General features: G+C 64.0%; 56 protein-coding genes, 1 tRNA gene and 1 riboswitch. Of the genes, 30 read left to right on the top strand and 27 right to left on the bottom strand.

Annotation, left to right across the window (positions count from 1 at the left end; translation table 11 throughout):
• The first annotated feature begins 47 nt into the window (after window positions 1-47).
• Window positions 48-461 carry a tellurite resistance TerB family protein gene (locus tag ASC75_RS04820; protein ID WP_055971649.1) on the top strand — a complete coding sequence of 138 codons (414 nt, stop codon included), beginning with the start codon at window positions 48-50 and terminating at the stop codon, window positions 459-461.
• Between the two features lie 9 nt (window positions 462-470).
• Here the strand turns inward: ASC75_RS04820 and ASC75_RS04815 are convergent, their stop codons facing one another.
• Window positions 471-1,313 (bottom strand): transporter substrate-binding domain-containing protein, encoded by an 843-nt coding sequence (locus tag ASC75_RS04815; protein ID WP_055971073.1) that lies wholly within the window; start codon window positions 1,311-1,313, stop codon window positions 471-473.
• A 375-nt stretch (window positions 1,314-1,688) separates the two neighbouring features.
• Here ASC75_RS04815 and ASC75_RS04810 point away from each other — a divergent pair, with 375 nt between their 5' ends.
• Entirely contained in the window at window positions 1,689-3,629 is a 1,941-nt protein-coding gene (locus tag ASC75_RS04810; RefSeq protein ID WP_055971069.1) for a glycosyltransferase family 2 protein, read from the top strand.
• A gap of 3 nt (window positions 3,630-3,632) precedes the next feature.
• On the opposite strand, the gene ppk2 is transcribed toward ASC75_RS04810, so the two are convergent.
• Entirely contained in the window at window positions 3,633-4,568 is a 936-nt protein-coding gene (gene ppk2, locus ASC75_RS04805) for a polyphosphate kinase 2 (protein ID WP_055971066.1), read from the bottom strand.
• Window positions 4,569-4,667: 99 nt separating this feature from the next.
• On the opposite strand from ppk2, the gene ASC75_RS04800 reads away from it, so the two are divergent.
• The 3 genes from ASC75_RS04800 to ASC75_RS04790 all read left to right on the top strand — a co-directional run bounded on the left by ASC75_RS04800 (window position 4,668) and on the right by ASC75_RS04790 (window position 7,894).
• Window positions 4,668-5,945 (top strand): ATP-binding protein, encoded by a 1,278-nt coding sequence (locus ASC75_RS04800; protein ID WP_055971063.1) that lies wholly within the window; start codon window positions 4,668-4,670, stop codon window positions 5,943-5,945.
• Between the two features lie 136 nt (window positions 5,946-6,081).
• Complete coding sequence (gene phoU, locus ASC75_RS04795) at window positions 6,082-6,807, top strand: phosphate signaling complex protein PhoU (RefSeq protein ID WP_055971061.1); 726 nt, start codon at window positions 6,082-6,084, stop codon at window positions 6,805-6,807.
• A 73-nt stretch (window positions 6,808-6,880) separates the two neighbouring features.
• Window positions 6,881-7,894 (top strand): magnesium and cobalt transport protein CorA, encoded by a 1,014-nt coding sequence (locus ASC75_RS04790; protein ID WP_055971058.1) that lies wholly within the window; start codon window positions 6,881-6,883, stop codon window positions 7,892-7,894.
• A 139-nt stretch (window positions 7,895-8,033) separates the two neighbouring features.
• Here ASC75_RS04790 and ASC75_RS04785 read toward each other — a convergent pair whose 3' ends face one another.
• Window positions 8,034-8,552, bottom strand: a complete 519-nt coding sequence (locus tag ASC75_RS04785) for a GcrA family cell cycle regulator (RefSeq protein ID WP_055971056.1) — start codon at window positions 8,550-8,552, stop codon at window positions 8,034-8,036.
• Between the two features lie 352 nt (window positions 8,553-8,904).
• Between ASC75_RS04785 and ASC75_RS04780 the strand changes: the two genes are divergently transcribed.
• The 3 genes from ASC75_RS04780 (at window position 8,905) to ASC75_RS04770 (ending at window position 12,140) form a co-directional block, all read left to right on the top strand.
• Entirely contained in the window at window positions 8,905-10,098 is a 1,194-nt protein-coding gene (locus ASC75_RS04780) for an aspartate aminotransferase family protein (protein ID WP_055971054.1), read from the top strand.
• A 15-nt stretch (window positions 10,099-10,113) separates the two neighbouring features.
• Complete coding sequence (argF, locus tag ASC75_RS04775; protein ID WP_055971052.1) at window positions 10,114-11,031, top strand: ornithine carbamoyltransferase; 918 nt, start codon at window positions 10,114-10,116, stop codon at window positions 11,029-11,031.
• A 110-nt stretch (window positions 11,032-11,141) separates the two neighbouring features.
• Window positions 11,142-12,140, top strand: a complete 999-nt coding sequence (locus ASC75_RS04770; RefSeq protein ID WP_055971050.1) for an Hsp33 family molecular chaperone — start codon at window positions 11,142-11,144, stop codon at window positions 12,138-12,140.
• Window positions 12,141-12,144: 4 nt separating this feature from the next.
• Here the strand turns inward: ASC75_RS04770 and apaG are convergent, their stop codons facing one another.
• Entirely contained in the window at window positions 12,145-12,537 is a 393-nt protein-coding gene (gene apaG / locus ASC75_RS04765; protein WP_055971049.1) for a Co2+/Mg2+ efflux protein ApaG, read from the bottom strand.
• A gap of 163 nt (window positions 12,538-12,700) precedes the next feature.
• The gene (locus ASC75_RS04760; protein WP_055971047.1) at window positions 12,701-13,891 is read right to left on the bottom strand and encodes an O-succinylhomoserine sulfhydrylase; all 1,191 of its coding nucleotides are present in this window, start codon (window positions 13,889-13,891) and stop codon (window positions 12,701-12,703) included.
• Between the two features lie 45 nt (window positions 13,892-13,936).
• A riboswitch (SAM riboswitch) is annotated at window positions 13,937-14,014 on the bottom strand.
• A 141-nt stretch (window positions 14,015-14,155) separates the two neighbouring features.
• Here ASC75_RS04760 and ASC75_RS04755 point away from each other — a divergent pair.
• Together ASC75_RS04755 and ASC75_RS04750 are read left to right on the top strand one after the other, a co-directional pair.
• Window positions 14,156-15,244: a 2'-deoxycytidine 5'-triphosphate deaminase gene (locus ASC75_RS04755; protein WP_055971045.1), complete on the top strand. Its 1,089-nt coding sequence runs from the start codon at window positions 14,156-14,158 to the stop codon at window positions 15,242-15,244.
• Window positions 15,245-15,351: 107 nt separating this feature from the next.
• The gene (locus ASC75_RS04750; protein ID WP_055971043.1) at window positions 15,352-16,128 is read left to right on the top strand and encodes an ABC transporter substrate-binding protein; all 777 of its coding nucleotides are present in this window, start codon (window positions 15,352-15,354) and stop codon (window positions 16,126-16,128) included.
• A 142-nt stretch (window positions 16,129-16,270) separates the two neighbouring features.
• On the opposite strand, the gene ASC75_RS04745 is transcribed toward ASC75_RS04750, so the two are convergent.
• Together ASC75_RS04745 and ASC75_RS04740 are read right to left on the bottom strand one after the other, a co-directional pair.
• The gene (locus ASC75_RS04745) at window positions 16,271-17,014 is read right to left on the bottom strand and encodes an FkbM family methyltransferase (RefSeq protein ID WP_156381106.1); all 744 of its coding nucleotides are present in this window, start codon (window positions 17,012-17,014) and stop codon (window positions 16,271-16,273) included.
• Entirely contained in the window at window positions 17,011-17,679 is a 669-nt protein-coding gene (locus tag ASC75_RS04740) for a hypothetical protein (RefSeq protein ID WP_055971039.1), read from the bottom strand. Before ASC75_RS04740 ends, ASC75_RS04745 begins: the two co-directional genes overlap by 4 nt.
• Before the next feature lie 113 nt (window positions 17,680-17,792).
• Between ASC75_RS04740 and ASC75_RS25100 the strand changes: the two genes are divergently transcribed.
• Complete coding sequence (locus ASC75_RS25100; protein WP_156381105.1) at window positions 17,793-18,602, top strand: sulfotransferase family protein; 810 nt, start codon at window positions 17,793-17,795, stop codon at window positions 18,600-18,602.
• Between the two features lie 442 nt (window positions 18,603-19,044).
• Here the strand turns inward: ASC75_RS25100 and ASC75_RS04735 are convergent.
• A tRNA-Gly gene (locus tag ASC75_RS04735) sits at window positions 19,045-19,118 on the bottom strand.
• Window positions 19,119-19,246: 128 nt separating this feature from the next.
• On the opposite strand from ASC75_RS04735, the gene ASC75_RS04730 reads away from it, so the two are divergent.
• The gene (locus tag ASC75_RS04730) at window positions 19,247-19,510 is read left to right on the top strand and encodes a DUF6460 domain-containing protein (protein ID WP_055971038.1); all 264 of its coding nucleotides are present in this window, start codon (window positions 19,247-19,249) and stop codon (window positions 19,508-19,510) included.
• 20 nt (window positions 19,511-19,530) lie between these two features.
• On the opposite strand, the gene ASC75_RS04725 is transcribed toward ASC75_RS04730, so the two are convergent.
• Window positions 19,531-20,427, bottom strand: coding sequence for a histone deacetylase (locus tag ASC75_RS04725; protein ID WP_055971035.1), 897 nt, complete (start codon window positions 20,425-20,427; stop codon window positions 19,531-19,533).
• A 196-nt stretch (window positions 20,428-20,623) separates the two neighbouring features.
• Between ASC75_RS04725 and ASC75_RS04720 the strand changes: the two genes are divergently transcribed.
• Window positions 20,624-21,904, top strand: coding sequence for an MATE family efflux transporter (locus ASC75_RS04720; RefSeq protein ID WP_082496408.1), 1,281 nt, complete (start codon window positions 20,624-20,626; stop codon window positions 21,902-21,904).
• Here the strand turns inward: ASC75_RS04720 and ASC75_RS04715 are convergent.
• Complete coding sequence (locus tag ASC75_RS04715; RefSeq protein WP_055971032.1) at window positions 21,880-22,956, bottom strand: quinone-dependent dihydroorotate dehydrogenase; 1,077 nt, start codon at window positions 22,954-22,956, stop codon at window positions 21,880-21,882. The two genes, ASC75_RS04720 and ASC75_RS04715, sit on opposite strands and share 25 nt — an antisense overlap.
• Window positions 22,953-23,300, bottom strand: a complete 348-nt coding sequence (locus ASC75_RS04710; RefSeq protein ID WP_055971030.1) for a DUF952 domain-containing protein — start codon at window positions 23,298-23,300, stop codon at window positions 22,953-22,955. Before ASC75_RS04710 ends, ASC75_RS04715 begins: the two co-directional genes overlap by 4 nt.
• 112 nt (window positions 23,301-23,412) lie before the next feature.
• Here ASC75_RS04710 and ASC75_RS04705 point away from each other — a divergent pair, with 112 nt between their 5' ends.
• Both ASC75_RS04705 and ASC75_RS04700 read left to right on the top strand, forming a co-directional pair.
• Entirely contained in the window at window positions 23,413-23,847 is a 435-nt protein-coding gene (locus ASC75_RS04705) for a hypothetical protein (RefSeq protein ID WP_055971646.1), read from the top strand.
• 151 nt (window positions 23,848-23,998) lie between these two features.
• Entirely contained in the window at window positions 23,999-24,655 is a 657-nt protein-coding gene (locus tag ASC75_RS04700; RefSeq protein WP_055971029.1) for a response regulator transcription factor, read from the top strand.
• A gap of 51 nt (window positions 24,656-24,706) precedes the next feature.
• Here ASC75_RS04700 and ASC75_RS04695 read toward each other — a convergent pair whose 3' ends face one another.
• A complete protein-coding gene (locus ASC75_RS04695) occupies window positions 24,707-28,198 on the bottom strand; it encodes a PAS domain-containing hybrid sensor histidine kinase/response regulator (protein ID WP_055971027.1) in 3,492 nt (1,163 codons plus the stop codon).
• 208 nt (window positions 28,199-28,406) lie between these two features.
• Here ASC75_RS04695 and mscL point away from each other — a divergent pair, with 208 nt between their 5' ends.
• Window positions 28,407-28,826, top strand: coding sequence for a large conductance mechanosensitive channel protein MscL (mscL, locus tag ASC75_RS04690; RefSeq protein ID WP_055971025.1), 420 nt, complete (start codon window positions 28,407-28,409; stop codon window positions 28,824-28,826).
• Window positions 28,827-28,935: 109 nt separating this feature from the next.
• On the top strand, window positions 28,936-30,102 hold the full coding sequence (locus tag ASC75_RS04685; protein ID WP_055971643.1) for a pyridoxal phosphate-dependent aminotransferase: 1,167 nt from the start codon (window positions 28,936-28,938) through the stop codon (window positions 30,100-30,102).
• Between the two features lie 80 nt (window positions 30,103-30,182).
• Here the strand turns inward: ASC75_RS04685 and hemA are convergent, their stop codons facing one another.
• Window positions 30,183-31,460 carry a 5-aminolevulinate synthase gene (gene hemA / locus ASC75_RS04680; protein WP_055971023.1) on the bottom strand — a complete coding sequence of 426 codons (1,278 nt, stop codon included), beginning with the start codon at window positions 31,458-31,460 and terminating at the stop codon, window positions 30,183-30,185.
• A 236-nt stretch (window positions 31,461-31,696) separates the two neighbouring features.
• On the opposite strand from hemA, the gene galE reads away from it, so the two are divergent.
• From galE to ASC75_RS04665, 3 genes are all read left to right on the top strand, one after another.
• A complete protein-coding gene (gene galE / locus ASC75_RS04675) occupies window positions 31,697-32,692 on the top strand; it encodes a UDP-glucose 4-epimerase GalE (RefSeq protein WP_055971021.1) in 996 nt (331 codons plus the stop codon).
• A 145-nt stretch (window positions 32,693-32,837) separates the two neighbouring features.
• Complete coding sequence (locus tag ASC75_RS04670) at window positions 32,838-34,088, top strand: D-amino acid dehydrogenase (protein ID WP_055971019.1); 1,251 nt, start codon at window positions 32,838-32,840, stop codon at window positions 34,086-34,088.
• Between the two features lie 9 nt (window positions 34,089-34,097).
• Complete coding sequence (locus ASC75_RS04665) at window positions 34,098-35,924, top strand: alanine racemase (RefSeq protein WP_055971017.1); 1,827 nt, start codon at window positions 34,098-34,100, stop codon at window positions 35,922-35,924.
• An 8-nt stretch (window positions 35,925-35,932) separates the two neighbouring features.
• On the opposite strand, the gene ASC75_RS04660 is transcribed toward ASC75_RS04665, so the two are convergent.
• Genes ASC75_RS04660 through ASC75_RS04650 form a run of 3 tightly spaced genes read right to left on the bottom strand, consistent with a single transcriptional unit; the run spans window position 35,933 to window position 38,058 of the window.
• Window positions 35,933-36,586: an amino acid ABC transporter permease gene (locus ASC75_RS04660; protein ID WP_055971015.1), complete on the bottom strand. Its 654-nt coding sequence runs from the start codon at window positions 36,584-36,586 to the stop codon at window positions 35,933-35,935.
• Window positions 36,583-37,227 carry an ABC transporter permease subunit gene (locus ASC75_RS04655; protein ID WP_055971013.1) on the bottom strand — a complete coding sequence of 215 codons (645 nt, stop codon included), beginning with the start codon at window positions 37,225-37,227 and terminating at the stop codon, window positions 36,583-36,585. The genes ASC75_RS04660 and ASC75_RS04655 overlap by 4 nt, the downstream gene beginning before the upstream one ends.
• Window positions 37,228-37,254: 27 nt before the next feature.
• Window positions 37,255-38,058, bottom strand: coding sequence for a transporter substrate-binding domain-containing protein (locus ASC75_RS04650; protein WP_055971011.1), 804 nt, complete (start codon window positions 38,056-38,058; stop codon window positions 37,255-37,257).
• Between the two features lie 154 nt (window positions 38,059-38,212).
• Between ASC75_RS04650 and ASC75_RS04645 the strand changes: the two genes are divergently transcribed.
• The gene (locus ASC75_RS04645; RefSeq protein ID WP_055971009.1) at window positions 38,213-39,127 is read left to right on the top strand and encodes an ABC transporter substrate-binding protein; all 915 of its coding nucleotides are present in this window, start codon (window positions 38,213-38,215) and stop codon (window positions 39,125-39,127) included.
• Here ASC75_RS04645 and tsaA read toward each other — a convergent pair.
• From tsaA to ASC75_RS04620, 5 genes are read right to left on the bottom strand one after another with little or no spacing between them, the layout of a single operon-like run.
• Window positions 39,124-39,615, bottom strand: coding sequence for a tRNA (N6-threonylcarbamoyladenosine(37)-N6)-methyltransferase TrmO (gene tsaA / locus ASC75_RS04640; protein ID WP_055971007.1), 492 nt, complete (start codon window positions 39,613-39,615; stop codon window positions 39,124-39,126). The two genes, ASC75_RS04645 and tsaA, sit on opposite strands and share 4 nt — an antisense overlap.
• Before the next feature lie 2 nt (window positions 39,616-39,617).
• The gene (locus ASC75_RS04635) at window positions 39,618-39,824 is read right to left on the bottom strand and encodes a molybdopterin-binding protein (protein WP_055971005.1); all 207 of its coding nucleotides are present in this window, start codon (window positions 39,822-39,824) and stop codon (window positions 39,618-39,620) included.
• Complete coding sequence (locus ASC75_RS04630; protein WP_055971003.1) at window positions 39,821-40,609, bottom strand: ABC transporter ATP-binding protein; 789 nt, start codon at window positions 40,607-40,609, stop codon at window positions 39,821-39,823. The genes ASC75_RS04635 and ASC75_RS04630 overlap by 4 nt, the downstream gene beginning before the upstream one ends.
• A complete protein-coding gene (locus tag ASC75_RS04625; RefSeq protein WP_244487755.1) occupies window positions 40,533-41,633 on the bottom strand; it encodes an iron ABC transporter permease in 1,101 nt (366 codons plus the stop codon). Before ASC75_RS04625 ends, ASC75_RS04630 begins: the two co-directional genes overlap by 77 nt.
• A gap of 22 nt (window positions 41,634-41,655) precedes the next feature.
• On the bottom strand, window positions 41,656-42,708 hold the full coding sequence (locus tag ASC75_RS04620; RefSeq protein ID WP_055971001.1) for an iron ABC transporter substrate-binding protein: 1,053 nt from the start codon (window positions 42,706-42,708) through the stop codon (window positions 41,656-41,658).
• 228 nt (window positions 42,709-42,936) lie between these two features.
• On the opposite strand from ASC75_RS04620, the gene ASC75_RS04615 reads away from it, so the two are divergent.
• Window positions 42,937-43,386, top strand: a complete 450-nt coding sequence (locus ASC75_RS04615) for a universal stress protein (RefSeq protein ID WP_055970999.1) — start codon at window positions 42,937-42,939, stop codon at window positions 43,384-43,386.
• Between the two features lie 71 nt (window positions 43,387-43,457).
• On the opposite strand, the gene ASC75_RS04610 is transcribed toward ASC75_RS04615, so the two are convergent.
• Window positions 43,458-44,516: a D-TA family PLP-dependent enzyme gene (locus ASC75_RS04610; RefSeq protein ID WP_055970997.1), complete on the bottom strand. Its 1,059-nt coding sequence runs from the start codon at window positions 44,514-44,516 to the stop codon at window positions 43,458-43,460.
• A gap of 159 nt (window positions 44,517-44,675) precedes the next feature.
• Here ASC75_RS04610 and ASC75_RS04605 point away from each other — a divergent pair, with 159 nt between their 5' ends.
• From ASC75_RS04605 to ASC75_RS04570, 8 genes are all read left to right on the top strand, one after another.
• Window positions 44,676-45,512: a transporter substrate-binding domain-containing protein gene (locus tag ASC75_RS04605; protein WP_055970995.1), complete on the top strand. Its 837-nt coding sequence runs from the start codon at window positions 44,676-44,678 to the stop codon at window positions 45,510-45,512.
• Window positions 45,513-45,577: 65 nt separating this feature from the next.
• A complete protein-coding gene (locus tag ASC75_RS04600) occupies window positions 45,578-46,240 on the top strand; it encodes an amino acid ABC transporter permease (protein ID WP_055970993.1) in 663 nt (220 codons plus the stop codon).
• A gap of 5 nt (window positions 46,241-46,245) precedes the next feature.
• The gene (locus ASC75_RS04595; protein ID WP_055971640.1) at window positions 46,246-46,908 is read left to right on the top strand and encodes an amino acid ABC transporter permease; all 663 of its coding nucleotides are present in this window, start codon (window positions 46,246-46,248) and stop codon (window positions 46,906-46,908) included.
• A gap of 10 nt (window positions 46,909-46,918) precedes the next feature.
• Entirely contained in the window at window positions 46,919-47,689 is a 771-nt protein-coding gene (locus tag ASC75_RS04590) for an amino acid ABC transporter ATP-binding protein (RefSeq protein ID WP_055970992.1), read from the top strand.
• Window positions 47,690-47,706: 17 nt separating this feature from the next.
• Window positions 47,707-48,090, top strand: coding sequence for a RidA family protein (locus ASC75_RS04585; RefSeq protein WP_055971638.1), 384 nt, complete (start codon window positions 47,707-47,709; stop codon window positions 48,088-48,090).
• Window positions 48,091-48,133: 43 nt separating this feature from the next.
• Window positions 48,134-48,955, top strand: a complete 822-nt coding sequence (locus ASC75_RS04580; RefSeq protein ID WP_055970991.1) for an IclR family transcriptional regulator — start codon at window positions 48,134-48,136, stop codon at window positions 48,953-48,955.
• Between the two features lie 44 nt (window positions 48,956-48,999).
• Window positions 49,000-49,923 carry a sugar kinase gene (locus ASC75_RS04575; RefSeq protein ID WP_055970990.1) on the top strand — a complete coding sequence of 308 codons (924 nt, stop codon included), beginning with the start codon at window positions 49,000-49,002 and terminating at the stop codon, window positions 49,921-49,923.
• Between the two features lie 203 nt (window positions 49,924-50,126).
• Window positions 50,127-50,822 carry a helix-turn-helix domain-containing protein gene (locus tag ASC75_RS04570; RefSeq protein ID WP_055970988.1) on the top strand — a complete coding sequence of 232 codons (696 nt, stop codon included), beginning with the start codon at window positions 50,127-50,129 and terminating at the stop codon, window positions 50,820-50,822.
• A gap of 252 nt (window positions 50,823-51,074) precedes the next feature.
• Here the strand turns inward: ASC75_RS04570 and ASC75_RS04565 are convergent, their stop codons facing one another.
• The 5 genes from ASC75_RS04565 to ASC75_RS04545 all read right to left on the bottom strand — a co-directional run.
• On the bottom strand, window positions 51,075-52,115 hold the full coding sequence (locus ASC75_RS04565) for a DUF3445 domain-containing protein (RefSeq protein WP_055970986.1): 1,041 nt from the start codon (window positions 52,113-52,115) through the stop codon (window positions 51,075-51,077).
• A gap of 42 nt (window positions 52,116-52,157) precedes the next feature.
• Window positions 52,158-53,123, bottom strand: a complete 966-nt coding sequence (locus ASC75_RS04560; RefSeq protein WP_055970984.1) for a PDR/VanB family oxidoreductase — start codon at window positions 53,121-53,123, stop codon at window positions 52,158-52,160.
• Window positions 53,120-53,713: a dimethylamine monooxygenase subunit DmmA family protein gene (locus ASC75_RS04555; RefSeq protein WP_055970982.1), complete on the bottom strand. Its 594-nt coding sequence runs from the start codon at window positions 53,711-53,713 to the stop codon at window positions 53,120-53,122. Before ASC75_RS04555 ends, ASC75_RS04560 begins: the two co-directional genes overlap by 4 nt.
• A gap of 19 nt (window positions 53,714-53,732) precedes the next feature.
• Window positions 53,733-54,866: an aminomethyltransferase family protein gene (locus tag ASC75_RS04550; protein WP_055970980.1), complete on the bottom strand. Its 1,134-nt coding sequence runs from the start codon at window positions 54,864-54,866 to the stop codon at window positions 53,733-53,735.
• Window positions 54,867-55,190: 324 nt separating this feature from the next.
• Window positions 55,191-55,469 (bottom strand): formate--tetrahydrofolate ligase (locus tag ASC75_RS04545; RefSeq protein ID WP_055970977.1); only part of this gene is annotated, 279 nt, incomplete at its 5' end.

Raw genomic sequence — 55,469 nt, 5'->3', positions numbered from 1 at the left:
GGCGTTCCTAAGTTCGGGTGGCATTCAACCTCGTTCTGGAGAATTTCATGCCCATGCCGACCGCCCACGAGGCGTTGATCTACCTGATGGTCGTCACTTCCGCATCCGACCGCGACATGACCGATGTCGAATTGGCGCGGATCGGCGAGGTGGTCCGGACATGGCCGATCTTCCTGGACTTCGATGCCAAGCGCCTGATTGCGGTGGCCCAGGATTGCCAATTGCTGCTGCATGCCGAAAACGGCCTCGACGAAATTCTCGACACGGCCAGGCGGGTGATCCCGGAACGGCTGCACGAGACCGCCTATGCCGCTGCCTTCGAGGTTGCCTCCGTCGATCTGGAAATGCGCATGGAGGAGTTGCGCGTGCTGCAGCTTCTGCGCAAGCACCTCAGCGTCGATGCCCTGACGCTTGCGGCGATCGAGCGCGCCACCAAGGCGCGCCATCGCATGCTGACCTGATGGTGGCAGCTAGAAGAAGCTGACCGGGAAATACCTGAGATAGAGCTCGGCGAACGTGCCCTTTGCCGAGATCTCGTGCAGCGCATAGTCAAAGGCGTTTGCAAGGGCTGCATTGTCCGGCTTGGTCGCGATCGCCAGGCCGGTGCCGAGATATTCCGGTGCCAGGTAGGGGCCGCCGGCAAAGCGGCAGCAGCCGGCGGCATCCGTGCCGGCGAGCCAGAACGACAGGCGCATGCCGTCGCCGAAGCCGGCGTCCAGCTTGCCGTCCTTGAGGTCGGTGTTGAGCCAATCCGGCTTGGTGTAGGTGACGACCTTCACGCTGCCGAAATAGTCCCGGAGCACGCGTTCATGCGCCGAGCCGGCCAGCACGCCGACGCGCTTGCCCTGCAACTTTTCGACGAGCGGCTCGGTGACGGCTTGCGCCTTGCGCATGATGAAGCGCGCCGGGAACTGGAGATAGGGCCGCGAGAAAGCGTATTTTTCCCGCGTTGCAGCTGTCGCCGGCACGCCGGCGATAATCGCCTCGCCTTCGCCGGTAGCCAGCGCGCCGTCGAGTTCGGCCCAGGGCAAAGCCTGGATCTGGCATTTCTCGGCGATGCCGAGTTCGGCGCAGACGGCACGGGCGAGATCGACATGGAAACCCGACAGCCTGCCGTTCTTGTCGATGAAGTTGAAAGGCGGGAAGTCGGTCGTCGTCAGGAAACGCAACCGCGGCAGCGTCGACAGGTCGGGCTTCTGCAAGCGCTCCTTGCTGTCCCACAAGACAGGCACCTGCGGTTCGGCTGCCTGCGCCGGGCCGAAAAATGCCGCGAGCGAAAGCGCGAACGCAAGCAACTGCGGTGCGGGTTTCATGAATGCGCTCCGGCCCTGGCTGACGCGTTGCGGATGCGCTGCGCCCTGAAATGGTGGCAAGAGCTTTACCGCGGGAAACCTTCCACGCAAAGCGATTGTGCGGCCGTGCAAGAGGCGGCAGCTGAATTTCAACATACATATATCCAAGTATATTGAGAAAGGCAGTCTCACCCGTTTGGAGCATAGCCTCGATGGTTGCGATATGCATTATTGCCGCGGGGTTAGTTGCAGCACTGGGGATGTTGCAATGAGACTGGACCGGTCGCCGCGGGGGGGATGCACAACGACGTGCAGGCTGCGTCAAGCAGTTGGTGCGGCTTGGTTCGATGACTATCGAAGTATCCAAATTTGCGGCTCGCAGGCCGTGGGTGCGTGATGGTTGCGACAGACTCCAGTCACGCAGCCATCCGCCCCTTTTTTTCTGCCGGATCATCCGTCGCCGAACAGACTTTTCTCGAAGCCAATGACAATGGGCTGAGCGTCTACGAACTTGCGCTGGCGAGCCTGCCGGAACTGCAGTCGGCGCTGGATCGGCTCGGGGTTTCGCACCGGATACGTCTCGCAACAGCTTCGCGCGCGGCCTTCCAGGGCACGACATTCCAGACAGAACTGCTGGCATCCGGCGTGGTCACGGAGCAGGCCTATTTTGCGGCGATGGCCCGCGAGATCGGGGTCGAATTCCTGACCGCGATCGAGCCGCAAAAGCTGATGATGGACGACGAGGCCTGCTGGGCCCAGTTCCACCGCCGGGCCATGCATGCCAGGCTGTGCGAGGCGCCGGGGCGCCATACGGGGATCGTTGCGCCGGATCAGGCGGGCTGGTGCCTGCTGAAGCAGCATTGCGAAGGCAACCCGGATCTCCGATTGCGCATCAAGGTGGTGGCGCCGTCCAGGTTGCGGGAGGCCTTGCTGGAGCGCTCCCGCCCGATGCTGACGCGATTTGCCGTCGGCAATCTTCACGACAACAGGCCCGATTGTTCGGCGCGCAACGTGTTCTGGCCTTGGCAGACCTACAGCTTCGGCATGCTGACGGTGCTGTTGCCATTCGCCATGGTCACCGTGCCGATGCTGGCTCTGTTTGCCGTGCACCTTTTGCTGGTTTCCTTTTTCATTGCCTGTTCTGCCTTGCGCGCGATTGCTGCGATTGCCCGTCCGCCCGTCGTGCCGATGCCGATCTCGCTGCCGCTTTCGCCCGACCTGCCGGTCTATTCGGTGCTGGTCGCACTCTATCGCGAGGCCGAAGTCGTGCCCGACCTGCTCGTCGGGCTCGGCCTGCTGCAATGGCCGCGCAGCAAGATCGAGATCAAGCTGGTGTGCGAGGAAGACGACGCCGAAACCATTGCCGCGATCAGGGCCCACCCTTTGCGCGCCTGCGTCGAGGTCGTGCTGGTGCCGCCATCGCTGCCACGCACCAAGCCTAAGGCCCTGTCTTATGCGCTGCCGCTGACGCGCGGTGAACTGGTCGTGCTCTACGACGCCGAAGACAGGCCCCACCCGATGCAACTCGCCGAGGCCTGGCGACGCTTCGAGGCATCCGATCGCGAACTGGCATGCTTGCAGGCGCCGCTCGAGATCGCAAACCGGCGCGCCGGCCTGATCGCCAGCATGTTCGGCTTCGAATATGCGGCGCTGTTCCGTGGCCTTCTGCCCTGGCTCGCCCACAACCGGATCATGCTGCCTCTCGGCGGCACATCGAACCACTTCCGCCGCGACGTGCTCGAAGAGGTCGGCGGCTGGGACCCCTACAATGTCACCGAGGACGCCGACCTGGCGCTGCGCCTGGCCCGCCATGGCTACCGCTGCGAGACGCTGTCCTGCCCGACCCGAGAGGATGGTCCCGAGGACCTTGTCTCATGGCACAACCAGCGCGTCCGCTGGTTCAAGGGCTGGATCCAGACCTGGCTGGTGCATATGCGCGAGCCGGGCGCGCTGGCATCGGAACTGCCGCTCGTGTCGTTCGTCGTCACGCAGATACTGTTTGCCGGCATGGTGCTGTCGTCGCTGCTGCATCTCGTGCTGATCGCCATGCTGCTGGGGCTGGCAGTACAGGTGCTGTTCGACGTGCCGATGAGCCTGTGGCAGTCCTATCTCGTCGCCTTCGACATCATCAGCATCCTGCTCGGCTACGGTGCTTTCCTGTTCCTCGGCTGGCTGGTGCTCAAGCCCAGAGACCGGCGCGGCTTCTGGAAGCTGTGCCTGTTCACGCCGGTCTATTGGACGATGCTGTCATGGGCGGCATGGTGCGCGCTTTACGAACTCTGGCGGCGTCCGCACCATTGGGCGAAGACGCCGCATCGCAAGGCCCGTGCATTTTGAGCTTCAATCCCTCAGGAATCGCAGGCCTTCGGCGATGATCTTGCCGTCGGGCCGGCCGATCTCGTCGAGGTCGCGGCCGTCATAGGTCAGCGCGCGCAGGATGTGGCGGATGACGGCGATGCGCCCGCGCCGCTTGTCGTTGGCCTGCACCACGATCCACGGCGCATGCTTGGTGTGGGTCTTGTCGACCATCAGTTCGATCGCCCTGGTGTAGTCGTCCCACTTGCTGATGCCGGCGATGTCCATCGGCGAGAACTTCCAGCTCTTCAGCGCGCTGTGGCGCCGGTCGTGGAAACGCTTGAGTTGCATCTCCTGGCTGATGTCGAGCCAGAACTTGAAGAAATGAATGCCCTCGTTGACGATCATCTGCTCGAAATGAGGGGTCTCGTCGAGAAATTGCCGGTGCTGCTCGGGCGTGCAGAAACCCATCACCGGCTCGACGCCGGCCCGGTTGTACCAGGAGCGGTCGAAGGTGACGAACTCGCCAGCCGTCGGAAACTGCTGGACGTAGCGCTGGTAGTACCATTGGCCGCGTTCGGTCTCGGTCGGCTTGGTCAGCGCGACGTTGCGCGCCGTGCGCGGGTTCATGTATTCGCGCACCGCCGAGATGGTGCCGCCCTTGCCGGCCGCGTCGCGACCCTCGAACAGCACCAGCACGCGCTTGCCTGTGGCCTGGAGCCAGGCCTGCAGCTTGACCAGTTCGACCTGCAGATGCTCGAGCGTCTGCTCGTATTCCTTTTGCGGCAGCTTGTCGTCGTAGGGGTAGTTGCCCGATTTCAGCGCCTTCTTGTCGATCCAGTCGGGAAGGTTGGGGTCGTTGATGTCGAAGGTGCGCTCGTCCTTGCCGATCTTGATTTCGACCGGGCCGGCTTTTGGCGCCGCATCGGCGGTCACCGCATGCCCTGCCTCGGCCTTCTTGCTTTCCTTGTCCTTTTTCATGGTCCCGGCACCTTTCCAGCTTGGCAAGTCATGCTATTGGGTGGCTAGGAAGCGGTCCAGAGGCTTCTTGAGGGCGCTCGGCGCCACGGAAAAGTTCGTATGGCTGAGACCAGCACCCAGACCAGGACAAGGCGCACGGCCAAGCTCACCGCTGGCCGCCTCTACCAGAATCGCTGGATGCTGGCCGCGGCTATCCTGGCCGTTCTTGCCGTCCATCTTTTCGGCGCTGCCTCGGCTGGCTTCACGGCAGCGACCATCGTCGCGCTTGTGCTGGTGGCACTCGTTGCGCCGCGCACGCCGGCCGCCCGTCGCCTGGCGGAAGCCAGCGCCCGTGTCGAACGCTCGCCGCTCGACAGGCTGTCGGGTGAAAAATTGGCGGCGGCGGTCGCCGAGCCGCTGATCATCTTCGATCGTGACGGCGCCGTCGTCCACGCCAACGAGGCGGCGGACACGGCTTTTGGCGCAATGACGCCGCCATTGCCGCTGCTGCTGAAGTTTCGGGCTCCCGAGATGCAGGCGCTGATCGAGGCAGCGCTCAGTGGCGAGGGTACGGCGCAGGCGACCGACTATGTCGAGCGTGTGCCGTTCGAGCGCGTCTATCGCGTCACGGCTTCGGCGGTGGGACGCGGCACCGGCCTGTTCGTGCTTGCCTTCAAGGACCAGAGCGAGGCGCGCCGCATCGACCGCATGCGCGCCGACTTCATCGCCAACGCCAGCCATGAGCTGCGCACGCCGCTCGCCTCGATCGCCGGTTTTGTCGAGACGCTGCGTGGCCCGGCCCGCAACGATCCCAACGCCCGCGACCAGTTCCTGCAGATCATGCAGGACCAGACCGGCCGCATGGCGCGCCTGATCGACGATCTGCTGTCGCTGTCGCGCCTCGAGATGAAGCCGTATCTCAAGCCCGGCGTTCGCGTCGACCTGCGACAGACGGTCGATGCGGTTATCGACTCGCTCGCCCCGCTGGCGGCTGGATCCGCCGTGGTCGTCGAACGCGATTTCGCCGAAGGTCCGCTCGAGGTCCAAGGCGACCGCGACGAACTGTTCCAGGTGTTCCAGAACCTGCTGGAAAATGCCTGCAAGTACGGCCGCTCGGGCGGCAGGGTCGTGGTGTCGATGAAGCGCTCGGCGGAAGCCAGGCAGCCGGAGATCGAAGTGACGGTCCGCGACTTCGGCCCGGGCATCCCCGACGAGCACATTCCGCGCGTGACGGAGCGCTTCTACCGCGTCGACGTCGAGACCAGCCGCGCCCACAAGGGCACCGGGCTGGGCCTCTCGATCGTCAAGCATATCCTGACGCGCCATGGCGCGCGCCTGTCGATCCGTTCGAAGCAGGGCGAGGGCTCGGCCTTCACCGTCCATTTGCCGGCCGCGTGAGCATTTGGGCAGGCTTGTGCCGGCCTTTCGGCGGCAGCGCACGGCCTCGCTTGCCCATTTCTTTTTTCCGTCATGTCGTTAGCCTATGAGTGCGGATTCAGGATCACGAATCCGTTTCATATCCAGGAAGTCCGCCATGCTTACGCAACACACTGTCCGAGCCTATGACGAGGAACTGCAATTTCTGGCGCGGAAGATAGCTGCCATGGGCGGGCAGGCCGAGCGCATGGTCGACCAGGCGATCAATGCGCTCGTCAATGCCGATCACGCGCTGGCCCAGAAGGTCGTCCAGGACGACCTGCTGCTCGATGAGGCCGAGCGCGAGATCGACGACAAGGCGATCCTGGTCATTGCCCGGCGCCAGCCGATGGCGACCGACCTGCGCGAGATCATCGGCGCGATCCGCATCTCCGCCGACCTGGAACGCGTCGGCGACCTTGGCAAGAACATCGCCAAGCGCGTGGCGGCCGTGGCCGAAGGCCGGCAGCCGAATAGCCTGTTCCGCGGCCTCGAGGCGCTGGCCGAACTGGCGCTGACCCAGTTGAAGGACGTGCTTGACGTCTACGCGTCGCGCTCTGTCGAGCGCATCGGCATCGTGCGCGATCGCGACGAGCAGATCGACGCCATGTACACCTCGCTGTTCCGCGAGTTGCTGACCTACATGATGGAAGATCCGCGCAACATCACGCCCTGCACGCACCTTCTGTTCGTGGCCAAGAACATCGAGCGCATCGGCGACCACGCCACCAACATCGCCGAGACGATCTATTACATCGTCACCGGCGAACAGATGCCGCCGGAACGGCCCAAGGAGGACAGGAGCCACGGCGTGACGCTTGCCGACGACGGCAAGTCCGGCTGAGGCAGCCTCTTCTTCCCGGCGTGCGGAAGGTCTAGACTGGGATCCTGATCAGGCGGCCTCGAACGGGTGCAGCATGACCGAGCTTGCCAGGAAGTTCGACAAGGGCGCTGAGCTGGAAGACGGGGTCGTCGCCTCCAGCGTCTATCTCGGCGGGCGCCGCATCGCCGACATCGCCATCGAGGAAGCAGGCGACTGGTCTGAGAGGGAAGGGCACGTCGTCTGGATCGGCCTTCTCGAACCCAGCCGCGAACTTCTGCTGCGGGTCCAGCAGCAGTTTCATCTCCACGACCTCGCCATCGAGGATGCCGAGCACCCGCACCAGCGACCCAAGGTCGAGCAATATGGCGATGCGCTGTTCATCGTCGCCAGGACCGCCCAGCTCATCCAGGGCAGGGTCGATTTCGGCGAGACCCATATCTTTGTCGGCAAGGGCTACATCGTCAGCGTTCGCCACGGCGTCTCGACGTCATATGCCGCGGTGCGCCAGCACTGGGAGAGCTGCCCCAGCGCGCTCGCCAAGGGCGAGGATTTCATCCTCTATGCCATCCTCGACTTCATCGTCGACAACTACATGCCGGTGCTCGAGCAGATCGAGGAAGAGGTCGACCGCATAGAGGACGGCGTGCTGGCGCGGCCGATGACGTCGAAGGACATCGAGCGGCTCTACATGCTGCGTCGCGACCTGCTGCGCCTGCGCAATGCGGCCGGCCCTCTGGTCGAGGTTTGCCGCAGGCTGACCAGCGCCGACCTGCCGCAGTTGCGCCCGGCCATGCATCCGCTGTTCCGCGACGTCACCGATCATATCCGGACCGTGCTGGAGAAGGTCGACAACCTGCGCGAGGTGCTGGCCTTCGCCTTCGAGGCGAGCCTTCTCGTCGGCCAGAGCCAGGAGACGGCGATTGCCAAGAAGCTCGCCTCCTGGGCGGCGATCCTGGCCGTTCCGACCGCGCTCGCCGGCATTTACGGCATGAATTTCAACGACATGCCGGAGCTGCAGTTCAGCTACGGCTATCCCACCGTGCTCATTGCCATCGCCACGATCTGCTCGATCCTCTACTGGCGGTTCAGGAAGAATGGCTGGCTGTGAGGGGAGCGGATGGCGGATGGCGAATAGCGAATAGCGAATAGCGAGTAGGGAATAGAAAAGGGCCTCGGGTCGCCTTGACGCCCCGAAGCCCTGGAACTTGTTTCTATTCGCTATTCGCTATTCGCTATTCGCTATTCGCTCACCGCGACCGGCGACGCTCGGAGGCTGGCTGGAAGGCGATCTTCGAGTGGTAGCCGCAATAAGGGCCGCTCTCGCCGGCTTCGTTGCCGCAGAAATTGAAGTCTTCGCTCAGCGGGTCGCCATTCGGCCACTTGCAGGTGCGCTCGTTGAGCTGCACCAGCTGGAGCCGGCGCGAGATCGGCACGACGACGTTTTCCACCGGGCGGATGTAGTGGCGGGCGACCGGCTCGACGTCGAACTGCGCCTGTAGCGCGGTGGCGCCGATGCTTGCGGTGACCGTGCGCGTCACGGTTGCCGTGCGCTGCACCGTCTTGGTCGCAGTGCTTGCCGTGGTCGTCTTCTTCTGGCGCGCCGGGGCGGCCGTTGCGCGGCCGCGGCTCGACAGCTTCAGCCGGTGAACCTTGCCGATGACGGCATTGCGGCTCACGCCGCCCAATTGTGCCGCGATCTGGCTTGCGCTCAGACCTTCCGACCAAAGCTTTCTGAGAAGTTCGACCCGCTCGTCAGTCCAATTCATGAGACCGTGCTCCTGATTTAACGCGCAGAATTCGGAATCCTTTTCCGTCCCGGCAAGCCGGGTGGGCACCACATCTATTCGATGGATATGTCCGCCGCACGAAATCTAGTTATTTCTCAATTACAATTATCGATGCGCTGACTCTGTGACAAGAGTCCCAGGGGTCTTCACGATTCGGTTTTTTCGGTTTTCCCCAACTTGCCGGAGTTCGACGTCTCGGCAGCGCCGGGGAGATTGGAACGCACGCGTCTATGCGACGTTTTCGTTGACTTTGTGGCCGAAAAATCTGATATAGCCCGCAGGGCCGCCGCTGAGGCGGCTTTTTAATTTTCCGGTTCCGGAGAGGCATATAATGAGCGGATCGGCGCTTTACGAGACGTTTGCTCGCGCACCCCTGGCTTTCGAGCGAGGCGAGGGTTCTTGGCTGATCACCGAGACCGGCGAGCGATATCTCGATTTCGCTGGTGGCATCGCCGTCAATTCGTTGGGCCACGGCCATCCGCATCTTGTTGCAGCGCTGACCGAGCAGGCCGCCAAGCTGTGGCACGTCTCCAATCTCTATCAGATCCCCGGCCAGAGCCGGCTGGGCGAGCGGCTGGCCGAAACCTCGTTTGCCGACCGCGTCTTCTTCACCAACTCGGGCGCGGAAGCGCTTGAGTGCGCGATCAAGACCGCGCGCCGCTGCCAGTATGTGAACGGCCATCCCGAGCGTTTCCGTGTCATCACCTTCGAGGGCGCATTCCATGGCCGTACGCTGGCGACCATCGCCGCCGGCGGACAGGCCAAGTATCTCGAAGGCTTCGGCCCGAAGGTCGAGGGTTTCGACCAGGTCGCCTTCGACGACATCGATGCAGCCGAAAAGCTGATCGGCCCGGAGACGGCGGCAATCCTGCTTGAGCCGGTGCAGGGGGAGGGCGGCATCCGCCCATTCCCGACGCAGTCGCTGAAGCGCCTGCGCGAGCTGTGCGACAAGCATGGCCTGCTGCTCATTTTCGATGAAGTCCAGTGCGGCGTCGGCCGGACCGGCAAGCTCTACGGCTATGAATGGTCGGGTGTATCGCCGGACCTGATGGCGATTGCCAAGGGTATCGGCGGCGGCTTCCCGGTCGGTGCCTGCCTCGCCACCGAAGCGGCGGCCAAAGGCATGACGGCGGGCGTGCATGGCACCACCTTCGGCGGCAATCCCCTTGCCATGGCTGTCGGCAACGCCGTGCTCGACGTGCTACTCGAAGAAGGCTTCCTCGAAGAGGTTAGCCGCAAGGCATTGCTGATGAAGCAGGGCCTGGCGTCGATCGCCGACGAGTTCCCCGATGTGATTGCCGAAATCCGCGGCACCGGCCTGATGCTCGGCGTCAAGTGCACCATGCCCAACACCAAGGTGAACATGGCGCTGCGCGACCAGAAGCTGCTCGCGGTGCCCGCCGGCGAAAATGTGCTGCGTCTGTTGCCGCCGCTGACGATCACCGACGCAGAGATCCGAGAGGCGCTGGCGCGCATTCGCGCCGGAGCTGCAAGCCTCTCCAAGGCCGCCGCCAACGGCGGCTGAACCCAGGGAAGTTACATGACCAGCGGGATTCGCCACTTCACCGACCTCTCGGCACTTTCCGGGAGCGACCTTCGCGGGATTCTGGACGATGCGGCGGTGCGCAAGGCGCGCCTGAAAGCCGGCGAACGATCCAAGCCGCTCGAAGGCAAGGTGCTGGCGATGATCTTCGACAAGCCGTCGACCCGCACGCGCATCTCGTTCGACGTCGGCATGCGTCAGCTCGGCGGCGAGACCATCATGCTGACCGGCACCGAGATGCAGCTCGGCCGCTCGGAATCGATCGCCGACACCGCCAAGGTGCTGTCGCGCTACGTCGATGCGATCATGATCCGCACGACAGCGCATGAGCGCCTGATCGAGCTGACCGAGAATGCCACGATCCCCGTCATCAACGGCCTGACCGACGACACCCATCCCTGCCAGCTGATGGCCGATATCCTCACCTTCGAGGAGCATCGCGGCCCGGTGCGCGGCAAGACCTTTGCCTGGACCGGCGACGGCAACAACGTGCTGCATTCGCTGCTCGAGGCTTCGGCCCGTTTCAGCTTCAACGTCAACGTGGCGGTGCCGGAAGGCAGCGAGCCGGAGCAGAAATACATCGACTGGGCCGGCGCCAATGGCGGCAAGGTGACGCTGACGCGTTCGGCCGAGGACGCGGTTCGCGGCGTCGACGCCATCGTCACCGACTGCTGGGTTTCGATGGGGCAGGAGCACCGCGCGCGCGGCCACAATGTCTTCCTGCCCTATCAGGTCAACGCCGACCTGATGAAGCTCGCTAGGCCCGACGCGCTGTTCATGCACTGCCTGCCCGCCCATCGCGGCGAGGAAGTGACCGACGACGTGATCGACGGCCCGAATTCGGTGGTCTTCGACGAGGCGGAAAACCGCCTGCACGCCCAGAAGGCGGTGCTTGCCTGGTGCCTCGGCGCTTGAATGACCGGTCCCGCGACCCTATTTGGGGCGGGATCATTCTATTGTCATCAAAGCCATGTTCTGCGACCGTCGGTAGGCCGACTGGTCGCGGACTTCTTTAGACGGGAAAAATTCCAGTGACTGAGACCGAACGCAAGCTCGGCGAATTCGGGTTCGCCGGCGACGACCATGTTGTTCCATTCGCGGTGGAGCCGCTCGACGTGCGCGGCCGCACCGTGCAGTTGGGGCCTTTGCTCGACCGGATTCTCGAGCGCCACGACTATCCGGAACCCGTGGCCCGGCTTCTCGCCGAGGCCTGCGTGGTGACCGTCCTGCTTGGCACCTCTTTGAAGTTCGAAGGCAAGTTCATCCTCCAGACCCGCACCGACGGGCCGGTGGACATGCTGGTTGCCGACTTCACCACGCCGCATTCGCTGCGCGCCTATGCCCGCTTCGATGCCGACCGTGTCGATGCGGCGATCGAGGCCGGCATGACCGCGCCCGAAGACCTGCTCGGCGGCGGCGTTCTGGCGCTGACCATCGACCAGGGCGAACACACCCAGCGCTACCAGGGCATCGTCGAGCTCAACGGCATCACGCTGGAAGAGGCGGCCCGCACCTATTTCCGCCAGTCGGAGCAGATCCCGACCGACGTCCGCCTGTCGGTGGCAAAGCTGGTCCTGCCCGCCGAAGGCGGCCCGCGCGAACATTGGCGCGCCGGCGGCCTTCTCGCGCAGTTCCTTCCCGACTCGCCGGAGCGCCGGCGCGTCCAGGACATGCATGGCGGCGACGGTGACGAGCGTGACGTCAGCGTGCATCCCGACGACAATTCCTGGCAGGAGCTCTTGGCGCTGGTCGCCACCATCGAGCCGACCGAACTGATCGATCCGACGGTCGGCACGGAAAGGCTGCTCTACCGGCTGTTCCACGAGCATGGCGCGCGCGTGTATGAAGGCGTGCGCGTTGTCGACGATTGCTCGTGTTCGGGCCAGAAGATCAAGGGCATCCTGCAAGGCTTCACCGCCGAGGAGATCACCGACAGCGTCGAGGATGGCGTCATCCGGGTGGCCTGCGAATTCTGCTCCAAGTCCTACGAGTTCGACCCTGCCGAGTTCGCGTCGGCCCAGTAACGGGTCAGTTCAGCCGGTGCCGGGCGTCGGGCAGGTCGAGCGAGAAGGCGGGGATGGCGATTTCGAAGGTCTCGCCGGCCTCGTTGCGCATGGTGTAGCGCCCGACCATGATGCCCGATGGTGTCGACAGCGGGCAGCCTGAAGCATACTGGTAGCTGTCCCCGGGGTTGAGCTCGGGCTGGTCGCCGACCACGCCCGGGCCCCGGACCTCCTCGACCTTGCCGCTGGCATCGGTGATGTGCCAGTAGCGCGACAACAGCTGGACGAATTCGTCCGAGTTGTTCTCGATGGTGACGCGGTAACCCCAGACATAACGGTTTTCCGATGGCTCCGACTGGTCCACCAGATAGAAGGGCTCGACCTCGACCGCGATGTTGCGGGTGATTGCGCGATACATATGCTGCGCTCCTTGGCCTGCACGGTGACAGAGTCCGCCGCTTGGCGCGGCGGGTCAACTCTCGTTTGCCGCATTCACGCTGATTGTGATGCAGCTGTGGCGGAATTCACCCTGCGTGGTGGCCGCCAAGGAGGCGCTCCGGCTTGCCGGAGCGCCGTTCTGGTCAGCGCGTCGCCTTCAGCGCATCGCCGATGTCGTTGAGCAGGTCGTCGGCGTCTTCGAGGCCGACCGACAGGCGCAGCGTGCCGTCGTCGATGCCGAGTTCGGCGCGGGCCTCGTCGGTCAGGTTCTTGTGCGTCGTCGTCGCCGGATGGGTGATCAGGCTCTTGGAATCGCCGAGATTGTTCGAGATCAGGATGATCCGGAGCGCATTCTCGAAGGCGAAGGCCGCCTTCTTGCCGCCCTTGACGTCAAAGCAGATCAACGTCGAGCCGCCCTTCATCTGGCGCTTGATGATGTCGGCCTGCGGGTGGTCGGCGCGGCCCGGATAGATCAGGCGCGACACTTCCGGGCTCTCGGCCAGGAAGTCGGCGATCCTGGCGGCGGCCTCGGTCTGCTGGCGCACGCGCAGCGGCAGCGTTTCCAGGCCCTTGAGCAGGGTCCAGGCGTTAAACGGCGACAGGCTCGGTCCGGTGTGGCGGAAATAGTCGTGCAGGTTCTCGTCGATCCACTTCTTGTCGGAGAGGATGACGCCGCCGAGGCAGCGGCCCTGACCGTCGATGTGCTTGGTGGCGGAGTAGACGACGATGTGGGCGCCGAGTTCGAGCGGCTTCTGCTGCATCGGCGTGGCGAAGACGTTGTCGACGACGACGCGGGCGCCGACGGAGTTGGCGAGTGCCGCAACCGCGGCGATGTCGATCACCTCGAGCGTCGGGTTGGTCGGGCTTTCCAGGAAGAACAGCTTGGTGTTGGGCCGGACGGCCTTTTCCCAGTTCCCGATGACGGTGCCGTCGACCAGCGTCGCTTCGATGCCATAGCGTGGTGCCAGCGTCTCGACGATCCAGCGGCACGAGCCGAACAGGGCGCGGGCGGCAACGATGTGGTCGCCAGCCTTCAGGCTGCACAGGATGGCGGCGGTAACCGCGGCCATGCCGGATGCCGTGGCGCGGGCGTCTTCGGCGCCTTCCAGCGCGCACATGCGCTTTTCGAACATGTCGACGGTCGGGTTGGCGTAGCGCGAATAGATGAAGCCCGGGGTCTCGCCTTTGAAGCGCGCTTCGGCACTTTCGGCGCTGTCATAGACATATCCCTGGGTGAGGTAGATCGCTTCGGAGGTTTCGCCGAATTCGGAGCGGAGCGTGCCGCCATGGACGAGGGTGGTCTGCGGATTCCAGTTGCGCTTGTCGGAGGTCATGAGCCTAAATCCAGATACAAAAAAACCGGTCGCGAAAAGTCGCAAACCGGTCCAAACGCGGCCCTTTAGCGACTTGTTTAACGTGGCTGCAAGCCGACCGGCCAAATCACCACGGGATAAAGGTCCTTTAGACCCATGGCCGGCTTGCGTCAATCGCAGGGGCGACTAAACGTCTTGGGCCACGCATATGGCCCCGGACGAGCTTCGGGGCCAGCGATCCTCGGCTGTCCGTTCGGATCGGCGGCGCGTAAAGGAGTGAGGCAATTGCGGCAGTCGGGCATTCTTCCGGACCAGGATATCGCGGCGCTGTTCGCCTCCGGCGCGCTCAAGGCGCCGCCGCTCGATGCCGACCAGATCCAGCCGGCCAGCCTCGATCTTCGCCTCGGCGCCAGGGCTTTTCGCGTTCGCGCCAGCTTCCTGCCCGGTCCCAATTCGCTGGTCTCGGCCAAGCTCGACCGCCTCAAGCTGCATGAGATCGACCTGAGCGAAGGCGCGGTCCTGGAGACCGGTTGCGTCTACATCGTGCCGCTGCTCGAAAGCCTGGCCCTGCCGGCCGAAATCTCGGCCTCGGCCAATCCGAAGAGCTCGACCGGCCGCCTCGACATCTTCACCCGCGTGATGACCGATCGCGGCCAGGAGTTCGACAAGATCCCCGCCGGATATGCCGGCCCGCTGTTTCTCGAGGTCAGCCCGCGCACCTTCCCGATCGTCGTGCGCAAGGGCTCTCGCCTGTCGCAGATCCGCTTCAGGAAGGGCAATGCCCTGCTGTCCGAGGCCGAACTGCATGCGCTGCACCTCTCCGACCGGCTGGTCGCCATCGATCCGCCCAACATCTCGGGCGGCGGCATCGCGCTTTCCATCGACCTCGCCGGCAAGCCGGGCAGCATCGTCGGCTACCGCGGCAAGCACCACACCGGCCTTGTCGATGTCGACAAGCGTGCGGCCCAGGACATCGTCGACTTCTGGGACCCGATCTACGCCCACGGCGCCGGCGAACTGGTGCTCGATCCCGACGAATTCTACATCCTGGTGTCGCGCGAGGCGGTGCATGTGCCGCCGCTCTATGCCGCCGAAATGACGCCGTTCGACCCGCTGGTCGGCGAGTTCCGCGTCCACTATGCCGGCTTCTTCGATCCCGGCTTCGGCCATTCCAGCGCCGGCGGCACCGGCAGCCGCGCCGTGCTCGAAGTGCGCAGCCACGAAGTGCCGTTCATCCTGGAGCACGGCCAGGTCGTCGGTCGCCTGGTCTACGAACACATGCTGTCGCGCCCCAAGGCGCTTTACGGCACCGACCTCGGCTCCAACTACCAGGCGCAGGGCCTGAAACTCTCCAAGCACTTCCGCATGGGCTGACCTTTGGTCAGCGCCGCCTGGCCGTTAGTTTGCTTGTCCATTTACAGCCATTGTGCTTGGCTGGACCAGGGACGCCCGGGAAGAGCGCCCGTCAAATGGAGAGGATCATGCAGATTACCCGGAAGTTCGCTTGCGCAGCCTCGCTCGCAGCGCTCTTGTTGACCCTTGGCGGAGCTTCCGCGCAGGAGAAGCTCAAGATCGGCACCGAAGGCGCCTATCCGCCCTTCAACACCGTCACCGCCGACGGCAAGCTGGCCGGCTTCGACGTCGACATCGCCAATGCGCTGTGCGCCCAGATGAAGGTCGAGTGCGAACTGGTTGCCCAGGATTGGGATGGTATCATCCCGGCGCTCCAGGGCGGCAAGTTCGACGCCATCGTCGCCTCGATGACCATCACCGACGAGCGCAAGCAGCAGGTCGACTTCACCGACAAGTACTACACAACGCCGCTGGCACTGATCGCGCCGAAGGATTCCGCCTTGACCTCGGCCGAGCCCGACGCGCTGAAGGGCAAGACCGTCGGCGCGCAGGCGTCGACCACCCAGAGCATCTATGCCGAGGACCACTATGCCAAGGCGGGCGCCGAGGTGAAGCTCTATCCAACCCAGGACGAGGCGGTGGCCGACCTGACCAACGGCCGTCTCGACGCGGTTGTCGCCGACAAGTTCGTGCTGGTCGACTGGATCAAGACTACCGGGCAGGATTGCTGCAAGATGATCGGCGACCTCAAGGGCACCGACTCGCTGACCGGCATCGCCGTGCGCAAGGGCGACCCGCTGCGCGAGAAGCTGAACGCCGCGATCGACGCCATCGTCAAGGACGGCACCTACGCCAAGATCAACGCCAAGTATTTCGACTTCGACATCTACGGCGCGCAGGACTGACGCCTGCGGATAACAAAAAGGCCAGGCGTTCGATCGAGCGCCTGGCCTTTTTCGTGTCCGGAAATCTGGAGCGGGTAGCGGGAATCGAACCCGCGCGTTCAGCTTGGGAAGCTGACGTGCGGAGCTGCAACAAGGGATCGATCTAGCGGGACGCTACGATCCAGCCGCGAGTATTTCGCTTCTGCCGTATGTCTGTCGTGAAGCCGGCCTCGGCAAGCCTGCCTAGCAACTGTTCGAGTGATGCCCCTTCCACTAGGTCAACATGGTAGAGCACCAACATCATGCGGACCTTCCGGAGTAACTCGATTGGAGTCGACAAGAGGATCGGAAATTCGGCGCCTTCGCAATTGAACTTGATGAACGACACGTCCTTGATCTCGTGAGCCGCCATGAAGCTAGAAAGCGACATTGCAGGCACTCGCTCGCCCTTGGGCGACAATTGCTTCATTATCGAGTGGCCCCAGTTGCCGCGATCATGGTGCAGCGTGACCTCGCCGTCCTTGTCCGTCAGTGCAAGACGATGGGCAATGACGTTGAGTGCCGGGTTCAGAGCGGCGTTGACTCGGAGATAGTTGTAGGTTTCCGCGCTTGCCTCGATAGCATGAACCGTCCCATTCGAGGCTTTAGAGGCGGCGGTCAGTGCGAAAGTGCCAATATGAGCGCCGATGTCGATCACGACGTCGGAAGCAGTTGGCTGGTACTCCGGAACGCCTGCAAAAAATATGTCGTTCTCAAAGCTATGGGCGATGACCTTTTCGTCAGCGGTACCTTCACGATAGGCTACATCGAAACCACCAAACCGATTGATTGCCATCTGATAATTGGCTTCGCCAGGGTGGAAGGCGGCCTTGGCGTTGCGGAACCGTTTTTTCAGATGAAGTTTCATGAGGCCTCCGGCGTCCAAACTGCAACGCCATCTATAATCTGCTTTTCGATGCCGCGCTTGTCGCGCCAGTCGCGGCCGATATCGATGGCAGTTCGTCTTGTAAATGGACCACCAAAATATACGGCGCGATAGCTTGACGAAGCGTCCGCTAAAGCCGTGTTCGTACCGTTCATAAACTGTTTATCTGGATCAAGATCGGGGTTCATGTGCTCGCTCGCTATGGATGCAAGCGCTCGCGAGGCAAACAACGGGCCGACGCCGATCCGCGGCGTTATTTTTCGGCGACCAAGCCGTGACCAGTTGCAAATGGCGATCTGGCCAACGTTTGGCTCCGCCATTTGCTTTCGCAATCTCTTCAGGCTGATCTTGTGCGACAGGATCCAGTCATCTTCCAAGTGAAGAAACCACTCGGTTTCCGGCTGCTGCCATAGCCATTTGACTGCCCCGCCATAAGAGGCCTCAGCAGGACGCCGTACCACCGTAGTAAAATATGAGCGGGCTATTTCTTCGACGCGGTTTCCATCTTCTTCGCTGCCCCAAATTGGATCGATATTGAGGAAGAACGTCCGAACGGGAAAGCGGTCGAAAAGTTTCTGCTGAAACGACGCTAAAGTTATTGCGACGAGATCTGGTCGCCGGGTGGCGGTCATAGTTAGGTCAATCATCGCGGCATCTCCAAATTCGGTGGTGATTTTTATCCGCGGTTCCAAGCGGCTTCAACCATTTTCGGGACGCTGGTGGTCGGCCAAATGCATTAGGGCTTGCTAATGAATTTTAGGTGCGCAATACACCCGAGATGCGCCGCAAAGAAATGTCGAAGCTGCTGGATCACGTCCATCTGTCACCTCGGTTTCGGTATGTTTACGTCGACACACCCAAGGTTGCCTGCTCAACTATTAAGCGTGCGCTGCAAAGCGCCGAAAGAGGATACGCGGTAGACGGCGGAGAAGCGTCTGGCGGCAAGTTTGGTTATTCGGAAACCCTCCTAACCGTTCACGACAGGTCCAAATCGCCTCTGAGGCGCCCATCCAATCGCTGGGCACTCAGGTGGGCGCTGGCCAGGGCAAGTGTATCATTTTGCTTTGTTAGAAACCCCTATGCTCGCGTCCTCTCGGCCTATCTGGACAAAATCGCTACAAACGAGAATAGGCGAGAGATTTTTTTGCGTGGTCTGGTTGAAGATCCGCGCGAGCCGATATCGTTCGCACAATTCTTGGACGTCGTCTCAGGTCAGACGCCAGACACAATGAACGCCCATTGGCGTCCGCAATGCTATCACAACATGATAGATTCTATCGGCTACGACTTTATAGGTGCATTTGAAACGTTGAATTCCGATTTGTTGGAAATCCTTAAAATAGCTACACCATCGGCAATAAGTTTTGTGAGTGCCGTCGACGAACATCGTACGTCGGCCATGGAGTATTTGAAACAATACTACGAATTCGAATCTTCTGTGAGATCAGTGCAGTCTATCTACAAAAGAGATTTTGAAGTCTTTGGCTATTCCATCGATCTCAATAAATCCAGCGATAGGCCGGCCTATGCCGGCTTTAGCTCACGCAGGTTCTTGAAATCGATGTCATAGCTTTCGGATGGTCGGCGGCGAAATCCGCCCTTCAGTCGGTCTCCGAGCCAACGTCATCAGTAGCGACTCATACACCCATACAATGCGTCGAATACAACATCATGAATGGCGCGGCGACCATGACATGCCGCACACATTTTGCGCCGGTCACCCGCGCCCGCGCCCATCGGACTGTCTGCCACAACGGAGGAAATCCAATAGACCGTAGCAAGTTCTACCTTGCGCGCACTCATGCGGTGTGTTCGGGCCGCCGCGGCACGTTGTACCACTTCGCCTACATCCTGTCGGCCGCCTACCACGAGACGGCGCTCTCCATTCAGGCGATCCGTGAGACACTGCGAAAAGTAACGCCGCCGCGCTATTGCTGCTGATTTGTCAATGAAAGGAGTGGTGCCAAGAACCGCCTATTTCTGGGTCTAAAGATCGTACCCAAAGCACAATCTGGAGCGGGTAGCGGGAATCGAACCCGCGCGTTCAGCTTGGGAAGCTGACAGGCTACCATTACATCATACCCGCGCGGGCATCTGGTTAGCATTGCCGATGTTGTTGGGCAATCGGGAAACGGAGTGCAGTGCTGCCGTGCCCTTGATGAGGGCACGACAATCGCGATATTCCAGTGAGGCTAGAATCGCAGGAGACTGAGCTTGTCCGGATTGGCGCGTTTTCTCGGTGACACCCCCTTGCGGGTGTTGATCAAGCTCTTGGTCATCTCCTTCCTCGTCGGCATCGTCATGAGCGCCTTCGGCTGGTCGCCCTATGACGTGCTCTACGGCATCCGCGATTTCTTCCTCGACATCTGGCGCATGGGTTTCCGTGCCATCGATCGCTTCCTCGGCTATTTCCTGCTGGGTGCGGCGGTCGTCATTCCGGCCTTCATCATCCTCAGGCTGTTCAGCTACCGCAAATAGGTCGGGCGCAGGCGGATAACTCAGGCGAAGCCGGCGGCGGTCTCGAACAGGATGGCGTGCCGCCGGGCCAGCGCTTCGATGTCGTGCGAATAGCCGCCACCGATGACGCCGCACAGCGGAGTGCCGGCCGTGCGGAAATGCCCGATGACCATGCTCTCGCGCCGGCGCAGGCCTTCGTCGCTCATCGCCAGGCGCCCGAGCCGGTCTCCTCCATGGGGGTCGACGCCGGCGTTGTAGAACACGATGTCCCAGGGCGCGCGGCGCGACAGGCCGGGCAGGACCTCGGCCAGCACGTCCAGATAGGCATCGTCGCCGGTGCCGTCAGGCAGGCCGATATCGAGGCCGGAAGTGGCCTTGCGCACGGGGTAGTTTTTCTCGGCATGCATCGAAAAGGTGAAGACAGCGGGATTGGCGGCGAGGATTTCCGCTGTGCCGTCGCCCTGGTGGACGTCGAGATCGACGACCAGGATGTTTTCCGCCAGCCCGTCCTCGAGCAGCGCCAGCGATGCCACGGCCACGTCGTTGAAGGTGCAGAAGCCGGCACCCTGGGCACGCCTGGCATGATGGCTGCCGCCGGCGGTGTTGCAGGCGATGCCGTGCTCGAGCGCGAGCCGCGCTGCCATAAGCGTGCCGCCCGCGGCAAGCTGGGCACGGCGTGACACACGCTCGCCGACGGGGAAGCCGATTTCACGTTCGATGTGGGCCGGAACGGTGCAGCTCAGCACCTGCTCGACATAGCCGGGCTCATGCGCGAGGCGCAGCCAGCGGGGCGCAATCGGTTCCGCCCGATGGAGCCCGCCCGTCAGGTCCAGGGCATGCAGCCGTTCCATCAGCTGGCGGTACTTGCCCATCGGAAAGCGGTGGTCCGGGGCAAAGCCGGCGTCGTAGTCGGGATGGCTGACGATCTGCAGCGGCATGGGGGAGGGCTGAACCAAGGGGGTGAAATCGATTGACCCCGATACATAAACGGTTGCCGGTGTTGGCGAAACCGGGGCATGTGCCCGAGCGGGAGAAACGGCAGGAGGAGGATTCTCGTTGGACATCGCATCGCCGGAGGGCCGCGTGACGCCTTTTGCCGTCACCAACCGCTCGGTATTGGCGATTGCCGTGCCGATGACCCTTGCCTATCTGACCACGCCCTTCATCGGCCTCGTCGGCACCGGCGTGGTCGGCCAGTTCGGCGACGCTGCGCTGCTGGGCGGGCTCGCTGCAGGCGCCGTCGCCTTCGACGTCGTCTTCACCAGCTTCAATTTCCTGCGCGCCGGCACAACCGCGCTGGTGGCGCAGGCTTTCGGTCGTGGCGACGCATCCGAAGAACAGGCGGTGTTCTGGCGCGCGGTGGTGATCGCGCTCGTCGCAGGTATCGTGCTGGCGCTGACGGCGCCGCTGACGTCGCTCGCCGGGCAATGGTTCATGTCGGCCGAGCAACGGGTCAACGAGACGCTTGATGCCTATGTCCGCATCCGCATGCTGGGCGCACCCTTCGCGCTGATCAACTATGCGATCCTCGGCTACGTGCTCGGGCGCGGCGAGGGCAGCTTCGCGCTGTTGCTGCAGGCGAGCCTCAACGGCGTCAACATTGCGCTGTCGCTGCTGCTCGGGCTCAGCCTCGGCTGGGGCGTCGAGGGCGTCGCCTGGGCCGCCGTCGCCGGCGAGGCGGCAGGCATGGCGATCGGGCTTGTCGTGCTGTTGCGGCGCTTCGGGCGCCAGCCGAGGCTGGCGCCCGGGCGCATCTTCGACGCTGCTGCGTTCCGGCGCCTGTTCGTGCTCAACCGCGACATCATGATCCGGTCGCTGTCGCTGCTCGTCGCCTTCGCGCTGTTCACCCGTCAGGGCGCGCAGTTCGGCACGGTGACGCTCGCCGCCAACGCGGTGCTGATGAACTTCTTCATTGCCGCAGGCTTCTTCCTCGACGGCTTTGCTGCAGCCGCCGAACAGCTTGCCGGCCGTGCCGTCGGCGCCCGCTACGAGCCGGCCTTCCGCAAGGCGGTTTATCTCTGCTCGATCTGGGGCTTTGCGCTGGCGGGCAGCATGACGGCGGTCCTGATGGTCTTCGGCCCTGATCTTGTGGCGCTGATCTCGACCGCCGAGGACGTGCGGGCAGTGGCCATCGCCTTCCTGCCCTGGGCCGCCTTCACCGCGCTGAGCGGCGTGCTTGCGTTCCAGATGGACGGCATCTTCATCGGCGCTGCATGGTCGCGCGACATGCGCAACATGATGGTGGTGTCGCTCGTCGTGTTCGTCGTCGCGCTGCTGACGCTGACGCCGGCCTTCGGCAATCACGGCCTATGGGCGGCACTGCATCTGCTGCTGATCGTCCGCGGCGTCTGCCTGCTGGCGATTCTTGGACCGCGGGCCAGGGCGACGTTTCAGAGCGGTGCTGCCGCCCACTGATCTAGCCTCGTGTCGCGCAGCTCGGAGATGCCGTCGAGCCCTTCGCGCGCGGCAAAGTCGGCCATGCCGCGCACGATGCGTGCCGGCAGCGACGGTCCGGCATAGACCATGCCGGTATAGAGCTGGACGAGATCGGCACCGGCTCGGATCTTTTCGAGCGCGGTCTCGGTCGAATCGACGCCGCCGACGCCGATGATGGCGCTCTGCGGGCCCAGCAGCTTGCGCATCCGGGCCAGAACCGCCGTCGAGCGCGCAAACAGCGGCTTGCCGGACAGGCCGCCAGCCTCGCCGGTATGGGTCGGGCTGCGCAGGGTAGGGCGGGCGATCGTGGTGTTGGAGACGATGACGCCGTCGATCGCCTTTTCGGTCACCTCGGCGGCGATGTCCTCGAGTTCTGCCTCGTGCAGGTCCGGCGCGATCTTGAGGAAGATCGGAACCGCATGACCGGCTTCGGCGCGGGCGATCATGACACTCGCCAAAAGTTCGGCCAGTTGCTCGCGCGCCTGCATGTTGCGCAGGCCCGGCGTGTTGGGCGAGGAGATGTTGACGGTGAGATACGATGCATGGCGAGCGAAGCGCTTGACGCCGCTGATGTAGTCGCCGATGCGGTTGCTGCTGTCCTTGTTGGCGCCGATGTTGACGCCGACGATGCCGGGCCGGCCGGCGCGCGCGGCAAGCCGCTTCTCGGCGGCGTCGTGGCCTTCATTGTTGAAGCCGAGCCGGTTGATGACGGCGTCGTCCTCGACGAGGCGGAAGATGCGCGGCTTGGGATTGCCGGCCTGCGCCAGCGGCGTCACCGTGCCAACCTCGGCAAAGCCGAAGCCGAGGCCGAGCAGCGCGTCGGGCACCTCGGCATTCTTGTCGTAGCCGGCGGCCATGCCGAGCGGGTTGGGGAAGTCGAGGCCGGCGACCTTCACATGCAGGCGCCTGTCGCGCGGCGCGCGTCCACCGACGGGCAGGCCGCAGCGCAGGGCCTTGATCGACAGGCCATGGGCAGCCTCGGCGTCGAAGCTGAAAAGCAGGTGGCGGCCGAGCCGGTCGAATGCGCTCATGCTTCAAGCTCCGGGAAGTCGTGGCTGCCGTCGGCCTTCAGGGGCAGGGGGCGAACCCATCTGGCCATGGCGGTCTCGAGCGGCGCATAGAGATGCGGAAACAGCGCGCCGCCGCGCGAGACCTCGAACTTGAGCGCCGGACCCAGCCGGTCGGCGTCGAAGGCGACGAGGAGCAGGTTGTCCTGCCCGGCAAAGTGCTTGGCCGCCGTCTCGACCGCCTGGGCTGCGGTCGAGAAGTGGATGAAACCGTCGGCAAGGTCGACCGGCGCGCCGCTGAAAACCCCGCTCCGCTCGGCCTCACGCCACATCGGTTCGGGGCAGATCTTGTAGATGGTTTTCGTCATATGGGCGCTATAGGCTGAAAGCATGATGCGGGAAAGGGCGGCATGACTTGCCCACCGCAATTTGGGCCCAATGCGGCGCGACAATTCGCATCGCTTGCCAATGGAGACAGCCATGCGTGCCGTACTGATGCTTGTTCCGCTGCTTGCCGGTCTTGGTGGCGGGTCGGCATTCGCTGCCGAAGGGCCGCGCTACCAGATGGAAAAGACAGACAAGGGTTATGTCCACATGGACACCCAGACCGGCGAGATGTCGATCTGCGAGGAGCGCGACAGCCAGCTGGTATGCAAGCTCGCGGCCGACGAGCGCTCCGCGCTTCAGGACGAGATCGGCCGCCTCCAGACCGAGCTGAAGGCCATCGACCAGCGCATCGTCAAGCTCGAGAATTCGCTGACCGCGCGGATGGAATCCAAGCTTCCGACCGAGGAGGAGTTCGAAAAGACCATGGGCTACATGGAGCGGTTCTTCCGCAGCTTCATGGGCATGGTCAAGGACATGGAAAAGGAAGACAAGGCGCAGCAGCCCGAGCTTGCGCCGAACAAGACCTGAGCCAATCCGCCTGCCTGCGCCCGAAAATTGAGCATGACCGGCGCTTCCGTTGCCGTTTTGACTTTAACTGCTTGAAAAGCCGGCACCGGGCCGCATAATCGCGCCCGACGGTCCAAGGCGCACAGAACGGTCGGGACCTCGGGAGGGATATTTGCCAGCAGGCCACAAGTTCGTCATCGCGGATGACCATCCGCTTTTTCGCGGTGCCCTCAAGCAGGCCATTGCCGGCCTTGGCGATGTGTCGAGCGTGCTCGAGGCCGGAGACTTCGAAAGCGTCAAGGCGCTCCTCGCGGCCAATGAAGACATTGACATCGTGTTGCTCGATCTTTCCATGCCAGGTGCGAGCGGCCTGTCGGGCCTGATCTCGTTGCGCGGCATCCACGCCACTGTGCCCGTCGTCATCGTCTCGGCGCATGACGACCCGGAGACCATCCGCCGCGCGCTTGAACTGGGGGCGTCAGGCTTCATCTCCAAGTCGGCCAGCATGGACAACATCCGCAGCGCCATCGAAGCCGTCCTGTCGGGCGAGATTACGGCACCCGGCGACATCGACCTGGGCGTCGAGCGCGATCCGGAGATTTCCGACCTCATCAAGCGCCTGCAGTCGCTGACGCCGCAGCAGACGCGCGTGCTCGGCATGCTGGCCGAGGGATTGCTCAACAAGCAGATCGCCTACGAGCTCGGCGTCTCGGAGGCGACCATCAAGGCCCATGTCTCGGCGATCCTGCAGAAACTCGGCGTCGACAGCCGCACGCAGGCGGTGATCCTGCTCTCCAAGATCGGCGGCGAGTCGCGCGCCGCGTCCTAGAGACTGCGTTGGAACACGCGTTTTCGAGCAAGAGCAGAAACGCCCCAGAAGCTATTCGGCCGCGTGCGCCATGCGCCGCATCCTGTTCATCATCGAACGTAAGACGGCCGGCTTTAGCGGCTTGTTGAGCACGGCGACGTCGATCTGGTCGGCCGCCTCGCGCACCTCGTTGGAACGGTCGGCAGTGATCAGCACCGCCGGTGTCGCCTCGCCATGGATGCCGCGCAGGGTGCGGATGACATCGAGGCCGTTTTCGCCGTCGAGATGATAGTCGGCCAGGATGATTTCGGGTGGTCCGGCGTTAGGGGCGGCTTCGAACGCGGCCGTGCCGGAATAGGTCCGGACATCGCAGCCCCAGCCCTCGAGCAGCAGCCTCATGCCCTCGAGGATGCGGGCGTCGTTGTCGATGCAGATCACCGACAGTCCGTTCAGGGCCGTGGCCGCTTCGATGCGCGGCCGGGCGGAAGCCGTGGCAGGCTGCTCCTTTGCCGTCGTGACCGGCAGGATCACCGAAAAGCGCGTGCCCTGGCCCTTGTGCGACTCGATCTGGATTTCGAGCTTCAGCACGCGCGCGATGCGGTCGACGATCGACAGTCCGAGGCCGAGCCCTTGCGCCTCGCGCATGCCGTCGTCGAGGCGGGTGAATTCGTGGAAGACGGTGCCGAGCTTGTCGGCGGCGATGCCGATGCCGGTGTCGATGACCTGGATCTCGGCCAGTTCGCCGCGCCGCCTGACGCCGACGACGATCCGGCCGCAGCGGGTGTATTTGATGGCGTTGGAAACCAGGTTCTGGATCAGCCGGCGCAGCAGGTTACGGTCGGTGCTGACGGCCAGCGTCGATGGCACGATCACAAGTTCGAGGTCCTTGGCCCGCGCCATCGGCAGGAAGTCGGTGCCGATCTGGCGCAAAAGCCCGTCGAGGCGGAACACTGTTTCGGCGGGCTTCATCGCACCCGCATCGAGCCGCGAGATGTCGAGCACGGCGCCGAGGATGGTCTCGACCGATTCCAGCGACGACTCGATGTTGCGCGCGGCCTGGCCGGCATTGCCCTTGCCGGCCTTCTCGATCAGCGACGAGCAGTACAGCCGCGCGGCGTTGAGCGGCTGCAGGATGTCGTGGCCGGCGGCGGCCAGGAAGCGCGTCTTGCCGAGATTGGCCTCCTCCGCCAGCATCTGCGCCTGGGCCAGTTCCTCGTTGACGCGGGTCAGTTCGGCGGTGCGGCTCTTGACCCGCTGTTCCAGCGACTCGTTGGCCCGCTTCAGCGCAAGGTCGGCCGCGACGCGCGCCGAAATGTCGGTGTAGGTCGCCACGATGCCGCCGTCGGGCATCGGATTGGATCGCATCTCGATGATCCTGCCGCTGGTCTGCAACTCGATCTGCCAGGGGCCGCCGAAGCTGGTCAGGCGGTCGAGCGTGGTCAGTCGCGACGTTGGCGCAATGTCGCCGCGCGCCACCAGATAGGCGAGGATGCGGTCGATCGACACGCCGACCTGGCCCATGTCGTCGGGCAGGTCGAACAGCGAGCGGTACTGCCGGTTCCAGCAGATCAGGCGAAAATCCTGGTCGAAGACGGTGATGCCCTGTTCCATCTGGTCGAGCGCGATCTGCAGCAGGTCGCGATTGTGCTGCAGCGCTTCGGTGGCGTCGTCGAGCAGGCGGAAAGTGTCCCTGGCCGAGTTGTCGCCGCGCTTGAACAGCAGCGACAGGATCAGCCGGGCCGAGGACGAGCCGACCGCACTCGCCATCAACTGCTCGGAGAAACGGATGACGTCCATGCCGGCGGGGTCGTTGCCGTTCAGCTTGCTGCCGCTCTCGCTCTGGAAGGTCTGGAACGAGCGCTCGGTGCGTTCGACGCCGAGATAGCGGGCGATGGTGTCCTTGAGGTCGTTGACGGTGATGGTGGTGCGGAAGCGGCGCAGCGACGGCATCGGGCTCGAATCGCGCGGCACGAAGATCGAGGCCTGGATGCGTTCGAGCGGTACCGAGGCACGCGACAGCGAGCCGAACACGAAGAACAGCGTGTTGATCGCCAGGCTCCACAATACGCCGTGATTGAGCGGCTCGGCGGCGGTGCCGAACAGCGCCTGGGGCCGCAGCGCGTCGATGCCGAAAAGCCCGTCGGTGATGATCGAGGTATCGGGTGCCGCAAGCGTCGGCAGCATCAGCGTGTAGCCCCACACCACGATGCCGGCGGCCATGCCGAGTGCTGCGCCTCGCGCATTGGCGCGGCGCCAGATCAGCCCGCCGATGAAGGATGGCGCGAACTGCGCGATCGCCGCAAAGGACATCAGGCCGATCGAGGCGAGCCGCGTGTTGTTGGTGCTCTCGCGATAATAGAGGAAGGCGGCCAGCAGGATGATGAAGATCGAGGCGCGGCGGATGTTGAGGATGATCGCCGACCAGTCCTCGGTGTCGCCGGCCTTGGTCTTGATCAGCCGGCGCACGAAGATCGGAATGACGAGATCGTTGGAGATCATGATCGACAGCGCCACGCTCGCCACGATGACCATGGCGGTCGCCGCCGAAAGGCCGCCGATGAAGGCGACCATGGCCAGCAGGTCGTGGCCCCGGAACAGCGGCAGCGACAGGACGTAGAGGTCGCTGGTCGTCGCCGTGCCGACTGTCGACAGGCCGGCGAACGCGATGGGCAGCACGAAGAGGTTGATCGCCACCAGATAGGCCGGGAAGACCCAGGTCGCGGTGCGCAGCTCGCTCTCGCTGCGGTTCTCCACGATCATGACGTAGAACTGGCGCGGCAGCATGATGATGGCGAAACCGCTGATGATTGTCACCACCAGCCAGGTGCCGAGCGAGGTCCGGTAGCCCATGGCGTCGCCGACCTGCTCGGTGGCGGCGAAGCTCCGCAACATGTCGCCGGGGCCGTCGAACAGCGAGAAGGTGACGAACAGGCCGACGGCGAGGAAAGCGATCAGCTTGACGATGGATTCCACCGCCACCGCCAGCACCAGGCCGTTCTGGTGCTCGGTGGCGTCGGCATGGCGCGTGCCGAAAAGAGTGGCAAACAGCGCCAGCAGAAGCGCCACCACCAGCGAGATGTCGCTGACGAACGGATCGAATGACGGTGGCGAGCCGGTGTAGTGCTCGACCATCAGGCTGACCGAGCCGGAGATCGCCTTGAGCTGGAGCGCGATATAGGGGATGGCGCCCACCGTTGCGATCAGCGTCGCGATCGAGGCGACGGCGAAACTCTTGCCGTAACGCGCGCCCAGGAAGTCGGCGATCGAGGTGATCTTCTCGGCCTTGGCCAGCTTGATGATGCGGCTGAGCAGCGGGAAGCCGAACATGAAGACAAGCACCGGGCCGACATAGATGGCGAGGAATTCGAGCCCGCGCTCCGAGGCAAGCCCGACCGAGCCGAAGAAGGTCCAGGACGTGCAATAGATGGCGAGGCTGAGGGCGTAGATGAACGGCCGCGGCCGCCCCGGTCCCCAGTTCGCAGCCCTTCGGTCGCCGATGCTCGCGATGGCGAACAGCAGCGTGACATAGGCGATGGCGATGAGGACGACGGCCAAGCCCTGCACTCTGAGCACTCACTTCCGGATCGGTCTGTTGCCTTTGCGGTGAGGCAACCACAGCTGCGTCGACAAGTCTATTATCCTTGTCTCCTAGGGCAGGGGCGGGATTTGCATTCGCGGGTTTTGCAACTGCTGGTTTTTGCTATGGTGGCGGCGGTTGGCGACGGATGGTGGGGAACGATTCGCCTTCCGCAGATTTTACATGGAGGGTTCTATGCTCAGGGAATTCCAGGAGTTTATCGCCAAGGGCAATGTCATGGATCTCGCCGTCGGCGTGATCATCGGTGGCGCCTTTGGCCTGATTGTTTCGTCGTTGGTCGGGGACATCATCATGCCGATCGTCGGGGCCATCTTCGGCGGTTTCGACTTCTCGAACTACTTCCTGCCGCTGTCGTCGTCGGTGACGGCCGTTTCGCTGGAAGAAGCCAAGAAGCAGGGCGCGGTGTTCGCCTATGGCAACTTCTTCACCGTGGTCATCAACTTCCTGATCCTCGCCTGGATCATCTTCCTGATGGTCAAGGGCGTGAACACGATGCGCAAGCGGCTTGAGAAGGAAAAGGCTGCCGAGCCGGCAGCGCCGGCCGCCGATGTGGCTTTGCTGACGGAAATCCGCGACCTTCTGGCCAAGAAGTAATCGCGCTGGCATCCAGAAAAACCCCCGCGTGGCTGGCCCACCGGGGGTTTTTTCATGGCCGCGCCCACGCTAGGAATTGGCGAGCAGCAACTCTCGACCTGGGATGATCATGAGCCTCATCGATCTGGTTCGCGCCGAAGCCCGCCTTGCGCCCGTCAGCGGCATCGAGGCGGTGGCAAATTACGGGCGCGACCGCGCCGGCCTGATCCCGCTCTGGTCCGGCGAAGGCGACATGCCGACGCCCGCCTTCATCAGCGATGCCGCCGCCCGCGGGCTTGCCAATGGCGAGACCTTCTACACCTGGCAAGCCGGCATCCCCGAACTGCGCCAGGCGATATCGCGCTACCACAAGCGCCATTTCGGCATGGATTTCTCGGAGGACGAGTTCATCGTCACCGTCGGCGGCATGCAGGCGATCACCATGGCGCTGGAGGCGACGGCAGGGGCGGGCGACGAGGCGCTGTATCTCGCGCCGGCCTGGCCGAATTTCGCCGGCGCTGCCGGCGTCGCCGGCGTCACGCCGATCCCGGTGCTGCTCGACATGACCGACAATGGCTGGTCGTGCGACGTCGAGAAGATCGCCGCGGCGATCACCCCGCGCACCAGGGTCATCTTCGTCAATTCGCCGTCCAACCCGACCGGCTGGACGGCGGACCGCGAGACGCTGCAGGCGATCCTCGACCTTGCCCGCAAGCACGACCTCTGGATCGTCGCCGACGAGATCTACGCGCTGTTCTACTATGGCGGCGGCCGCGCGGCGTCGTTTATGGACATCATGGATCCCGAAGACAAGATCCTGTTCGTCAACACCTTCTCCAAGAACTGGGCGATGACAGGCTGGCGTGTCGGCTGGCTGAAGACGCATCCTTCGCTCAGCCGCATGTTCGAGAACCTGGTGCAGTATTCCAGCTCGGGCGTGGCGCAGTTCATGCAACGCGGCGCGATCGCCGCCCTCGACGAGGGCGACGGCTTTATCGCCGAGCAGGTGGCACGCGCCCGGCAGGCGCGCGACATCGTCTGCAAGGTGCTGGGCGAGACCGGCCGGGTGCGCTTCTGCGTGCCGCCGGCTGCCTTCTACCTGTTCTTCTCCGTCGACGGCATGAAGGACGCCGAACGCGCCGCCTTCGACATCGTCGACAAGGCCGCGGTCGGCGTGGCGCCCGGCACGGCGTTCTGCGCCGGCGGCGAAGGCTTCCTCAGGCTCTGCTACCACCGTCGCCTCGACCAGGTCGAGGAAGCGTCGCACCGGCTGGCGAAGTGGATCAGCGCGCAATAGCCGGGGATGCCACTCAAAATGTGAAAAGGCCCGGAACCGGCATGGTTTCGGGCCTTTTTTTGTTAGGATGCGTCTTTGCCTCAGCCGCCGGACTTGGGCACCAGCAGCGGGATGATGCGCTCGCTCTGCGCCACTTCGGTGTGGCCAGCACCGCGATAGGGGATGCCGAGCGCATTCCAGGTTTCGACCAGCGCAACCTTGAGTTCGGCGATCAGTTCGTCGGTGTGGAACGGCGTCGGCGTGATGCGCAGGCGCTCGGTGCCGCGTGGCACGGTCGGGTAATTGATCGGCTGGATATAGATGCCGTGGACGCCGAGGAGGCGGTCCGAGGCCATCTTGCAGAGCTCTGGATCGCCTACGAGGATCGGCACGATGTGCGTGGGCGACTCCATCACCGGCAATCCGGCGTCGGCCAAAACCTGCTTGGCGTGGGTCGCCTGGCGCTGCTGGGCGTCGCGCTCGGCTTGCGAGTTCTTGAGATGGCGGATCGACGCGGTGGTCGCGGCGGCGATCGCCGGCGGCAGCGCGGTGGTGAAGATGAAGCCCGGCGCGTAGGAGCGGACGGCGTCGACGACGGCACGCGTGCCGGTGATGTAGCCGCCCAGCGTGCCGAATGCCTTGGCCAGCGTGCCCTCGATGATGTCGATGCGATGCGCCAGGCCCTCGCGCTCGGTGATGCCGCCGCCGCGCGGACCGTACATGCCGACCGCATGGACCTCGTCGATATAGGTCATGGCGTTGTACTTCTCGGCGAGGTCGGCAATCGCCTCGATCGGCGCGATGTCGCCGTCCATCGAGTAGACGCTCTCAAACACGATCAGCTTGGCGCGCTCGCGGCCGGCCGCCTGCAGCAGGCTTTCGAGATGGGCGACGTCGTTGTGGCGGAAGATCTTCTTTTCGGCGCCGGAGCGGCGCACGCCCTCGATCATCGAGGCGTGGTTGAGTTCGTCCGACAGGATCAGGCAATTCGGTAAAAGCCGCGCGATGGTCGAGATCGCCGCCTCGTTGGAGACGAAGCCCGAGGTGAAGACCAGGCCGGCTTCCTTGCCGTGCAGGTCGGCGAGTTCGTTCTCGAGTTCGACCAGCGGATGGTTGTTGCCGGAGATGTTGCGGGTGCCGCCGGCGCCGGTGCCCATGTTGCCCGCCGCCTTCTGCATTGCCGACACCACGTCGGGATGCTGGCCCATGCCGAGATAGTCGTTCGAGCACCAGACGGTGATTTCCTGGGCCTTGCCGTTGGCTCTCCAGATGGCGCGCGGGAACTTGCCGACGATGCGCTCCAGGTCCGCAAACACGCGATAACGGCGCTCGGCGTGGATTTGGTCGATCGCTTCTTCGAAAAACCGCTGGTAGTTCATCTGGACGTCCCAATTCTTCCGCCGTGAGCATAATCAACGGCTGCTTCGGCGTCCATCGACCGTTTTTGGTCAAAATGCCACGCCCTCGACACCCTCAAACGACCACAGAACGCGGAAAAGTCCCTTGATGTGGATCAAATAGCGCTGCGACGGAATGGCCGGTCACGCTGCACCTCGCCTTGTGGCGTTGTTTTGCGCTAGACAGGTGAGGCGGCAAATGGCGGGGAGAGTTGAGAATGGCGGTTCTTGTAACGGGTGGTGCGGGCTACATCGGCAGCCACATGGTGTGGGAGCTGCTCGACGCGGGCGAGCAGGTGGTCGTGCTCGACAGGCTGTCGACAGGCTTCGAATGGGCGGTGGCGCCGGAAGCGACGCTGGTCAGGGGCGACGTCGCCGACAAGGAATTGCTCGGCCAGTTGATCCGCAAGCACGGTATCGACGCCATCATTCATTTCGCCGGCTCCATCGTCGTGCCGGAGTCGGTCGCCGACCCTCTCGGCTACTACGAGAACAACACCTGCAAGACCCGCAGCCTGATCGAGACGGCGGTGCGCGAGGGGGTGAAGCATTTCATCTTTTCCTCGACCGCCGCGGTCTACGGCGCCGCCGGCATGGAACCGGTGGTCGAAGACGCTCGGCTCGCACCGGAATCGCCCTATGGCCTGTCCAAGCTGATGAGCGAATGGATGCTGCGCGACGCCGCTGCCGCGCACCCGCTGCGCTATACGGCGCTGCGCTACTTCAACGTCGCCGGCGCCGATCCCAAGGGCCGCACCGGCCAGTCGACCAAGGGCGCCACCCACCTGATCAAGGTCGCCTGCGAGACCGCGCTCGGCAAGCGCGCCTCGATGCAGGTCTTCGGCGAAGATTATGCGACACCTGACGGCACCTGCGTGCGCGACTACATCCATGTTTCCGACCTTGCCGCCGCGCATCGCCTGGCGCTCGCCCGCCTGCGCGCCGGCGGCGGCAATCTCGTCGCCAATTGCGGCTACGGCCACGGCTATTCGGTGCTCGAGGTCATCGACAGCGTGCGTCGCGTCCATGGCGCGGATTTCGCGGTGCAGATGGGGCCGCGCCGCCCCGGAGACGCCGCCTCGGTGGTTGCCAATTCCGACCTGGCGCGCGGCGAACTCGGCTGGAGCCCGCAGCGCGACGATCTCGATGCGATCGTCCGCGATGCGCTCGAATGGGAGCGGCAGCTGTCGCGCAAGAACTCCGCCGGAGCCTGATCAACCCCTAAGTAGCCCCAAGTGGTGGATTTCGGCGCCGCTCTCTCGAAATTCGCTGCGACAGGCGCTAAAAGATGGCCAGGAGGAGCCAGGCTCCCGACGGTAAAGGGTTCCCGACAGAGCCTGATGTCGACCAGGGTGCGACATGAAGATCCTCGTTCTCGGGGCGGGCGTGGTGGGAACTGCGGCCGCCTTCTATCTGTCCCGCGATGGCCATGACGTCATTGTCGTCGAGCGCCATTCGGCTGCGGCGCGCGGCACCAGCTACTCCAATGCCGGCCTCGTTTCTCCCGGCGACGCAACCGCCTGGGCCTCGCCCGCGGCGCTGAAGATGTTCATCAAGTCGCTCTACACGCCCGATCTCGGCATCAAGGTCAGGCTCGGGCTCGATCCGTATCTCTATGCCTGGAGCTTCCGCTTCCTGTTCCAGTGCACCAATGCACGGGTGCGCGAGAACACCAAGGCCAAGCTCAGGCTGGCGCTTTATTCCAGGCTCTGCATCAACGAGATCTCGGCCGAGACCGGCATAGGCTACGACGCGCGTTCGCGCGGCATCATGTATTTCTTCCGCTCGCAAGAAAGCCTGGACCACGGCGCCAGGATGTACGGCTTCCTCGCCGACAACGGCCTCGACATCGAAATCGTCGACCGCAACCGAATGGCCGACCTCGAACCCGGGCTTGCCGCCGCCAGGAACAACATCGCCGGCGCTGTCTATTCGCCGATGGACCAGACCGGCGATTCCCGCATGTTCGTCGAGGCGCTCGCCGCCCATGCCGAGCAGAAGCTGGGCGCAAGGTTCATGTTCGACACCACGGTCGAGGACCTGATCGTCGAAGGCGACCGCGTCACCGGCGTGAAGACCTCGGCCGGGCGGCTCGATGCCGACGCCGTGGTCATCGCCATGGGACCGGAGAGCGGCCTGCTCGGCCGGCGCAACGGCATCGACCTGCCGGTCTATCCGGTCAAGGGTTATACCGCGACCGTCGCCATGGACGACCCGTCGAAAGGCCCGACCATGGGCGGCGTCGACGAAGACCGCATGGTCGCCTATTCGCGCCTCGGCGACCGTCTGCGTCTGGCCTCGACGGCCGAGTTCACCGGCTTCGACCGCAGCCACAAGCCGTCGGATTTCAAGCGTCTATTCGAGACCGGCCAGGAGCTGTTCCGGGGCGCCTTCGACCCGGCCAAGGCCGAGGTCTGGTCCGGCCTGCGGCCGATGATGCCGGGCTCGGTGCCGGTCATCGGTCCCGCCCGCTACAAGGGGCTCTATCTCGACACCGGCCACGGCCATGTCGGCTGGACGATGGCCTGCGGTTCCGGCAAGTTCCTTGCCGACCTCGTTGCCGGCCGCAAGCCGGAAATCGATCCGCAGGGGCTGGTCTACAAGGGCTAGGGTGCTGCCATGTCGGGACCGCAAGTCGCCATCGATCTCGGTCGTATCGAGCGCAACGCCCGCGCCGTCGTGGAGCGCAGCGCGCAATCCGGCATCAAGGTGTTCGGCGTCACCAAGGGCAGCTGCGGCATGCCGCAGGTGGCGCGCGCCATGCTGCGCGGCGGTGTGTCGGGGCTCGCCGAATCGCGTTTCGAGAACATCCGCCGGCTGCGCGAAAGCGGCATCGGCTGCCCGATCATGCTGCTGCGCAGCCCGCCGATCTCGCGTGTCGAGGAGGTGGTGCGCACGGTCGACATCAGCCTGCAGTCGGAGCTGGAGATCATCCGCGAGATCTCGCGCATCGCCCAGCGCGTCGGCCGCGTCCACGACATCATGCTGATGGTCGATCTCGGCGACCTGCGCGAAGGCATCTGGCCGAACGACCTTTTGCCGACCGTCGAGCGCGTGCTCGAACTGCCCGGCGTGCGCATCGCCGGCCTCGGTACCAACCTGACCTGCTTCGGCGCCATCATGCCGACAGAGGAGAATCTGAGCCAACTCGTCGCCCATGCCTACAAGGTCGAGCGGCTGGCCGGCATCAGCCTCGATTGGGTGTCGGGCGGCAACTCGTCGTCGCTGCCGCTCCTGCTCGAAGGCAGGATGCCGGCCGGCATCAACAACCTGCGCATCGGCGAGGCAATCCTGCAGGGAGGTTACGAGACCTTCCGCGACGAGCCGTGGCGGGAGCTGGAGTTCAATGCTTTCAGGCTCACCGGCGACCTGATCGAGGTCAAGGTCAAGCCGTCCCTGCCGATCGGCCAATCCGGCTACGACGCCTTCGGCAACCAGCCGGTCTTCGTCGACGAGGGCGATAGGCTGCGCGGAATCGCCAATATCGGACGCGAGGACACGATGATCGAGGGGCTGGTGCCGATCCATCCCGGCGTGCGCGTGCTTGGCGCCTCGAGCGACCATCTGGTGCTCGACATCACCGACGCCGAGCCGCAGCTCTCCGTCGGCGACCGCGTCAGCTTCCACATGAACTACGGTGCGTTGCTGACCGCGATGACCTCGGAATATGTCGAGAAGGCACCGATGCACGACATCGCCGATTTCACCGGCCGGCGCATGGTCTCGTTCATTGCCGAAGGTGCGGCCGGGCCGGTGCTGGCCAGGCACTCGGCCGGGGCACGGCTCGAGCAGATGCAGTTCGATGTCGTCGAGATCGCCGACGCCAAGCACCCGCCGGCGGGTCTCGTCAGGCTGCACGCCGGCGCCGACAGGCATATGGTGTCGAGGGCGCTGGAGGCTGCCGCCGAGGCGACGCATTCCCTGGGGCTGATCTGGATCGATTCCATCGCGGCCCTGATGCCCGAAGGTGAAGAAGGTGACGAAGCGCCGGAAAGCTCGGTGCTGGCCCGCGCGCTCGGCCTCGATCACAAGCCCGGGGCGCTGCAGCCGCAGCTTTCACCGGAGAATGTCGTGCTCGTCGGCCTGCGCGAGGCCGACCCCGCCGAGGTGCGCATCCTCAAGGATTCGCGGGTGACGGCCTTCACCATGGCCGAGATCGACGGCTCGGGCATGCGCGAGGTGATGCGCGAGGCGATCCGCATCGCTTCCGCCGGGACGACCGGCTTCCACGTCAGCTATTCGCCGTCGGCAACCGAAATCGCCGGATGGAGCGGCGGATCGGGCGGCATGACCGTGCGCGAGACGCACCAGGCGATGGAGGCGATAGCGCTCTCCGGTGGCATGCTGTCGATGGATGTGTCGGGCCTCGGCCCGGATGTCGAGCCGCGTGTCGCCACCGAAGCGGTCAACTTCGTGATGTCCGCCTTCGGCAAGCGCATTCTCTGAAACCGCCCTCAGCGCCGGCTTACGCGCTGGCGGGATTCGTAGAGATATTGCAGGGCGAGGATCACCGCTGCGATCAGCAGGTAGAACACCGACACCACCAGCAGTACCTCGATCGCCTTGTAGGTCTCGGAGATAATGACGGTCGATGCCGCCGTCAGCTCGTCGATGGCGACGAGGCTGGCGAGCGAGCTGCCCTTGACCATCTGGATGGCGTTGGAAAACAGCGACGGCGCGGCCAACCTGTAGGCCTGCGGGATCATCACCTTCCAGTAGGTGGCGACCGGCCTGAGGCCGAGCGCCTTGGCGGCGTCGAATTGGCCGGTGGGGATGCTTTCGAAACCGGAGCGCAGGAATTCGAGATTGTAGGCTGTCGAGGCGAAGATCAGGCCGATCAGCGCAGACGGCACTGGCTCGAGATAGATGCCGAGGCGGGGCAGGCCGTAATAGAGCGCAAACAGCAGTGCGAGCACGGGCGCTGCGCGGGCAAAGAAGCTGTAGCCGATGATGGCGCGGCGAAACACGCCATTCGGCCGTTGCATGTAGCTGGCCAGCGGCAGCGCAAGCACGTTCGACACGATGATGACGATCACCGAGATGAGCAGCGTCATCACCAGCCCGTCGAGCAGCATCTGCTGGTAGGCAGGATCGAAAAGGACGTTCATCGCGCCACCGCCTGTTTCGGCTTGCGCTCGTTGAAGACGAGCAGTGGCGTGACGATCAGGATGTAGAGGCCGACGGCGAGCGTCAGGAAGGTGAAAGGCGCGTTGGTGGCGGCGATGCCCTGCTTGGTGACGTAGAGGATTTCGCTGACCGACACGGCGGAAGCGATCGACATGCGCTTGACCGTGCCGATGGCGTAGGTGATCCAGCCCTTGCGCGCCAGGGGCAGCACCTGCGGCACCAGCACGCGCAGGAATACGATCCGTTTCGGCAGGCCGAGCGCAAGGCCGGCTTCATATTGGCCGAAGGCGATCGCCTTCAGCGCGCCCTTGAACACCTGGTAGTCGAAGGCGATGCCGACCAGCGTGAAGGCGATGATGGTCGAGCCGATGGGTCCGAAATCGATGCCGACCTGCGGCCCGCCGAAGAAGAACAGGAACAGCACGACGAGTTCCGGCACCGAGCGGAAGAAGGCGCTGAACGCCTCGATGCCGCCCCGGAGCCAGGACTTTTCGCGGCCGTAATGGATGAGCGACAGCAGCAGGCCAAAGACTGCCGACAGGGTGAAGACCACCGCCGACAGCCCAATCGTAAGGGCCGCCGCAACCAACAGCCGCGGCAGCCAGGCAAATGCGATTTCCATGTCCGGCCGCCCCTCCAGGAACGCTGGTTATTGCGCCTTCGACCAGTCGATCGACGCGCCGAACCACTTGTCGGCGAGGCCCTTCAGCGTGCCGTCCTTGCGCCAGGTCTCGAACTGGGCGTCGATGGCGTCGGCCAGCGGCTTGTTCTTGTTGCTGACGGCGACGCTCTGGGTGACGGTCGAGAGCAGGTCGTCGAGGGTAACGGTGCCGGTCAGCTTGCCCGACTTGGCGAGATATTTCGGCCCGAGGAAGTCGTGCGCGGCGAAGTCGATGCGGCGGTTCTCCAGGTCGAGGAACAGTTCCGTCGCACCGGGATATTCGCGGCTCTTGGTGACGCAGTCGGCCGGCAGCTTTTCCTTGGCGACCTTCTGGAAGGCACCGCCGCGCACAGCACCCATGGTCTTGCCGCAGACATCCTTCCAGCTGGCGATGTCGGCGTCGGCCTCGCGGCGCGTGACGGCAGCGCCATTGACGATATAGGGCGACAGCAGGAAGAAGTCCTTCGACGCCAGGCGCTCCGGCGTGCGGGTGACGCCCGAGGCGATCAGGTCGAAGCGGCCTGCGGTGAGGCCCGGCAAAAGGCCGGCGAAGTCGAGCTTCTCGAATTTGGCGGTGAGGCCGAGCTGCTTGGCGACGAGGTTGACGACGTCGATGTCGAAGCCTTCGAGCTCGCCCGCGGCGTTGGTCATGCTGAAGGGCGGGGCCGAACCGGACGTGCCGACCGTGATGGTGTCGGCTGTCACGAGGGCGGCCTTGTAGTCCTGCGCGCTTGCCGCGCTCACGCCGAAGACCGCAATGAGGCCCAGCAGGGCTGTCCGCACAATTCCCATGATCACTCCTTGAATGGGCTGCTTGAAAACTGAATGTTTGGGTTATATCGCAAATTGCTAAAGCCACCAAGGACGGCAACCGCTTTGGATACAATAGTTTCTGGAGAAAATAATTCTCAAGAACGGCCGTTCCGAAAGTTCGAGGTTTTGTGGAATGGAACTGAGGTTCAAGCTTAACTACCTGTTTCAAGGGCAGAATTCGCCGTTCTTGCATGCCGTTGACGCCGGCTACTTCGGCGATCACGGCCTCTCCTGCACCTTCGTCGAGGGCTTCAGCTCGTCGCTGGTGACGCGCGCCCTGGCGGGCGGTGAGGCAGATATTGGATTCGGTGATGTATCCTCGGTGTTCGAGCGCGCGCTGCGCACCGGCGAGACCGAGATTTCCTGTCTCGTGCCGATCTACGAGCACACGCCCTGCTGTCTCGGCTACATCTCCGACGGCAAGTGCCTGACGCTGGCCGATGTCCCGGGAAGCACCTTGTGCGGCCCGAATGGCGACACCTCGGCGCGGCTGCTGCCCCTGCTGCTCAAGCGCAACGGCTTTGCCCCCGACAGCTACACCTATCTTGGCGTCCAGCCCGAGGAACGCGACCGGCTGGTGGCGTCCCGCTCTGTGCTGGCGGCGACCTGTTTTGACGCGACGCTGAAGTTTGCCATGCAGATGCGCGGCCACGATGCGAGTGGCCTCGATTTCCTCTATTTCGCCGATAACGGGCTCGACACTTATTCGGGCGCGCTGGTGGCACTCAATTCTGTGCTGGAACAGGAGCCGGGCCTCGCCGGCAAGCTGCAGGCGATCACCCGCCAGGCCTGGCATGATTGCCTTGACAATCCCCAACTCGGCGTCGATGCGGTGATCAGGCGTTCGCCCGACATGGACCCTGCCATCGTCCGCAGCCAACTGACTTGGATACTTGAGCGCCAGGTCTTCCCTGATGGGGCACGGCCGATGACGTTCGACCTGGGTGGTGCCAAGATGGCCGACACGCTCGAATGCGCCACCTACACCGTCGGCGCAGAGGCCAAGCGCAGCGCGGACGGCCTGGCGACCGAGATATGCAGGAACTAGCCGGTCTGGAAATCGCCAGGCTGCGGCGGGGCTATAGGGGTGAACAGGGTGCGGTCGGGCTTGATGTCGATCAGCGGCGTGCCGTCGAGGCAGTCCATGCCGCGAACCGAGAGAACGTTGCCCTCGGCGCTGACCAACTCGACGATCTGGGTGCCGATCGGATTGGGGCGGACGGGCGAGCGCAGCGAGAAGGTGCCGCGCGCGGTGCCGTCATTGGCGGGGCTCTGGCACACCAGGTCGCGCCGCGACAGATGCAGCCAGTACAGCACTTCGAGCCGGGCGAACTGTGTGATGCCTTCGAGCGCCGCCACCCATGGCTCGAAAATCTCGATGTGACAGACCGGGCCGTCGGCGCGGCCCTGGCGCGGGGTCAAAAGGCGCGAGTCCCACGGCGTGCGGATTCGGCCGATGAAATAGACCCCGGCGTCGTGCTGGGCCGGTAGCGCGACGGCGCTTTCGCCGTCGCGGATCTCGTTTTCTCGGACCACGCTCAGTCGACCCCGACCATGACGTCGGATGCCTTGATGATCGCATGGGCGTCCTTGCCCACGGCGAGCTTCAGTTCGTCGACCGCCTCATTGGTGATCGAGGCGGTGATGACCGCGCCGCCGATGTCGATGCGGACATGCGAGGTGGTCGCGCCCTTGGTCACCTCGACGATCTTTCCCTTGATCTGGTTGCGGGCACTAAGCTTCATGGTGTGTTCCTTTCGTTGAGGGTTGGCGTGCAGACATGGCGTCCGGCCTGGTCGAGATAGGCCACTGCAACCTCGACGCCATAGAGGGCTTGCAGCGATTGCGGCGTCAGCACGTCGGCCGGTCTGCCGATCGCGACGAGCGCGCCGGCCTGCATCAGCGCGACGCGGCTGGCGCAGGCGAAGGCGTGGCTGGGGTCGTGGGTGGAGATGACCACGGCCATGCCGGAGGCGGCGAAGCTGGAGATGCGGCTCAGCACGCGCGCCTGGTTGCCGAAATCGAGACTGGCCGTCGGCTCGTCCATGACGATCAATTCGGGCTCCTGGGCGAGCGCACGCGCAATCAGCGTCATCTGCTTCTCGCCGCCGGAGATGTCGGTGAAGGGGCGGGTGGCGAGATGGCCGATGCCGAGTGCGGCGAGCGCTTCCTGCGTGATCGCCCGGTCGGCCATCGTCGGCGAGGCGAAGGTGTCGATACGGCTGGCGCGGCCCATCAGGACCACGTCGAACACCGAAAACGGGAAATAGGCGCCTGTCGCCTGCGGCACATAGGCTACGTGGCGCGCGAACTGTGACCGGGAGAAGTCCGCGATGTCCTTGCCGTTGAGCTCCAGACGTCCGCCCTGGCGCGGCAGCAGGCCGAGCAGGGTCTTGAACAGGGTGGTCTTGCCGCAGCCATTGGGGCCGAGCAGGCACAGCACCTCGCCATGGTCAACCGACAGCGTGACGCCCTGGCCGACTTTGATGCGGCCATAGCCGAATGCGAGGTTGGTTGCCTGAAGCATCATTGCCTCGCCGGGTCGTCAGGAGCAGATAGAGGAAAAACGGAGCACCTATGGCCGCCGTCAGGATGCCGAGCGGCACCTCGATCGCGGCGATGCTGCGGGCAAGGGTGTCGACGCCGACCATATAGGCGGCGCCGATCAGCATCGAGGCGGGCAGCAGGCGCGAGAAATCGGGGCCGACGAACATGCGCGCGACATGGGGCACGAGCAGGCCGATCCAGCCGACGATGCCCGAGATCGATACTGCGGCGGCGGTCATCAGCGTTGCGGCTGCGACGATGACGACGCGGATGCCACGGGTCTCGACGCCGAGCGCGCGCGCTTCCTCGTCGTCGAGCGTCATCAGGTTCATGCGCCAGCGCAGCAGCACCATGGGCACCAGCGCTACGATCACGGCCGGAAGGATCGACCAAAGGTCGGCGCGGTTGATGCTGGCGAGGCTGCCGAGCAGCCAGAAGGTGATGGCCGGCAACTGGTTGTAGGGGTCGGCGAGCACCTTGAGCAGCGACACGCAGGCGCCGAGCAGGGCGCCTATGGCGACGCCCGCCAGCACCAGCACGAGAATCGGGTCGCGCTCGCGAACGATCGACCCGATGGCATAGACGAGTGCTACCGCCGCCAGCCCGCCGGCGAAGGCGAGACCCTGGATGGCGAGCACCGACAGCGACAGGAAGATGCCGACGACGGCGCCGAAGCTGGCACCGGCCGAGACGCCGAGGATGTCGGGCGAGACAAGCGGATTGCGGAACAGGCCCTGATAGACCGCGCCTGCCGCCGCCAGCGAGGCGCCGACCAGGATCCCGGCGCCGACGCGCGGCAGGCGCACGTTCCAGATCACGGTCTCGATTGTCGGGGCGACGCCGCTTGCGCTGCCCGTGATCCTGGCCGCGATCACGGCGAGGATATCAGACGGCGTCACCGGATATTTGCCGGTCAGGATCGCCAGGAGGATGGCGGCGACGAGCAGCACCGCCAGCACACCGAGGGCGATCGGCCCGGCGCGCTGGGCAATATGGTGACGCTGCAAGCGATCGGCCTCCGTCCGAAACTCAGGGCTTCGGGCCGGTGTCGGCAAGCAGCTTGGCGAGTTGTTCGTCGGTGAGATCGACATGATAAAACAGCTTGTAGAAGTCGCGGGTCTCGGCCTTCAGGTCGATCTCGGCCTTGCCGGGGTAGAGTGCCGAGGTGAGCCAGGACACGCCGATGGCGCGGTTGACGCCGGGAGGCGCGTCGAACCAGCCGAAGGGTAAAGCGGGCGCGCGGAAAACACGACCATCCTTCACCGCCTTGATGCCGGCCCATGACGGGTCGGACAGAGCCGACTTCTGGAACTTCGGGCTGAGCGTCAGGATGACGTCGGGGTTCCACGACAGGATCTGTTCGAGCGAGACATTGGCGAGCGAGCCCTTGCCGGCGGCGTCCGCAACGTTGCTGGCGCCGACAGCGGACAGCACCTCCATGTTGATCGAACCGGCGAGGCCGGTCTCAAGCCCCTCGGGGCCACGGCCGTAATAGACGCGTGGACGCTGGTCGGCCGGCACTTCCGACACGACCTTGTCGAGCCGCTGCATCGCGGCCTCGGTGTATGCGGCGAGCTTTTCCGCCTGTTCCTTTTCACCCAGCAGTTCGCCGATCTCGCGCAGAGACTTCGGCGTGTTGGCGAAGGTGCCGTCGATCAGCACGTAAGGGATGCCGGTCTGCTCCTGCACCTTGTCGGCGAGCGAGGCATAGGTCGGGTTCACCGTGCCGACATCGAGGATGATGTCGGGCTTCATCGCCAGCACGGCTTCCATGTTGGCGGTGTCGCCCTTGCCGGTCAGGCGGCCGTGGACGGGCAGGTCGCGATAGGGGGCTGCGATGAATGCCTTCTCGTCATCCTTGAACTCGCGCACCCAGCCGACCATGCGCTCGGGCGCGACCGAATAGAGCAGCACCGAGGCGGGCGGGCCGGCAGCCATAACGCGGCTGATCTTCTCAGGCAGCGCCACCTTGCGGCCGGCGGCGTCGGTGAAGATGCGCTCTTCGGCAGAGGCGAATGAGGCGCAGCCGACAAGGGCGGTGGCAGCGGCCAGGAGTGAAATCAAAAGGTTACGGCGTTTCATGCTGTAGGTCTCAGCTGTGGTCACGGTCTCTGGATATATTCATATAAATATAGCGTTCGGGCGCATTGTTATGTTTGTTGGAATATAACGGTCAAGGACTTTGTGCTGCGCCATGCGCTGTGCCAGTCGATCTCCGGGCCTTTGCCTTGACCCCGGCGCGTCGGTCGGAAAGGCTGGTGCGAAGAGTCAGTCGAGCCCCAGATGCAGTCGGGCCAAGGAGAGATTTCCATGTACACCCACATCCTCATCGCCACCGATGGCTCGGAACTGGCGCAGAAGGGGCTCGACCACGGCCTGAGCCTGGCCAAGGGCATCGGTGCGAAGGTGACAATCATGAATGTCACCGAGCCGGCGCCGATCTTCGCCTCCGCAGGCATGTACGGCCCGGTGGCGACCGCCGAGGACATCGTGTCCTACCAGAAGGCCGGCGAGGAATATGGCGCCAAGGTCCTGAAGGCCGCCAGGGCCGATGCCGGGAAGCTGGGCGTCAACGCCGAGACGATACGTGTCGAGGAGATGTGGGCGGCCGAGGCGATCAACCAGATTGCCCACGATCGTGGCTGCGACCTGATCGTCATGGCCTCGCACGGCCGCCGCGGCATCGGACGCCTGATCCTCGGCAGCCAGACGATCGAAGTGCTGACCAACAGCAAGGTGCCGGTGCTGGTCGTTCGCTGACCCACTTGGCCTGAAACGGAAAGGCCTCCCGGCGCGATGACCGGGAGGCCTTTTTCACGGGGTGGCGCGGATCAGATGATCTTGCCGCGCGCCGGCACTGGCCAGAGCTCCGGTGCCTTGTCCTTGCTGTAGACGTACACGCCGTCGACCATGTTGGTGACGACGCAGGCGTGGTTGGGCACGACGCGAACACGCTGGCCGACAGTGAGGCCGATGTCGCCTTCGCTGCGCAGGCGGCCGTGTTCTTCCGACAACTGGTCGATGGAGATGTTGGGATAGCCGAGCACATGGCCGTGCCCGGTGAGGCCGAGCAGGTCGGAGGTCAGCGCCTTTGAGCCGGCATCGATGATGGCGCGGTTGGGCGCGGGCACCGAGACGACGGTGGCGAGCACCGTCAGCGCGCAATCGTCCCAGCCACAGACGCCGCGCGTCACCAGCGAGCGATCGTTGTAGACATAGGTGCCGGGGCGGAACTCGGTCGTCGCGGGCACGAGATGGGCCAGCATCATGTCTGGCGAACCGCCCGAGGTGATGGTGGGAACCGCGATCCCCTTGGCCTCGATCAGCGCCTTGGCCTCGGTCATGAAGGCCTGCACTCTGGCGGCGCCGCCGACGGGCGGATAGGTCATCAGCCCGGCGAAGGTGAGGCCCGGGGCGGCGTCGATGCGGGCCGCCAGTTCGGCCGCTTCCTGCGGGGAGCCGACGCCGCAGCGGTCGGCGCCGGTGTTGCATTCGACGAACACATTCAGCGTGGCACCGGCCGATGCGAAGGCGCCAGCCAGCCCGTCGACGACGGTCGCATTGTCGGCGACCACGGCGAGCCTGACCTTGCGGGCGAGCGCCACGAGCGCATGCAGCTTGTCGTCACCCAGTATGTTGTAGGTGATCAGCACATCGTTGAGCCGGTCGCTGCCGGCGACCATGGCCTCGGCTTCCGAAATCTTCTGGCAGGTGATGCCGACTGCGCCGGCGTCGAGCTGCATCTCGGCAATCGCCGGCAGCTTGTGCGTCTTGATGTGCGGGCGGACCTTCAGCCCGTGGCTGTCGGCATAGGCCTGGAAGCGCTCGATGTTGCGCTTCGCCACATCGATGTCCACCAACACGGCGGGTGTCTGGATCTCGTCGAACATGTCTTGCACAGCCTCCAATCACAAGCGCCGGGGACCTTGCCTCCGAAGCGCTTGACAAACAATGCCGCGTACCGCTTTATACGTCAATCCATTATTCAGGACATATGTCCACAATAATGGACATTGTTTAGAGACATTCTTTCCGGGAGGATTGGTGAGATGAAAGCTTATCTCTTGGCGGCAGCAGCCGTCGCCGCGCTGATGACCGCAATGCCTGCAGGCGCGCAGGAAAAAAGCAGGCTCGATGAGGTTCTGGCGCGTGGCCACCTGGTCATGGGCACCGGCAGCACCAATGCGCCGTGGCACTTCAAGAGCGCCGACGACAAGCTCCAGGGCTTCGACGTCGACATGGGCCGCATCGTCGCCAAGGCGCTGTTCGGCGATCCGGACAAGATCGAATACGTCAACCAGTCGTCGGATGCGCGCATCCCCAACATCACCACCGACAAGGTCGACCTGACCTGCCAGTTCATGACGGTGACCGGCGAGCGTGCCCAGCAGATCGCCTTCACCATTCCTTACTACCGCGAAGGCGTGGGCCTGATGCTCAAGGCCGACAGCAAGCATGCCGACTTTGCAGCCCTGAAGGCTGCTGGCTCGGGCGTGACGGTGTCGGTGCTGCAGAACGTCTATGCCGAGGCCATGGTGCATGCGGCACTGCCCGAGGCCAAGGTCGACCAGTACGAATCCGTCGACCTGATATACCAGGCGCTGGAATCGGGCCGTTCGGATGCGGTTGCCACCGACCAGTCGTCGCTTGCCTGGTACATGAAGCAGAACCCGGACCGCTACAAGGATGCCGGCTATGGCTGGAACCCGCAGACCTATGCCTGCGGCGTCAAGCGCGGCGACCAGGACTGGCTGAACTTCGTCAACACCGCGCTGCACGAGGCGATGACCGGCGTCGAGTTCGACTTCTACGCCAATTCCTACAAGACCTGGTTCGGCAAGGAGATTGCTCCGCCGCAGATCGGCTTCCCGGTCGAGTACAAGTAAGCTCGATGATGGCGCGGCCTTATTGCCGGCCGCGCCACTCCCTTTGATCGGAACCTGACGGCACCATGGGTTACACCCTCAATTTCTCGGCGGTCTGGCGCAGCTTCGACCAGCTGCTCATGGGCCTGGCGCTCAGCCTGGGGCTCGCCTTCGTGGCGATCGCCATCGGCTGCGTGCTCGGCCTGGTCACCGCCTTCGGCCTGTTGTCGAAGCGTGGCATGCTGCGCCATCCCGCGCGCATCTACGTCACCATCATCCGCAACACGCCGATCCTCGTGCTGGTGCTGTTCACCTTTTTCGCCTTGCCTCAGCTAGGCATCCGTCTGGGCAAGATCGAGAGCTTCGTCGCGACGCTCGCGCTCTATTCGGGGGCCTATCTTGCCGAGGTCTTCCGCGGCGGCCTGCTCGCCGTGCCCAACGGCTTGAAGGAAGCCGGGCTGGCCATCGGCCTGACGCAGGCGCAGATTCGCAATTCCATCGTCATGCCGCTGATGCTGCGCAACGTGCTGCCGTCGCTGTCGAGCACGCTGATCTCGCTGTTCAAGGACACCTCGCTGGCTGCGGCCATCGCCGTGCCGGAGCTGACCTTCGAAGCGCGCAAGATCAACGTCGAGACCTTCCGCGTCATCGAGACGTGGATCGTCGCCAGCTGTCTCTATGTCGCCACCTGCTCGGTGCTCGCAGCCCTGCTGCGCCGGCTCGAGCGGCGCATGTCCATTCCCCGGTGATCGCCATGGAACTCGTGACATTCTTCGAAACGCTGTGGCTGGCCCGCATCCCGATCCTCAAGGGCATCGGCGTCACCGTCTCCATCTCGGTCCTGGCGATCCTCGTCGGCACGGTCCTCGGTATCGGCGTCGGCCTCGCGCTGACCTATGGCGCCAGGCCGCTGCGCTGGCTGGTGCGCGGCTACACCGATTTCATCCGCGGCACGCCTGTGCTGGTGCTGGTTCTGGCGAGTTACTACGTGCTCGGCACGGTCGGCATCGACCTCGGGCCGTTCCAGGCCGGCGTGCTCGCGCTTGCCGTGTTCTGCTCGTCGCATGTCGGCGAGATCGTGCGCGGCGCGCTGCAGTCGATCCCCAAGGGCCAGACCGAGGCTGCCAAGGCAATCGGCCTGACCTTCCCGCAGACCTTCGCCTATGTGCTCGGCCCGCAGGCGCTGCGCCAGGTGCTGCCGGCCTGGGTCAACACCGCAGCCGAGATGGTCAAGGCCTCGACGCTGCTGTCGATCATCGGCGTCGCCGAGCTTCTGCTTCGGACGCAGGAACTGATCTCGCGCACTTTCATGAGCCTCGAATTCTATTTCTTCGCGGGCTTCCTCTATTTCGCCGTCAACTACGGCATCGAGCGTTTCGGCCGCTACGTCGAACGCAAAACCTCCATTCCATCTTGAGGTCGCCCCCATGACCGGCAACCTTCTCGAAATCCGCGGCCTGCACAAGCGCTACGGCGATGTCGAAGTGCTCAAGGGCGTCGACTGCACGATGGCCCAGGGCGATGTCATCTCGATCATTGGCTCGTCCGGCTCCGGCAAGACGACGATGCTCCGCTGCATCAACATGCTGGAGGAGTTTCAGGGCGGTTCGATCCGCATCGACGGCGAAGAGATCGGCTATGAAACGACAGGCGGCACGCGCCGCCGCAAGAAGGAAAAGGAAATCGCCCGCCAGCGCGCGATGACCGGCATGGCCTTCCAGCAGTTCAACCTGTTCCCGCACATGAGCGCTGCGGAGAACGTCATGCTTGGCCTGGTCAAGGTCAAGGGAATGCGCCGCGACGAAGCCCGCAGCGTTGCCGAGAAGTGGCTCGACCGCGTCGGCCTTGCCGAGCGCCGCGACCGTTTCCCGGGCCAGCTCTCCGGCGGCCAGCAGCAGCGCGTGGCCATCGCCCGGGCGATTGCCATGAATCCCAAGCTGATGCTGTTCGACGAGGTCACCTCGGCGCTCGATCCGGAGCTGGTCAACGAGGTGCTGCAGGTCATCAAGGATCTCGCCCGCGACGGCATGAGCATGCTGCTCGTCACCCACGAGATGCGTTTTGCCTACGAAGTCTCCTCGCGCGTCATCTTCATGAACCAGGGCCGCATCGGCGAAGAGGGCAACCCGCGCGAGATGTTCCTGAAGCCGCAGACCGAGCGGCTGGCGGAGTTCCTCAAGACCTCAACCTTCAACTGAGCATTCGGAGAATGAACATGACGATCAAGCGCTACGGCACCGGCCAGACCGGGGCAGGCAAGCAGGCGCTGCCCTTCGCCCGTGCCGTCGAGGCCAATGGCTGGCTCTACGTGTCCGGCCAGGTCGCCATGGAAAATGGCGAGATCGTCGGTGGCGGCGTCATCGCCGAGACCCGCAAGACCATGGAAAACCTGATCGCCATCCTCGAAGAAGCCGGCTATGGCCTGGAGCACGTCGTGCGCGTCGGCGTCTGGCTCGACGACCCCCGCGACTTCTGGTCGTTCAACGGCGTCTATGCCGAGTATTTCGGCGCCAACCCGCCGGCCCGCGCTTGCGTCCAGTCGAGTATGATGGTCGATTGCAAGGTCGAAATCGACTGCGTCGCCTACAAGGCGCCGTGACTTCACGAGGTTTTTGCTCGGCGTTGAGCCGGGGAGGCGGCACATGGACGACGTTACGGACGACATGACCAACAGGCGGGCGCGCGGCCTCGACCGCGCCTTCGAGATCCTGAATTTCCTGCGTCTCAAGCGCACGCCGCTGCGTCCAAACGAGATCGCGTCGGGCATCGGCGCGCCGCGCTCCTCGGTCTACGAACTGGTCAACCTGCTGATGCGCCAGGGCGTTCTGGAATACCGCGGCGAGGACGGCCGGGTCTTCCTCGGCCGCAAGCTCTATTTTCTCGGCATGGCCTATGCCGAGCAGTTCGACCTGATGCGCGAGTGCGACAAGCTTCTGACCCACATCGCCGAGGAGACGCGCGAAACCGCGCAGATGTGCCTGCTCGAAGGCAACAAGTACACCGTCGCCCAGATGAAGGAGGGCTCGCGGCCCTTCCGCATCTCGTCCAATGTCGGCGACCCGGTGGCGATCCCGTGGACGGCGTCCGGCCGCCTGCTGGTTGCGCATATGAGCGACCAGGACATCCTCGACTTCATCCCGAAGGACGATTTCCGCCTGCCCAGTGGCCAGTGGCTCGACCCGGCCGTCTTCATCGCCGAGGTGCGCGAGGCTTCCCGCGTCGGCTACTACACCTTCGACAGCGCCGTCGAGACGTTCACCCACTGCTTCGCCGTGCCGGTCTATCAGGCAGATCGCGTCTGCGTGGCGACGCTGTGCCTGGTGGCACCGCGCGAGGACGGGCTGAAGAACCACGCCAGCTATCTCAAGAGCCTGCAGGACGCGGCAGTTGACCTGTCGAGCCGTCTCGGGCACACGGCTGACGAGGATGGCCATGGCACCGTCCGTGCCGCGGGCCGGGGTTGACGCACCCGACCCTGACCTGAACTCATCCTGGATAGGCTCACCGCATGTCGCAGCGCGCTCTCTTGATCGGGGAATGCATGGTCGAACTCAGGCAGGCCGAGGGCGGTCTGCTGCGCAAGGGGTTTGCCGGCGACACCTTCAACACCGCCTATTACATGCGCGCCTTCCTGCCAGGCGAGCGGCCGGTCGACTATTTCACCGCCGTCGGCACCGATACGATCTCGGATGAGCTTTTGGCCTTCGTCGAGGGCACAGGGGTCGGCACTGGCTTCGTCAGGCGCGTGCCCGAGCGCTCGCCCGGCCTCTACATGATCCATCTCAAGGACGGCGAGCGCAGCTTCTCCTATTGGCGCTCGGCATCGGCCGCGCGCCTGCTCGCTGACGATCCTGCTGCCCTGCGGGCGGCGATCGACGCTTCGGACGTGATTTTGTTCTCCGGCATCACGCTGGCGATCCTGTCGCCCGATGCCGTCGAAACGCTGCTGTCGGAGATCGGGCGCGCCAAGGCCGGCGGCAAGCTGGTTGCCTTCGACCCCAACATCCGCCCGCGGCTGTGGGATGACGCCGAGACCATGCGCCGGACGATTTCGGCGGGTGCGGCCGCTGCCACCATCGTCATGCCGAGCTTCGAGGACGAGGCGACGCATTTCGGCGACGCCTCGATCGCCGCGACCATCGCCCGCTATCGTGCGCTCGGTGCCGAGAACCTTGTGGTCAAGGACGGTGCCGAAGGCATCACCCTGGACTTCGGCGGGGCGCAATCCTTCGTCGCCGCCGCACGCGCGCAAAAGGTCGTCGACACCACGGGCGCCGGCGACAGCTTCAACGGCGCCTTCCTGGCGAAATATCTCGAAACCGACGATCCCCGCCTTGCCGCCGAATTTGCCGCAAGGGTCGCCGCGACCGTCATCGCCCATCACGGCGCCTTGCTGCCGCCCGCCGAGTTTCAGGCATTGATGCGCGGCTGAGCCGCAACGCCAAAAAAATCGCCATTCCGCACGTTCGGTGCCTTTCCTGCTGCATTTCCCGTCGGAAATTCAGCAGATTGCAGGCAATTGTCGTCATTTTGATCAGCGGCACTTGATCTCGTTGGAAAATAATTTTACCACTAGTGAAAAGCTGATTTCAAGAGTTGCCATGGCAGGGGATTTTTAGGGTGAAAGAAGACCGCATGTCAGCCGTCGCTGTCGCCGAGGGCAAGAACATTTCGGCTGCGGTCTCCGCGAAGGCGCGCCCGACGCCACTGCTTCAGGATCCGCACGCGGTCCGCGATACCCCGGAGAAGGTTCTGGAGGTGGCCCTCGGCCACGAGGTTCGTGCCTTCCGCAAGAAGCTCGGCATCACGGTTGCCGACCTCGCTGCGATGACCAACATTTCGCTCGGCATGCTGTCGAAGATCGAGAACGGCATCACCTCGCCGTCGCTGACCACCTTGCAGTCGCTGTCGCGCGCTCTCGGTGTGCCGCTGACCGCCTTCTTTCGCCGCTTCGAGGAGGAGCGCAACGCCGTCTTCGTCAAGGCCAACGAAGGGGTCGACGTCGAACGCCGCGGCACCCGCGCCGGCCACCAGTACAATCTCCTGGGTCACATCGGCTCCAATACCGCGGGCGTCGTCGTCGAGCCCTATCTGATCACCTTGTCGGAAGATTCCGACGTGTTTCCCATGTTCCAGCATGAGGGCATGGAGTTCCTCTACATGCTGGAAGGCGAGGTCGTTTACCGCCACGGCAACAACCTTTACCGCATGACGCCGGGCGACAGCCTGTTCTTCGATGCAGATGCGCCGCATGGCCCGGAAGAACTGACCACATTGCCGATCCGCTATCTCTCGATCATCTCCTACCCGCAGGGCAGCGGCAGCGAATAGCCTCGGTCTTCGACCCCTGCCTGGCGTCTATTCCCCGGGGCAGATGTCCTGACAGGGGAGAGGTCGTGCGGACTTCGGCTCGTGCGTCTGCTGCACCAGTCTCCTTCTGGCCCTTGCCGAACGTGAACGGTCGTGGATCGGCGGGTCGTCTGTCCGCAAGGCGGGCCAAGCACAGCAGCATCCCTTCATGATAAAAACGCCGCGCATCCCTGGGACACGCGGCGTTTGGCATTTCAAGCTACGGGCCGAAGCCTACTCCGGGCCGAAGCCGGGCGAGGTCGGGGCGCCGTCGTCATATTTCGACAGCCACTCGACGACGGTCTGGCGGTAGCGCGTCAGGCCCTTGTACTCGGCGAGTTCGTCGGGCAGGTCGCGCAGCACGCGATGGAAGCGGCGGCCCCATTTGGCGACGCTCACCAGTTCGTCCATCTTGAGCAGGTAGCAGCGGATCGGGAAGACCAGCGCGTTGGAGCGCGGCAACCGGAAGAAGGTCTGCAACTCGACGCGCAGATGCACCTTCTGGCCGACATTCTCCGGCGTCACCGACAGCCGGTCGCTGCCCCATTTGTGGAAGTTCTCCGGGCTGGTATCGAGCCGCGGGTTGATCGTCATCGTCCAGTTCAGGCGCCGCGCCGGCTGGCCCTGCTGGATGTTGGTCAGGAACTTCAGCGCACGGGTGAAGACCCCCATTTCATGCGCCAGCGGCACCGGCGCATGCCATTCGAAGAAGTTCATGCCGATGTCGAAATCGAGTGACCAGTCGGCCTGGGTGGTGATCATGCCGGCATCCATCCAGAGGTTGCCGTCACGCTGGTCGAGGATGGCGAAGTCGCCCTGGCTCTGGCGGGTGATGTATTCCATCGGCCCATAGGGCAGGGTGGAGACGTCGCCGAAGGCGAAGGTGTCGTCGATGCCGAGCGGCCGGTTGATCCAGCGCCAGCGGTCGCCGTCGCGCGTCAGCTCGAAGTGCTCGGGATAGCCCTTGGCCATCTCGGTCATCAGGAGTTCGAGCAGGTCCCAGCCGGCCAGCGTCATGTGCGGCAGCGACTGGCAGCGCAGCGGATCCTCGGCCAGGACCATGGCGCGGTCCTGCATTTCGGAAACGTAGTGCTCGTCGACATCGATCAGATGTTCGAACACGCTGTTCTTCGGCCCGGCGACATGCGGCTCGATGTTGACCGAGTACATGTAGGCGTCTTCATGATAGGGAAACGGAAACCGTTTGACCTGTTCCGGACTGTTCCTGAAGGTAAAATCGTCGCGGAACGTTTCTTTCCTGAAGTTAATTCCCATCAATTCCTCCCTCTTCCAGAGCGCCGTGCGCCCCGGGATCTGCTACCGTTCGAGGACCAGCGAGCGGCCCTCGAAACGCGAGACGCATGGCATGATCTTCTTGCCTGAGCAGTGCTCCTCATCGCTCAGCCAATGGTCGTTGTGCTTGAATGTGCCGTCATAGGAAATGACGTTGGTCTCGCACTGGCCGCAGACGCCGCCGCGGCAGAGATAGGGCGGATCGACGCCCGCCGCCTCGATCGCTTCGAGCAGGCTCTGCTGCTCGCCGACGCGGATTTCCAGGCCACTCACCGCCAGCTTGACGTCGAACGGGGTTCCCGGCTGGGGCGCTGCGAAATGTTCGTAGTGCACGGAATCGTCCGGCCAGCCATGGGTTGCCGCCATGTCGCGCACCCATTTGATCATGCCGGCGGGGCCGCAGACATAGATATGGGTGCCGAGCGGCTGGGTGGCGAGCAGTCGCTCGAGCGGAATCCGCTCGTTGCGCTCGTCGAGATAGAGGCTGACGCGGTTGCCGTAGCGTTCGCGCAGCACCTCGGAGTAGCTGCCTAGCGCTTCCGAGCGGCAGGTGTAGTGCAGCTCGAAATTGCTTCCGGTCGACGCGAGTTGCGCCGTCTGGGCGAGGAACGGCGTGATGCCGATGCCGCCGGCGATCATCAGGTGCTTCTTGGCCCGCAGGTCCAGCGAAAACAGGTTCACCGGGTAGCTGATCACCATTTCCATGCCGCGCTTGACGCGGTTGTGCATGAACAGCGAGCCGCCGCGGCCGACGTCGTCGCGGCGCACCGAGATGGTGTAGTCGCGCGTGTTGAGCGGCGAGCTCATCAGCGAGTAGGGGTTGAGGCGGGTCGTGCCATTGTCGCGCATTTCGACGACGACATGGGCCCCGCCGGAGAACGTCGGCAGGTTGCCGCCGTCCGTCCGCTCGAAGTGGAACCGCTTCACCAGTTCGTTGACCGCGACCACTTCGGTCACGGTGACGTTAAGCTTGTTTGTTCCCGCGCTCACCGGAAAATCTCCTCTGTCTGAGGGATCTCGGTCGGATCCTCGGCATTGATGCAGACGCCCTGGAAGGCGGCATGGCGCTTGGAGTAGTGGTCGCGCACCAGCAGCAGCAGCCCGCAATGCGAGCAGGTGACCGGCTGGGTGGTGACGTTCTCGGTAATGCCCTTGCAGTGCACGCACTGCACCCGGCGCGCCCACGAGCCGCGATGTTCGGTCTGGATCGAGGCCGGGTCGATCCCGGCTTCGATCGCCGCCTGCATCATCTGGCCGATCAGGCCTTCGGTGCCGGCGAGATAGACGCGCAGGCCCATATGGGCGTTGGCGAGTGTCCATGTCAGGCGCGGCAATGCCGCCGCGATCGATGGGCCTTCATAATACTGGGCTGGCTTCAACGCCTTCAGCGACGGCTGGAAGCTGTCTCCGGTCCGGCCCGGTATGAACATGATGTGTGCACTGGCGAAGAAGTCCGCGGGAGCCTGCTTCGCCAGGTCCAGGATCGCGGACGCCCCTTCGGCGTCCGCAATGAGAAGGTGGCTCTTGCCGGCCTGCGGTGACAATGTTCCGTAGACCGGGCGACTAAGGATCGTCTTCACCGGTGCACTGTCCAAGGTCTCAGCCCTTTGCCGTCCGCTTGAGCTTCTTCGGATCGTCGAACGGCAGCGACTGGGCGGTTGCCTTGACCGTCCCGCTGGCGTTGCGGATCTCGAGCGGCGTACCGACGATGGCGCAATCGACGTCGAGACGGGCGATGCCCATCGACTTCTTCACCAGCGGCGAATACATCGCACAGGTCACGACGCCGACCTTCTTGCCATCGCGCCAGATCTCGGCGCCTTCGTCAGCTGCCTTGTCGCTGTCGAGCACCACGCCGAAGATCTTGAAGCGCTCCTTGCCCTTCAGGCGATAATGCTCTTCGGCACCGCGGAAGCCGGTCTTGCCTGGGCTGACGGTGAAGTCGAGGCCGAGCTCCCACAACGTATCGCCAGGGCCCTCGTTTGCGAACGGGTACTTCTGCGAGTTGTCGTACGGGTAGAACAGAAGGTAGCTCTCGACGCGCAGCATGTCGAGCGTGGTGAAACGCGTCGGGATGATGCCCATCTCCTTGCCTTCGGCAACGATGGTGTCCCAGATCGTGCCGGCGTCCTGGCCGCGGCAGAAGATCTCGTAGCCGCGCTCGCCGGTGTAGCCGGTGCGCGAGATCATCACCGGGAAGCCGAACAGCTGGGTCTGCATGTGGTGGAAATAGTTGAGGTCGCGGATGCCAGGAACGTGCTTGGCGAGGTAGTCGACCGCGAGCGGGCCCTGCAGCGAAAGGTCGTGCAGGTTGTCGTCGAAGCGGACCGACACGTCGCGGCCGATCGAGGCGCGGGTCAGTTCTTCGTGGCCCGAGCCGGCGCCGTGGACGACCATCCAGGAGTTCGGGCCCATGCGGTAGATGACGCAGTCGTCAGTGAACTTGCCGGCGTCGTTGAGCATGCAGGCATAGACCGACTTGCCGGGATAGATCTTCTCGACGTTGCGGGTGGTGCAGAGGTCAATGACGTGGCCGGCGTGGGCGCCGGTGATGTGGACCTTCTTGAGGCCCGAAACGTCCATCAGGCCGGCCTTGGTGCGGATCGCGACATATTCTTCGTTCGCGTCCTTGTCGTACGACCAGGCTGTGCCCATGCCGCTCCAGTCTTCGAGATTGGAACCAAGGGCACGGTGGCGATCGGCCAGCGTGGAAAAACGCCATGAAGCTGTCATTGGTAGTACTCCTCCAGTTAGTTCCTCCCGCCTGTTCCGGTCACCCGGCCTTGAGGCGGACGTTGTTGGGGACATATTGACTCGAAACTTGCCCGAAGAGCAATATCCAAGTGCAAGAATTTTTACTGATAGGCAACTTTTAATAGGCCTTCAGCGTGAACCGGACGCGAACCGGCATGGTCCGTCCGGGCTCGGGAGATTCCAGGCCACCCCCATGCGCGAACCGAAAAAAAAGGCCCGGCACATTGTGCCAGGCCTTGAAGGGCGCTCCGGGCCTGGGGGACAGGAGGGGTGGAAAGGAGCGCCTTGGGAGAGAGATTTATCTCAGAACAGGCCTTCGATCTGACCTGCCTCGTTGAGGAAGATCTTTTCCGAGGACGGTGCCTTGGGCAGGCCGGGCATGGTCATGATCTCACCGCAGATGGCGACGATGAAGCCGGCGCCGGCGGCGAGGCGGACCTCACGCACCGGCACGACATGGCCGGTGGGCGCGCCGCGCAGGTTGGGATCGGTCGAGAACGAGTACTGGGTCTTGGCCATGCACACCGGCAGGTGGCCGTAGCCGGCCTGTTCCCAGGCATGGAGCTGGTCGCGCACCGACTT

It is taken from the genome of Aminobacter sp. DSM 101952 (assembly GCF_001424795.1).
In the GTDB taxonomy this organism is placed as follows: domain Bacteria; phylum Pseudomonadota; class Alphaproteobacteria; order Rhizobiales; family Rhizobiaceae; genus Aminobacter; species Aminobacter aganoensis.
The sequence above is the reverse complement of the archived record's forward strand: the minus strand, read 5'-3'. Positions and strand labels throughout refer to the sequence as shown.

Bases quoted from the DNA above. Each gene is read 5' to 3' on its own strand.
- ASC75_RS04635 (WP_055971005.1), bottom strand. From the start codon at position 39,824: ATGAAGCTTAGTGCCCGCAACCAGATCAAGGGAAAGATCGTCGAGGTG.
- ASC75_RS04600 (WP_055970993.1), top strand. From the start codon at position 45,578: ATGGGTTACACCCTCAATTTCTCGGCGGTCTGGCGCAGCTTCGACCAG.
- ASC75_RS04815 (WP_055971073.1), bottom strand. From the start codon at position 1,313: ATGAAACCCGCACCGCAGTTGCTTGCGTTCGCGCTTTCGCTCGCGGCA.
- ASC75_RS04785 (WP_055971056.1), bottom strand. From the start codon at position 8,552: ATGAATTGGACTGACGAGCGGGTCGAACTTCTCAGAAAGCTTTGGTCG.
- ASC75_RS04740 (WP_055971039.1), bottom strand. From the start codon at position 17,679: ATGATTGACCTAACTATGACCGCCACCCGGCGACCAGATCTCGTCGCA.
- ASC75_RS04665 (WP_055971017.1), top strand. From the start codon at position 34,098: ATGTCGGGACCGCAAGTCGCCATCGATCTCGGTCGTATCGAGCGCAAC.
- ASC75_RS04725 (WP_055971035.1), bottom strand. From the start codon at position 20,427: ATGCCGCTGCAGATCGTCAGCCATCCCGACTACGACGCCGGCTTTGCC.
- ASC75_RS04655 (WP_055971013.1), bottom strand. From the start codon at position 37,227: ATGGAAATCGCATTTGCCTGGCTGCCGCGGCTGTTGGTTGCGGCGGCC.
- ASC75_RS04715 (WP_055971032.1), bottom strand. From the start codon at position 22,956: ATGAGCGCATTCGACCGGCTCGGCCGCCACCTGCTTTTCAGCTTCGAC.
- ASC75_RS04705 (WP_055971646.1), top strand. From the start codon at position 23,413: ATGCGTGCCGTACTGATGCTTGTTCCGCTGCTTGCCGGTCTTGGTGGC.
- ASC75_RS04780 (WP_055971054.1), top strand. From the start codon at position 8,905: ATGAGCGGATCGGCGCTTTACGAGACGTTTGCTCGCGCACCCCTGGCT.
- ASC75_RS04670 (WP_055971019.1), top strand. From the start codon at position 32,838: ATGAAGATCCTCGTTCTCGGGGCGGGCGTGGTGGGAACTGCGGCCGCC.
- ASC75_RS04580 (WP_055970991.1), top strand. From the start codon at position 48,134: ATGGACGACGTTACGGACGACATGACCAACAGGCGGGCGCGCGGCCTC.
- ASC75_RS04645 (WP_055971009.1), top strand. From the start codon at position 38,213: ATGGAACTGAGGTTCAAGCTTAACTACCTGTTTCAAGGGCAGAATTCG.
- ASC75_RS04605 (WP_055970995.1), top strand. From the start codon at position 44,676: ATGAAAGCTTATCTCTTGGCGGCAGCAGCCGTCGCCGCGCTGATGACC.
- ASC75_RS04660 (WP_055971015.1), bottom strand. From the start codon at position 36,586: ATGAACGTCCTTTTCGATCCTGCCTACCAGCAGATGCTGCTCGACGGG.
- ASC75_RS04800 (WP_055971063.1), top strand. From the start codon at position 4,668: ATGGCTGAGACCAGCACCCAGACCAGGACAAGGCGCACGGCCAAGCTC.
- ASC75_RS04550 (WP_055970980.1), bottom strand. From the start codon at position 54,866: ATGACAGCTTCATGGCGTTTTTCCACGCTGGCCGATCGCCACCGTGCC.
- argF (WP_055971052.1), top strand. From the start codon at position 10,114: ATGACCAGCGGGATTCGCCACTTCACCGACCTCTCGGCACTTTCCGGG.
- ASC75_RS04710 (WP_055971030.1), bottom strand. From the start codon at position 23,300: ATGACGAAAACCATCTACAAGATCTGCCCCGAACCGATGTGGCGTGAG.
- ASC75_RS04585 (WP_055971638.1), top strand. From the start codon at position 47,707: ATGACGATCAAGCGCTACGGCACCGGCCAGACCGGGGCAGGCAAGCAG.
- phoU (WP_055971061.1), top strand. From the start codon at position 6,082: ATGCTTACGCAACACACTGTCCGAGCCTATGACGAGGAACTGCAATTT.
- ASC75_RS04620 (WP_055971001.1), bottom strand. From the start codon at position 42,708: ATGAAACGCCGTAACCTTTTGATTTCACTCCTGGCCGCTGCCACCGCC.
- ASC75_RS04570 (WP_055970988.1), top strand. From the start codon at position 50,127: ATGTCAGCCGTCGCTGTCGCCGAGGGCAAGAACATTTCGGCTGCGGTC.
- ASC75_RS04720 (WP_082496408.1), top strand. From the start codon at position 20,624: ATGACCCTTGCCTATCTGACCACGCCCTTCATCGGCCTCGTCGGCACC.
- ASC75_RS04565 (WP_055970986.1), bottom strand. From the start codon at position 52,115: ATGGGAATTAACTTCAGGAAAGAAACGTTCCGCGACGATTTTACCTTC.
- ASC75_RS04650 (WP_055971011.1), bottom strand. From the start codon at position 38,058: ATGGGAATTGTGCGGACAGCCCTGCTGGGCCTCATTGCGGTCTTCGGC.
- ASC75_RS04595 (WP_055971640.1), top strand. From the start codon at position 46,246: ATGGAACTCGTGACATTCTTCGAAACGCTGTGGCTGGCCCGCATCCCG.
- ASC75_RS04750 (WP_055971043.1), top strand. From the start codon at position 15,352: ATGCAGATTACCCGGAAGTTCGCTTGCGCAGCCTCGCTCGCAGCGCTC.
- ppk2 (WP_055971066.1), bottom strand. From the start codon at position 4,568: ATGAAAAAGGACAAGGAAAGCAAGAAGGCCGAGGCAGGGCATGCGGTG.
- ASC75_RS04810 (WP_055971069.1), top strand. From the start codon at position 1,689: ATGGTTGCGACAGACTCCAGTCACGCAGCCATCCGCCCCTTTTTTTCT.
- ASC75_RS04820 (WP_055971649.1), top strand. From the start codon at position 48: ATGCCCATGCCGACCGCCCACGAGGCGTTGATCTACCTGATGGTCGTC.
- ASC75_RS04610 (WP_055970997.1), bottom strand. From the start codon at position 44,516: ATGTTCGACGAGATCCAGACACCCGCCGTGTTGGTGGACATCGATGTG.
- hemA (WP_055971023.1), bottom strand. From the start codon at position 31,460: ATGAACTACCAGCGGTTTTTCGAAGAAGCGATCGACCAAATCCACGCC.
- ASC75_RS04685 (WP_055971643.1), top strand. From the start codon at position 28,936: ATGAGCCTCATCGATCTGGTTCGCGCCGAAGCCCGCCTTGCGCCCGTC.
- mscL (WP_055971025.1), top strand. From the start codon at position 28,407: ATGCTCAGGGAATTCCAGGAGTTTATCGCCAAGGGCAATGTCATGGAT.
- ASC75_RS04790 (WP_055971058.1), top strand. From the start codon at position 6,881: ATGACCGAGCTTGCCAGGAAGTTCGACAAGGGCGCTGAGCTGGAAGAC.
- ASC75_RS04575 (WP_055970990.1), top strand. From the start codon at position 49,000: ATGTCGCAGCGCGCTCTCTTGATCGGGGAATGCATGGTCGAACTCAGG.
- ASC75_RS04615 (WP_055970999.1), top strand. From the start codon at position 42,937: ATGTACACCCACATCCTCATCGCCACCGATGGCTCGGAACTGGCGCAG.
- galE (WP_055971021.1), top strand. From the start codon at position 31,697: ATGGCGGTTCTTGTAACGGGTGGTGCGGGCTACATCGGCAGCCACATG.
- ASC75_RS04760 (WP_055971047.1), bottom strand. From the start codon at position 13,891: ATGACCTCCGACAAGCGCAACTGGAATCCGCAGACCACCCTCGTCCAT.
- apaG (WP_055971049.1), bottom strand. From the start codon at position 12,537: ATGTATCGCGCAATCACCCGCAACATCGCGGTCGAGGTCGAGCCCTTC.
- ASC75_RS04630 (WP_055971003.1), bottom strand. From the start codon at position 40,609: ATGATGCTTCAGGCAACCAACCTCGCATTCGGCTATGGCCGCATCAAA.
- ASC75_RS04745 (WP_156381106.1), bottom strand. From the start codon at position 17,014: ATGAAACTTCATCTGAAAAAACGGTTCCGCAACGCCAAGGCCGCCTTC.
- ASC75_RS04590 (WP_055970992.1), top strand. From the start codon at position 46,919: ATGACCGGCAACCTTCTCGAAATCCGCGGCCTGCACAAGCGCTACGGC.